Raw genomic sequence first — 57,121 nt, 5'->3', positions numbered from 1 at the left:
GTTTTGGCGGGCAAGGTCGAAGTCGGCGGCATCGCGAAAGGCGCCAACCACCCGAACGGCAAACCCTTTGTTTACGGCCCCCAGATGGTCGAGATCAGCCGTGACGGGAAACGGGTGTATTGGACCAACTCGCTCTATTCGTCATGGGATGACCAGTTCTATCCGAATGACGAAGGTGGCCAAATGGTGATGGCGAATGTGACGGAAGACGGGTTTGCCTTGGATCCTGATTTCTACATTGATTTCCCAAAGGGCTATCGTGCGCACCAGATCCGGCTTGAGGGCGGAGACTGTTCAACAGACAGCTTCTGCTATCCGTCTGCCTAAATGATCGTAGACGATCTTTCAGTGACGGCCCTTTGGTGGGCCGTCATTTTTTCTGGGTTCTATCACGGTATAAACCCCGGAATGGGTTGGCCTTTGGCCGTGTCTGCCGCCCTGATGGAGCGAAAACACAGTGCATTGCCGCATGCGCTGGCGTTGTTGGCGCTCGGGCATTTCCTGTCGATGCTGGCGATCCTGCTGCCATTTTCGATGATGGTCTTTTTGGTCGACTGGGAATTGCAGATACGGTTGGTGGCGGGCTTGATCGTTGTCGGAATGGGGGTTTATCTGCTCATCAACCGGCGGCATCCGCGGTTTCTTGCGCGCGTGCATCCGGCGCGCCTTGCGCTTTGGTCATTTCTGGCCGCACTGGCGCATGGTGCGGGACTGATGCTGGTGCCGATCTTTCTGGGCCTTTGCGGCTATGCGCAAGACGATGTTGGTCACGAAGCGGCGCAGGCTTTGATGACAAGCAACATCCGTTTGGCGTTTCTTGTGGCGGCGGTCCATACCTTTGCCATGACAGCCGCCGGCGCGGTGATTGCGGTCTTTATCTACATCTGGCTGGGGCTGAAATTTCTGTCCAAGGCGTGGTTCAACCTTGATATTCTTTGGGCCATCAGCCTTGTCTGTGTCGGGTGCTTTGGCATTTATTCGGCGTTTGCGGGCCACTGATCCTGTCTGTCGGTTGGCCATTGTCAGACACCAAAAGCTCCGCAACCGGGCCTGTTTCTGTCGTTCATGGCGTGTCGGTGCAGCCAATCAGGGCTTAGGGTAACCGTGGATTCGGATTGCAAGCAGCGCGCGTGTGGCGCATGTCTGTGCGCAATAGTGACGACCTCTGGCAGGAAGGGCCTTTCATGGAAAACGCGCGCAACTTTTATATCAACGGGGCATGGGTTGCTCCGCAGGCGGGACAGGATTTTGGTGTGGTCGATCCGTCGACCGAAGAGGTGACCGAGACGATTTCTCTTGGCGGGCAGGCCGATACGGATGCGGCTGTTGCAGCGGCCAAGGCGGCGTTTCCGAAATGGCGTTTGTCGACCAAGGCCGAGCGGCTGGACCTGCTTCAGTCCATCCTCGACATCTATATGCGCCGATCTGATGACATGGCCGAATTGATCAGCCGCGAAATGGGCGCGCCGATCGACATGTCGAAATCCCAGCAATCGGGCACCGGATCGTACCACCTTCAGGCGTTTATCGATGCGCTGAAGGATTTTGATTTCGAAGGTCCGCTGCGGGCTGGTGAAGAAGACACGCACATCATCCGTGAACCGATTGGCGTCTGTGCGCTGATCACACCCTGGAACTGGCCGATGAACCAGATCACGCTGAAGGTCGTGCCGGCCCTGGCAACAGGCTGTACCATGGTGCTGAAACCGTCCGAGCAATCGCCGCTGTCCGGCCTGCTGTTTTCGGAAATCATGCACGAAGCGGGTGTGCCTGCGGGTGTGTACAACATGGTGAACGGCGATGGTCCGGGTGTGGGCAGCCAGCTGTCATCCCACAAGGATGTGGATATGGTCAGCTTCACCGGCTCCACGCGGGCGGGCAAGGCGATCACCATTGCTGCTGCTGAAACCATCAAGCGCGTGAGCCTTGAGCTGGGTGGCAAAGGGGCCAACATCGTGTTTGCGGATGCCGATCCGAAAGCGGTAAAGCACGGGATCATCCGGTGCTTCAACAACACCGGTCAGTCCTGCAACGCACCGACGCGGATGTTGGTCGAGCGGTCGCGCTATGAACAGGCCGTTGAAGACGCTAAGGCGGCGGCAGAGGCCACAACCGTGAACGCGGCAGCGCAGGAAGGCCGCCACATTGGGCCGCTTGTGTCCGAGATGCAGTTCAACAAGGTGCAGGACCTGATCCAGAAGGGGATCGACGAAGGTGCGCGTTTGGTGGCCGGGGGCGTTGGACGTCCCGAAGGCTTGAACCGTGGGTTCTTTGTCCGGCCGACTGTCTTTGCGGACTGCAACAACGACATGAACATCATGCGCGAAGAAATCTTTGGGCCGGTTCTGTCAATGATGCCGTTCGACAGCGAAGAAGAGGCAATCGAGATCGCAAATGACACCGATTACGGTCTGACCAACTATGTTCAGACCAGCGATCCCGAAAAGGCCCGCCGCGTGGCACGCGCTGTGCGGTCCGGCATGGTTGATATCAACGGCAAGGGCCGTGGCGCCGGATCGCCGTTTGGTGGCATGAAGCAGTCCGGCAACGGTCGTGAAGGCGGTGTCTGGGGGCTGGAAGAGTTCCTTGAGGTGAAAGCCATCGGTGGCTGGCCGACAGAGTAAACGGCGCAAAAGCGTATTTCGGAAACCCGGCCGTCGCGCCGGGTTTTCTGTTTTTTGCCAGCCGCGAAGCGTTGCGTCTCTGGACGGGTGCCCTGTTCGCGGTATGTTTGCGGGTCACAACCCAGGGAGAGATCGGCCATGAACCTTGCAAAACTGGCGGCAGAGGCCGGCGCACGTGGAACACCCGTTCGGGCTGGATTGATCGGGGCCGGGAAATTCGGATCGATGTTCCTGAGCCAGGTGCCGACGATTGCAGGGCTTGAGGTGACTGCGATTGCCGATCTTGATCCCGACCGGGCGCGGGCCGCCTGTCAGGCTGTGGGGTGGGACAGCGCGCGGCTTGAGGCGACAGCCTTTCTTGAGGACGGGTCGGCCCTTGCTGCGCGGGACGATGTGGATGTGGTCATCGAAGCCACCGGACACCCCCGCGCCGGGATTACACATGCACGGGCGGCGTTTGCGGCGGGCAAGCATGTTGTCATGGTCAATGTCGAAGCCGATGCGCTGGTGGGCCCCGCCCTTGCCACCGAGGCGCGTTCGGCTGGTGTTGTGTATTCGATGGCCTATGGGGATCAGCCTGCGCTGGTGGCCGAGATGGTGGATTGGGCGCGGGCGACCGGGTTTACGGTTGCGGCTGCGGGCAAGGGGACCAAGTACCTGCCTGCCTACCATCAGGTCACACCCGATGATGTCTGGACGCATTACGGCCTGACGCCAGAGGAGGCCAAGGCGGCGGGGATGAACCCGCAGATGTTCAACTCTTTCCTCGATGGCACCAAAAGCGCGATCGAGATGGTGGCGATTGCCAATGCCTGTGGGTTGAATGTTCCTGATGCGGGGCTTGGATTTCCGCCCTGTGGCGTGGATGACCTTGCGCATGTGTTGCGTCCGAAAGCGGTTGGCGGTCAGCTTGATGGCGATGGGATGGTCGAGACGATTTCGTCATTGGAACGGGACGGGCGGCCTGTGTTCCGGGATCTGCGCTGGGGCGTTTACGTGGTTCTGAAAGCGCCAAACGATTATGCGGCGGCGTGTTTCAGGCAGTACGGTCTGCCGACCGACGACACCGGGCGCTATGCGTCGATGTACAAACCCTTCCATCTGATCGGGTTGGAATTGTCCGTGTCGGTGCTGAGCGCGGCATTGCGCAAGGAAGCGACGGGCCAGTCGCAGGACATGCGCGGCACCGTGGCGTCGGTCGCCAAGCGTGGCCTCGCGGCGGGTGAAATGCTGGACGGCGAAGGCGGATACACCGTCTACGGTAAAGCGCTGCCTGTTGCGCGCGCCGGGGATGCCTTGCCGATTGGTCTGGCACATCACGTGACGCTGGTTCGGGACGTGCCTGCAGGCGCGGTTGTGACCTTTGAAGACGTGGACCTGTCCGGTGATCCGGTCGCGGAGCTTTACCGTCAGCTGTGCGCGGGGTCATAGGTTGATCAAGGCCACCTGACCTGTGGATCAGGACGTAAGCGTGAGGAGCACGGCGATGACCACAGGGCTAGCGGCGGCAAGCCCGGGGAGCAGAACATTCGCGCTGTAGCGGATCCAAGCCCCAGCCAGCAGGCCGAGCCCCATCATCAGGGCCGGTAACCCCACCGTGCCGGCCAACGCAATTGACAGCCAGGGTTCCACAAACCCGGCCACGGTGATCAGCCACAGCGTCAGCGCCGCAACACAGGCAGACACAGTGGTTGCGATCCCACTGACCAGCGCCTGCCGGGGCAAAGTCAACCAGCGCGCGATAAGCAGGCCTGACAGGTAAAACCCACAGTAAAGAATGAGGATCGGCATGACGGTGGTCTTGCCGGTCCCGAGGCAAAAGTAAACGATTTCTTTGTCTTGCCCCAGTGATGCCGCGTTGGGACCGGATTTTGCTGGCACGGCTTTCGCGTGATGTGATGATTGAGGGATGTTTTCTCTGATGGCGGTTGCGCCTAATGTGCCAGCGATGGCTGGCAGTAAATCCAAATCAAACGCGCAGCAGGGGCCGAAGCTGGACAAGCCCAGGCAACCCCGCAAGCGCAAGACCAAGGCGCCGACCTTGGTGGATCGCATTCTTGCGCCCTATCGGTGGCTGGTGAAATGGTCCGTCCGCACGGTTCTGGTGCTTGGCCTGCTGGCGGTTCTGCTGGTGGGCCTGTTTGGATTTGTGAACCCGCCTACGACCCATACGATGTGGTCCGAAGGACGGCGGCTTGACGCGCCGGTGGATCAGGTCTGGGTGCCGGTCGAAGGAATCGCGCCGGTGATGATGCGGTCGGCGGTTGCCGCCGAGGATGCCAATTTCTGCCTGCATTGGGGTTTTGACGTAGAAGCAATTCAGGCCGCGATTGAGGCCGGAGGCGCACGCGGCGCATCGACGATTTCGCAACAAGTGGCCAAGAATGTCTTTCTTTGGCAGGGCCGGTCGTGGGTGCGCAAGGCGATGGAGGCGGGGTTGACGCCGATCATGGAAGGGCTGTGGACAAAACAGCGGATTCTGGAGGTCTATCTGAACATCGCGGAATTCGATGAGGGCGTGTTTGGCGTTCAGGCGGCGGCCCGGCATTATTTTGGCGTTGATGCACGCGATCTGAGCGCCACGCAGGCCGCACGCCTCGCGGCTGTGCTGCCATCCCCCAAGACGCGATCAGCGTCGCGTCCGAGCAATTTTGTCCAACGGCGCGCGGCGTCGATCCGGGCAGGTGCAGAGACGATCAATGCAGATGGCCGGGCGGATTGCTTTCAGGGCTGACGCAATCAGGTGAGACGAAAACCGCGCGCTTTGCCACAATCGCCCAAGCGACCATTGAAACGGCCCGCGCTTCGCGGCAAGTAGGGTGCGCTTGACGTATCATCAGGGCGCATCTCGAATGGCAAAATTGTACCATGTTCCTCTGTCTCCGTTTTGCCGAAAGGTCCGGCTTAGCCTTGCGGAGAAAAAGATCGAATGTGAGCTGGTCGAAGAGAAATACTGGGAGAAAGACCCGGATTTCCTGCGCCGCAATCCGGCCGCCAAGGTTCCCGTGCTCAAGATTGACGGGCGGACCATGTCGGAAAGCGCCGCGATCTGCGAGTATCTGGAAGAGAAGTACCCTGAACCGCCATTGATGCCACGCTCTTCTGAGGCGCGTTACGAAGTGCGCCGTCTGGTCGGGTGGTTCGATGACAAGTTTCATAACGAAGTGACGTCAAAGCTGCTTTACGAGCGGGTCAACAAGAAGGTCACGAAAGAGGGTTTCCCGGATTCGAAGAATGTCAAAGCGGGGGCCAAGGCGATCAAGTATCACCTGGACTACATGGCATGGTTGCTGGACCATCGTCGCTGGTTGGCGGGTGATACGATGACGCTCGCTGATTTCGCGGCGGCGGCCCATTTTTCATCGCTCGATTACATTCGGGATGTGGACTGGAACCGCAGCGCCGTGGTCAAGGACTGGTATGCCAAGATCAAGTCGCGCCCGGCGTTCCGCTCTATTCTTGCAGATCAGGTTTCGGGCTTCCCGCAACCGCCACATTATGCCGATCTGGACTTTTGATCCCGAAGACGGCGTGAGGGGCCAACCCCTCGCACGGTTCGGGATGTTTTTCACTCAAAGATGGCGGGGGTCAGGGTGGACCTGACTGCGCAGGTGAAGGCTCAGGCTTTGGCCGAGGGCTTTTCTGCCTGCCGTGTGTGTCGTCCGTGGGACGTGCCGGATGTGCCATCGCGCCTGCGCGCGTTTCTGGATGCGGGATATCATGGGCAAATGGGCTGGCTGGCAGAGCGCACACATTGGCGCGCGGCACCGCAGGTTCTGTGGCCCGATGCGCGGTCGGTGATCGTGCTGGCCGAGAATTATGGTCCGGAGCATGATCCCTTGGGCATTCTGGAGCAGTCAGAGAAAGCTGCGATTTCGGTCTATGCGCAGAACCGCGATTACCATGATGTGGTCAAGAAACGGCTGAAGCGGCTGGCGCGCTGGTTGATCGAGCAGGCGGGTGGCGAGGTGAAGGTGTTTGTCGACACTGCCCCCGTTCCGGAGAAACCATTGGGTCAGGCGGCGGGGCTTGGTTGGCAGGGCAAACACACCAATCTGGTGTCACGCGAGCTTGGGTCTTGGTTCTTTATCGGGTCGGTGTTTACCACGCTGGATCTGGAGCCGGATGCGGCGGAAGTCGACCATTGCGGGTCGTGCCGCGCGTGTTTGGATGTGTGCCCGACAGATGCGTTTCCGGCCCCGTACAAACTGGATGTGCGGCGGTGCATATCGTATCTGACCATCGAACATCACGGCCCGGTGGACGAGGCCTTGCGCCCGCTGATGGGCAACCGGATTTACGGCTGTGATGATTGTCTGGCGGTTTGCCCATGGAACAAGTTTGCGGAACGGGCAGCAGAGGTGAAGTACCACGCGCGGGCGGATCTGCTTGCGCCGGATCTGGCCGACCTCGCGGCACTGGATGACGCCGCATTTCGCGCGCTTTTTTCCGGTTCACCGGTCAAACGGATCGGACGAAACCGGTTTGTGCGCAACGTGCTGTACGCGATTGGCAATTCCGGGTCGGACCGGTTGCGCGATGTGGCGCAGGGGCTGACCGGTGATCCGGACGAAACTGTCGCCGACGCGGCGCGCTGGGCGGTGATGCGACAGTCGGATGTCGCAAACACGCAGGCGCGGTCTGACGACTGAGATAGGTCGGATCGGGGAGGTACAGCTATGGCAATCGTGTTGGGCGTGGATACAGGCGGGACCTATACGGACGCCGTTCTTTTGCAAGACGAAGAGACGGTTATCGCCAAGGCAAAGGCGCTGACCACGCGGCATGATCTGGCTGAAGGTGTGGCTGCGGCGGTGCAGGGTGTCTTGGGGGAATCCGGCGTTAACGCGAAAGACATTGCCTTGGCGTCCCTGTCCACCACGCTGGCCACAAATGCCTTGGTCGAAGGCCAAGGCGCGCGGGTGGCCTTGATCTATATCGGCTTTGCCGAACGCGATCTGGCCGCGCAAGGGTTGCAGGAGGCGCTGGGCGACGATCCGGTGTTTCTGACTGCGGGCGGTCATTCTCATGGTGGGGGCGAGGCCGCACCTTTGGATGTGGCGGCCGTGGCAGTCTGGGCGGCCGCGCAGGATGTGTCGGCCTTTGCGATTGCGGCGCAGTTCGGAACCCGGAACCCGGCGCACGAGGTGGCGGCGCGTGATGCGGTGCGGGCTGTGACGGGCAAGCCCGTGACCTGTTCGCATGAATTGTCGGCCAAGCTGGGAGGCCCGAAACGCGCGCTGACGGCGGTGCTGAACGCGCGGTTGATCGGGTTGACCCATCGGTTGATTGGGCGGGCGGAAGGTGCGTTGCGGGACCTTGGAATTGACGCGCCGCTGATGGTGGTGCGGGGGGACGGGGCGCTGATGTCCTCCGGGCAAGCGCAGGAGCGCCCCATCGAAACCATCCTGAGCGGACCAGCGGCGTCCATTGTCGGGGCACGCTGGCTGACCGGCGCGGATCATGCGCTGGTGTCAGACATTGGCGGGACAACAACCGACATCGCGGTGCTGGAGGGCGGACGACCAGTGATCGACCCGGACGGCGCGCGCGTCGGCCCACATCGCACGATGGTCGAGGCGGTGGCGATGCGCACCCACGGGCTGGGTGGGGACAGCGAGGTGCATGTTGCCGCCGAGGGCTTGGAGGCGGGGATCACGCTTGGTCCCAAGCGCGTGCTGCCGATTGCCCTGATTGCGAAAGACGCGCCGGAGATCGTACACGCGGCATTGGATGCGCAGTTGAGCAAACCGGTGCCGGGAGAGTTTGATGCACGGTTTGTGCGACGCGTTGCGGGGCAGGATGAGGCGGGCCTGCCGGACAGGGCGCGTGCGGTTTTGTCCCGGATCGGGGAGGCACCCCTGCCCTTGGCCGAGGCGATCACAGCGCGGGTGGAGGGGCAGGCGCTGCGTCTGTTGGTGACACGCGGGCTGGTGCAGATCGCTGGTCCAACCCCCACGGATGCGCTGCATGTACTTGGCCGGTTTGTGCATTGGGACAGAACCGCATCAGAGAAGGCGTTGCGATTGTTGGCGCGCAAACGGGGCGGGTCGGGCGACCGCTTTGCAGAGAGCGCCGACGTTCTTGCAGAGCGCATTGTCGATGCCCTGACACACGCGACCGGGACAGCGCTGTTGGAGGCGGCGTTTGCTGCGGATGGGTTGGAGGAACCGGCCGGCCTTGCGCGGCATGGGTTGCTGCATCGCGGGTTGCGACGCGCGCCGGGATGGGTGCGCATGACCGCCGGTTTGAGCGTGCCTGTTGTGGGGCTTGGGGCCTCTGCCGGTGTGACCTACCCGGCGGTTGGGGCGTGGTTGAACACCGAGGTGTTGCTGCATGACCATGGTGATGTGGCCAACGCCATTGGGGCCGTGACCGGACGGATCAGGGTGGTGCGCGATGGGGTTGTGACTTCGCCAGGGGAAGGCCGGTATCGTGCGCATCTGGAGACCGGACCGCAGGATTATCCAGACCCGGACGCGGCGCTTGCAGCAGTGGAAACGGCGCTCCGCCAACAGGCACAGCAGGCCGCCGAGGCTGCCGGGGCCGCATCGGTTCATCTGAATGCCACGCGCGAGATTCGCCGGGCCGAGATCGAGGCGCGCGAGATGTTTGTCGAGGCGCGTATCAGCGTTGAAGCGACGGGCCGTCCGCGTATTGCGGCTCACGAGGACGAGACGGCGCTGTAACAGCCCTTGGAGTCGCGCCGCGGCGTGCCATCTATAGGATCAAGACATCGAACGGAGGTGCCCTTTATGGCCAAGTATGAAAAGAACCCGGACGTCATCGCGACCCTGTCGCCGGAACAGTTCTACGTCACGCAGGAAAGCGGGACAGAACGGCCGGGTACGGGGGAATACCTGGAGAACAAGGAACCGGGGATCTATGTCGATATCGTAAGCGGAGAGCCGCTTTTCGCGTCGTCGGACAAGTACGAATCCGGCTGTGGCTGGCCCAGCTTTACCAAGCCGATCGAACCGGCGCATGTCAACGAATTGCGCGACCTGTCACACGGCATGATCCGCACCGAGGTACGGTCGACCCATGGTGACAGCCATCTGGGACATGTGTTCCCGGATGGCCCGCAGGACCGGGGTGGATTGCGTTATTGCATCAATTCCGCCAGCCTGCGGTTCATCCATCGCGATGATATGGAGGCCGAGGGCTATGGTGACTATCTGGACCAAGTGGAGGACGTGGCATGACTGAACGCGCTGTTCTGGCGGGGGGATGTTTCTGGGGGATGCAGGATCTGATCCGCAAGCTGCCTGGCGTGCAGTCCACCCGTGTTGGCTACACGGGCGGCGATGTGCCGAACGCGACCTATCGCAACCACGGCACCCATGCGGAAGGGATCGAAATCACTTTCGATCCCGACGTGATCTCCTATCGCACGCTTCTGGAGTTTTTCTTCCAGATCCACGACCCCACCACGCTGAACCGGCAGGGCAATGACCGGGGCATGAGTTACCGGTCAGCGATTTACTATGTCGATGACGCGCAGAAGGCGGTGGCCGAGGACACGATTGCCGATGTGAATGCGTCAGGCATCTGGCCGGGCAAGGTGGTGACCGAAGTGGAACCGGTGGGTGATTTCTGGGAAGCGGAGCCGGAGCATCAGGATTATCTTGAGCGGTTCCCGAACGGCTACACCTGCCATTTCCCGCGACCCGATTGGGTGCTGCCAAAGCGCGACGCAGCGGAATAACGGGTTCGGACCGGCTGCGCCGGTCCGACCGTGCGAGGGGCGCTGCCCCTCGCGCTCCCCGAGGTATTTTCGGCAAGAGGAACGAGGGAAGGCTGCGCTTTCAGAGGTCTTTCATGAAGCGCAGCGCATCGTAGATGGCGGCGTGGGTGTTACGCGACGATACGGCGTCCCCGATGCGGAAAAGCTGGAAGCCGTCTGATGGTCTTGGTTGGGGCTTTCCCGCGATGAGCGCGTCGTAATCAACCGCCCCCTTGTTGCCGCTGAGCGGTTTCAGCGCGAAGTAGAGATCGTCCATCGGCATGATGCCGTAATTCACCACGATCTGGTCGTACTCTTTGTCGAAGCTGTAATCGCTGTAATCCGTTCCGATGGTGGCGGTCAGCGTGTTGCCCGAACGGGTGACGCCCTTGAGTCGACGCGTCACCGTGAAGGTGGCGTTCTTGTCCTGCAGGCTGCGCATATAAGGCGTCAGGTTCATGCCCATCACATCCGGCGCAAAGGTGCGGTCCGGTGTCATGATCTCGACCTCGGATCCCGCGTGGGCGGCCACTTCAGCGGCCTGCATGGCGGCGTGATCCCCCGTTTCGTCATAGATCAGCACGCGTTCGGCGGGTTTGACATCGCCGGAAATGAGATCCCATGTCGAGATGACGTTCTGCGCCTCTTCACCGCTTTCGAAGAGTTCGAGATTGGGCAATCCACCCGTGGCTATGATGACCACATCCGGGTTGAGGGCGGTGACATCCTCGGCCTCGGCCCAGGTGTTGAAGTGAAACGTCACGTCGCGGGCGGCGCATTGCGCCATGCGCCAGTCGATGATGCCGATCATCTCGCGCCGTCTTTGGTTCTGCGCGGTCAGACGAACCTGACCGCCGGGGTCGGGTTGGGTTTCGAAGACTGTCACATCATGTCCGCGCTCGGCGGCCACGCGCGCGGCTTCCAGCCCGCCAGGGCCGGCCCCGACAATGACAACCTTGCGCCGTTCCGAGGCGGGTGTGATGACATGCGGAATCTCCAGTTCCCGACCTGTGGCGGCATTGTGGATGCAAAGCGCGCCACCCGCGCCGTAGATGCGATCCAGACAGTACGTCGCGCCGACACAGGGGCGGATGTCGTGTTCGCGCCCGTCCCGGATTTTCTGGATGATATGCGGATCGGCCATATGGGCGCGGGTCATGCCGACCATGTCGAGCAGACCCGCCTCGATGGCGTGGCGCGCGGTGGCCACATCGGGGATGCGGGCGGCGTGGAAGGTGGGCATGCCGGTGGCCTGACGTACCGACCCTGCGAAATCCAGGTGCGGCGCGCTTTTCATGCCTTGCAGCGGGATGACATCAGTCAGGGACGGATCGGTGTGAACGCGCCCCCGGATGACATTGAGGAAATCGCACTGGCCGGTATCGGCCACGATCTGCGCCATTTGCAGGCCAAGATCGGGGGTGATGCCCCCGGCCTCGGTTTCGTCGGCGGTGAAGCGGATGCCGACGATGAAATCGTCGCCGACGCGTTCGCGCACCGTTGCCAACACCTCCAGCGGCAGTTTCATGCGTGTCTCAAGGCTTGCGTTGCCATAGGGGCCGTCGAGGTCATTTGTAAGCGGCGACCAGAACTGGTCGAGCAGGTGGCCGTAGACCTCAAGTTCGATCCCGTCCATGCCGCCTTCCTTCATGCGTTCGGCGGCATCGGCGAAATCAGTGATCACGCGGGCGATGTCCCAGTCTTCGGCCAGTTTGGGAAACGCCTTATGTGCCGGTTCGCGGTGTTTCGAAGAGGAGATCGAGGGCAACCAGTCGCCGGTGTTCCAGGTGGTGCGACGGCCCAGATGCGTAAGCTGGATCATCGCCGCGCAATCATGTTCGTGTAGTGCGTCGGTCAGGCGTTTGATCCATGGCACCACGTTATCGTCATAGGCCAGGACGTTGTTGAAAGCGGGTGGGCTGTCCCTGGAGACCGAGGCCGACCCGGCGGTCATGGCCATCGCGATCCCCCCCTTCGCGCGTTCGGCATGATAGGCGATATAGCGGTCCTTGGGCATCCCGTCTTCGGGGTAGGCTGGCTCATGTGCGGTTGTCATGATCCGGTTCTTCAGTGTCAGGTGCTTGAGCTGGTAGGGCTGAAGGAGTGGATCGTTTGACATCGTGGGTCCCCTAGCTGGTTTGGGCCAGTATTTGGGGAAACGGTTTGGGGTGTCACGCCAAAAGCGACGGCAGAGGTCGGCTTTGATACGTTGTTTCTGGACGGCCTTACGCCTTGGACCCACCGATGCGGGGTTCGGTCCCGGCCTTCAGACGCCGAATGTTGTCCTTGTGCCGCCAGATGATCAGCACAACCAGAAGAACGGTCAGCACAAAGATCTGCCCCTGACCCAGCACGATACACCACAAAAGCGCCCACGCGGCAGCGACAAGCGCTGACAGGCTTGAGATGCGGCTGATCGCGGCGGCAGCAAGCCAGGTGGCGCAGGACAGCAGGCCCACGGGCCAGGCCAGCGCCAGCATCAGGCCAAGGAAGGTGGCAACGCCTTTGCCGCCCTTGAAACCAATCCAGATCGGGAAGCAATGGCCGAGAAACGCCATCAGCGCGGCAAGCTGTGCGGCGTCCTCTCCGGCAAGGGCGCGGGCCGCGAGCACCGCAACCGCGCCTTTTGCGCCGTCAAGGATCAGGGTCGCAGCGGCGGTGGATTTGCTACCCGTGCGCAGGACATTTGTCGCCCCGATATTGCCCGATCCAATTTCCCGCAAGTTGCCAAGCCCCAGCGCCTTTGTCAGCACAAGGCCAAAGGGGATCGACCCGAGTAGGTAGCCGATCACGGCCCAGAGGGCGAGGACGGCGAGGCTCGATTCGAAAAAGGGCATCAGGCGCTCCGGTAGACCGAGGTTCCGCTCACAAAGGTTTCAAGAACCTTACCTTGCAGGCGAGCGCCGTCAAAGGGTGTGTTTTTGGACTTTGATCTGAGTTTGAAACGGTCAAGGATGATGGGTTTGTCCGGATCAAAGAGAACCAGATCGGCAGGGGCACCCTTGGTCAGGCGTCCGCACTTCAGCCCAAGCCGCTTGGCGGGGTTGAGCGACAGCGCGCGAAAGAGCGTAGGCAGGTCAAGATCGCCGGAATGATACAGGCGCATGAGCACCGGCAGCATGGTTTCCAGACCCACCGCGCCGCTGGCGGCTTCTTCAAACGGCAGGCGTTTGCTTTCCTCGTCCTGCGGAGTGTGGAACGATCCGATCACGTCAATCAGGCCCGTCTTGACGGCGTCGACAACGGCGTGCCGGTCGTCTTCGGCGCGCAGCGGGGGTTTGACCTTGAAGAACGTGCGGTAGTCGGCCACGTCGAATTCGTTCAGTGTCAGGTGGTGCATCGACACTCCGGCGGTCACATCAAACCCGTTGTGTTTGGCGCGTTCCAGTGGCGGCAGGGCCCGGCTTGTTGTGATCTGGTCGGCGTGATAGCGCGCGCCGGTCATCTCGATCAGGGCAATGTCGCGGTCCAGCCCCATGCGTTCGGCCATTGGCGACACCGAAGGCAGGCCGCGCAAGGATGCGAATTTGCCGGATGTCGTCGCCGCGCCCTGAGATAGGGTTGGTTCCTGTGGATGGCCGACAATCAGTGCACCCAACGCGCGGGCATAGGTCATGGCGCGGCTCAGGACCTTGGTGTCCCGGACGACGCTGTCGCAATCGGTGAAGGCCACCGCACCGGCGTCCATCAGAAAGCCGATTTCCGTCATTTCGCGCCCGGCACGCCCCTTGGTCAGGGCAGCCATGGGCAGAACATGAACCGGGGCCGCTTCGTTGGCGCGGCGGCGCACAAATTCAAGCGTTTCCGGCGTGTCGATGGCGGGGCTGGTGTCGGGGCGCGTGACGATGGTGGTGACGCCACCGGCAGCTGCGGCCTGACCGGCCGAGCCATAGCTTTCCTTGTGCCGTTCCCCCGGTTCACAGATTTTCACACCGATATCAACGATGCCCGGCGCAATGCACTTGCGGTTCGCATCAAGGCGCGCGTCCTTGGGGATGCTGTCAGTGCTGATTTGTGGGTCTGGCGTGTCAAACACATCGGCAATCACACCGTTGCGCATCAAAAGCGCGCCATGCCTGACCGTGCCCGCCTCGGGATCGACCAGCCGGGCATTGGTGATAAGCGTGGTCATGTCGACGGCTCCGTTGCCTTGATGGCGTCTTCGATCTGCGCGATCACGGCCTGTGGATCTGCCTGATATTTGATCAGGTGTTTGTCGCCGGATTTGGTGATGATCTGAACCGACCCGGCAATCGTGCGGATTTTCTCGATGGCGGACAGGTCGACATGGCGTTCACCGGGACCGTCCAAACCCGTGGTGGTCAGGGTCCATCCCTCATCCATGGCTTCATCTGCAACGTACCAGCCGCGCAGCAGAACTGCGGCAATCCCGCCGACCGCACCGGTCCAGACATGTGGATTGCCCACCAGCCACAGGATGAGCATCCCTCCGGCCATGGCAATTGCCATCATCACGGCGTGAGATCGGATGTAGGCGGATTTATCGGGGCGAAACTCCGTCACGGTCAGTTGACCAACAGTTTGGCAAGAATGATCCCCGAAACGATCACACCCAGGATGCCCACGATCAACCATAGACCAGAGTTCGACTTTTGCGCAGGCGGCGCTTTTGCCCCCGAGCCGGTGCCAATGGCGGAGGTGCTTCGAACCGGGGCACCGCGCGGTGCGGACTTGGGTTCGTTGAACGTGCCGACCCAGCGGACAGGGGTCGCAATCGTCAATTCCTGTTCGGTCTGGTTGAACGCTTGCGAGGGCAGGATCAGCGCGTGGCCTTTCAGGGCGTCCAGTTGAGCGCGCATGGCGTCGAAATCGTCACCGGTCACATCATGCGCTTCGGACAGATATTGCGACAGCGACATCGTTCCCAGTTCGCGGATGTCCACCACCTCGACAAAGGCGTTGCGCAAGGATTTGGCCCCCAAGGCGTATTGCAGTGGCCATTCGCCTGTTCCGGCTTGTGTCGTGAAGCGTTCAATCGCCTCGCGGGGCAGGTCGATGTGAAACACACGGATCACGCCGCGTTCGCTGCTTTTGATGTGCATCTTGGTGCTCATACCATCACGCTTTCGGGCTGTGCCGCGCGGTGCGCGCGGAGATTTCGGGCCAGCAGATCCATCGCAGCCATTCGGACCGCGACGCCCATCTCGACCTGTTCCTGAATGACCGACCGGTTGATGTCGTCGGCCAGCGTGCCGTCGATTTCAACGCCGCGGTTCATCGGACCGGGGTGCATGACGATGGCGTCCTCCTTGGCATGGCTGAGCTTTTCCGCGTCGAGCCCGTAGCGGTGGTAATATTCGCGTTCCGACGGGATGAACCCGCCATCCATGCGTTCCTTCTGAAGCCGCAGCATCATCACCACATCAACGTCCTTGAGACCTTCGCGCATGTCTTCGAACACCTCGACGCCAAATTCGCCAATACCTGATGGCATCAGGGTGGGCGGCCCCACGAGGCGCACGCGGTTTTCCATCTTGCCCAGCAGCAGGATGTTCGACCGCGCCACGCGGCTGTGGGCGATATCGCCACAGATGGCGATGGACAGGCGATGCAGGCGTTTCTTTTCGCGTCGGATCGTCAGGGCATCCAGCAGCGCCTGCGTCGGGTGTTCGTGCTTGCCGTCCCCGGCATTGAGCACCGCGCAGTTCACTTTTTGCGACAACAGGTCCACTGCCCCGGCATGGGGATGACGTACAACCAGCAGATCGGGGTGCATCGCATTAAGCGTCAGCGCTGTATCAACAAGCGTTTCGCCCTTTTTGATCGAACTGGCCTGCATGGCCATGTTCATCACATCCGCACCAAGCCGCTTGCCCGCCAGTTCGAAACTGGCCTGCGTCCGGGTGGAGTTTTCGAAGAACATGTTAATCTGTGTCATGTCCGCAAGCACATCCGTGCTGCGCGTCCGCGTGCGATTGCGGTCGGCATATTGGTCCGACACGTCCAGCAGCGTTGTGATTTCGTCCGGGCGGAGGGGTTCGATCCCAAGAAGGTGTCGTTGAGTGAAGATCATGCGTGAACCCTAAAACCCGAACAGCCCGCTTATAGGTGTCCTCCGGTAGCGCTTCAAGCCAACTCCCGCGGTCAAAAATTCTGTGGATAATTGTCTATATATTGCGATCTTCGAAAAATTTTACTCTCCATATGGTTGACTACCCAAGTTGTTCCTTCGATGATGGCGTCGAAGACTAACTGCTGCTGCTTCGGGGAAAATAATGACTATTAATAATACCTTAACTGGCCTCCTGCTTGGGGCCGGCCTCTTTCTTTCTGCGTGTGCTGAACAGGCTCAGCGTGTGCCGGCCACATATATCCCAAGCATCGTTTATCGCGGCGCGAGCTGTCAGGAACTCTACAACGAGCGCGTGACGCTTGCCGGATATGTGCGGCATGTCACAGCAGAGCAGCGCAAAGCGGCGCAGTCCGACACAGTATTCATCACAACGAGTGCCTTGATCTTCTGGCCCGCGATTTTCGCATTGCCGATCAGCGTCGACCAATCCGCGCAGCTGGCAAGTGCGCGCGGTCACTATGACGCGATTTCCAAAGCAATGATTGAGCAGGGGTGTGTGATTGGTGCGGGACCGGCGCGTCATGCTCCGGCGGCAACTGCCAAGATGGCCCCATCGCATGTTCAGCATTATCCATCGGCGCAGCCGATTTTGCCAAACTGGAAGCGCTATCCAGGGCAATTCCCACCGATGTGACTTGATCTGCAAACGCGGTGACTGATCGCCGCTTTTGCAGCCTTCCATGCCGCGTTAGTCTACCACATGGATTCGCAGATGGATTGGCACGCGGCGCGGGCCGCGCTTGAATGGCAGGTTGAAATGGGTGTGACCGAGGCGATCTCGGACGCGCCCATCAATCGTTTTGAACAGGTGGCGACACCTGCCAAAGTGCCTGTTGCAGCAGCGCGGCCTGTTTCGGATGCGCTGGTTGCCCAGCAAGACGCGATTGATCCGGTGGCGGTTGCCGAGGCGGCGGCGCGCGGGGCGGGTGATCTTGCCGCGTTGCAGGATGCGATGGCGGCGTACCCGCATTGCGAATTGCAGAAAGGCGCGCGCAATCTTGTATTTTGCGATGGTATTGCGGGCGCGCGGGTCATGATCATCGGGGAAGCGCCGGGGCGGGAGGAAGACCGCGTCGGAAAACCGTTTGTCGGGCGTGCCGGGAAGTTGCTGGACAGAATGCTGGCGGCGATTGATCTGGGGCGTGACCGTGACGCCGATGCGGCTGTTTATATCACAAATGTCCTGCCCTGGCGCCCGCCGCAGAACCGCGATCCGAAACCGGATGAGATGGCGATGACGTTGCCCTTCCTGAAACGGCATATCGCGCTGGCGCAGCCCGACCTGCTGGTTGTGATGGGCAATATCTCGTGCCAGGCGCTTCTGGGCAAACGCGGCATCACGCGGTTGCGGGGGCAGTGGACCGAAGCGGTTGGCCGTCCGGTGTTGCCGATGTTCCATCCGGCCTATCTTTTGCGTAACCCTGCAGCCAAGCGCGAGGCTTGGGCCGACCTGTTGGACTTGCAGGCGCGACTGCACAAAAAGAAAGCCTGAGCATGAGCCGAATCGACGACAGCAAAGACTTCCTGCCCATCCGCATTGCGGTTCTCACGGTTAGTGACACCCGAACACTGGAGGAAGACCGGTCTGGCGACACACTGGTCGGACGGATCGAAGGGGCCGGGCACATCGTTGCAGATCGCAAGATCGTGCAGGATGAACGGGCCGAGATTGCCGATCTGCTGCGCGCTTGGTGCGACCAACCAGAGATTGACGTCGTGATTTCGACGGGTGGCACCGGTTTGACGGGCCGCGACGTGACCGTCGAGGCGCACCGGGATGTCTACGAAAAAGAGATCGACGCGTTCGGGACCGTGTTCACGATGGTGTCGTTCAACAAGATCGGCACCAGCGCCATTCAAAGCCGGGCAACCGGTGGGGTGCGCAATGGGACATACCTGTTTGCTCTTCCGGGAAGTCCGGGCGCGTGCAAGGACGCTTGGGACGAAATTCTGAGTCTGCAACTCGATTACCGGCACCGGCCCTGTAACTTTGTCGAGATTCTTCCGCGTTTGGATGAACACTTGCGACGGAAATGACCTACGTCGTCGTGTAACAAATAGACGTGTTATTGGAAAACATGCGGTTCTGACTACGTTGAGTGACAGAATTGCGATGAAGGATTGTCGCCATGCGCTTTTTGCGCCGTAGCCTGACTGGCCTTTTTCTTTTGTCCCTGACGTTGGGTCTTCTGGCCTATGCCGGGGTGCAGGTGCGCGATGCCGTGCAGGATCGGATGGCGCAGGAACCCCGGTCGTTCCAGCCGCGCGAACGGATTTTTGCCGTCAACGTGGTGCCGGTTCAGTTTGAAACCATCACTCCGGAATTGACGGCTTTTGGCCAGATTGAAAGCCGTCGCACGCTTGAGATTCGCGCGGCAGTTGGCGGACGCGTGGTCGAAATCGCGCCCGAGTTTGTCGAAGGTGGCTCTGTCACTGAGGGTGAGGTTTTGTTGCGCATTGATCCGACCGATGCGCAATCCGTTCTGGAGCGGGTCCAAAGCGATATTCTGGACGCCGAAGCGGAACAGCGCGAAGCGGACCGTGCGCTCGTGCTGGCGCAGGATGAATTGGCTGCGGCAGAGGAACAGGCGGCATTGCGGGAACGCGCTTTCCAGAGGCAGCGCGATTTGCGCGACCGGGGTGTCGGGACGGCAGCGGCTGTTGAAGTGGCAGAATTGGCGGCTGCGCAGGCGCGTCAGTCGGTTTTGTCGCGGCGTCAGGCGGTGGCGCAGGCCGAAGCGCGGATTGATCAGTCCACAACCCGATTGTCGCGCGCCATTCTGGCCGAGGCCGAAGCACAGCGGCGGCTTGATGACACGGTGATCACGGCTGGATTCACCGGAACGCTCTCGGACGTGTCGGTTGTCGAAGGTCGTCTGGTATCCTCCAACGAACAGCTTGCGCGATTGATTGATGCCGACGCGCTTGAAGTGGCGTTCCGGGTTTCGACGCAGCAATTCGCACGCTTGCTCGATGACGCGGGCAAGCTGCAGAACGCGGATGTGACCGTCGTGCTGGACGTGTTCGGAACCAACCTGACCGCAAAAGGCACGCTGAGCCGGTCCGGTGCTGCCGTGGGATCCGGCCAAACCGGGCGCTTGCTGTTTGCGACATTGGACACCGCGCCGGGGTTTCGGCCGGGCGATTTTGTAACGGTCAAGATCCAGGAACCGCCCATCGAACGTGTGGCGCGGGTTCCGGCCTCTGCCCTGAACGCGGCGAACGAGGTTTTGGTTCTGGCCGAGGATGATCGGCTTGAGATTGTTCAGGTGACCCTTGTGCGCCGTCAGGGCGACGACGTGCTGATCCGGGCACGTGGCCTGAACGGGCGCGATGTGGTTGCAGAACGGACACCATTGCTTGGTGGCGGCATCAAGGTGCGCCCGCTGCGCGAAACCGGAGGTCAGACTGTGGTCGAGCAGCCCGAGATGGTTGAACTGACCGACGAGCGCCGCGCGCGACTGACCGCCTTTGTCGAAGGCAACACACGGATGCCCGCCGAAGCCAAGCAACGCATTCTGGATCAGTTGGCGCAGGGCAAAGTGCCTGCGCGGGTTGTTGAACGGATCGAATCCCGGATGGGAGGCTAGGCCATGGCGCGCACGCTTTCGGGCCGGGCAGGCGGCGTTCTGGGGTATTTCGTGCGCCACAAGACGGTGGCGAACCTGTTGCTGGTGCTGCTGATCGCGGCCGGGGCGATGGCGATCCCGAACATGCGGGCGCAGTTCTTTCCCGATGTCGTGGTTGATAATGTCAGCGTGTCGGTGCGCTGGGATGGGGCCGGGGCCGAAGACGTGGACCGCGGTGTGGTTCAGGTGCTGGAACCGGCGCTGTTGTCGGTGGAAGGCGTCGAAAGCTCCGAGGCAAGTTCGCGCGAAGGCAGTGCAAGCGTGCAACTGGAGTTTGAACCCGGCTGGGACATGTCCCGTGCGGCGGACGATGTGCAGACCGCCGTGGATGCCGTCACTACGTTGCCCGCCGATGCCGAAGATCCCGTCGTCCGCCGTGGTCAGTGGCGCGACCGCGTCACCGACCTGATTATCACCGGACCGGTCAGCGTTGATCAGCTGGGACGCTTCGCGGATGAACTGACCGCGCGCCTGTTTGCGGAAGGCGTGACGCGGACCACCATTCGCGGGCTGGCGGCACCCCGAACGATTGTCGAAGTGCCCTCGGCCAATCTGATCGCGTTTGATATCTCGATGCAGGAGGTGGCGGACGCCATCGCACAGGAGGTTGATGCAAATCCCGCAGGAGATGTCGGCAATGCCAACACGCGGGTGCGCACCGGTGTCGAAAAGCGCAGCGCGGACCAGATTTCGGACATTGTGCTGCGGTCCAATGATGACGGGTCAAAACTGACGGTCGGCGACGTTGGCGTTGTCATCGTTGAAGGCATCGACCGCGAACGCAGTTATTTCGTGGGTGACAACGCGGCCATTTCGATCCGCGTTGACCGCAGCGATCAGGGAGACGCGATTGCGATCCAGCGCAAGGTTGAAGAGGTTGCATCCGAGTTTGAGGCATCGCTGCCTGACGGTGTCTCGGTTGACCTGATCCGCACGCGGGCCGAGGCGATCTCGGGGCGTTTGGATATCCTGTTGGACAACGGCCTGACCGGGCTTGGGTTGGTGCTTGCGCTGTTGTTCCTTTTCCTCAACGTGCGCACCGCCTTTTGGGTGGCTGCCGGGATCCCGGCAGCGATGATGGCGGCGATTGCGTTGATGTATGCGGCGGGGATCACCATCAACATGATCTCGTTGTTCGCGTTGATCATCACGCTGGGCATCGTCGTGGATGATGCAATCGTTGTCGGTGAACATGCCGATCATCTGGCGCGCAACGGAATGGCTCCGGTGGATGCGGCGGAACGGGCGGCGCAACGCATGGCCTTGCCGGTGTTTTCGGCGACATTGACCACGATTATCGCGTTTTTTGGTCTGGTGGCGATTGGCGGGCGGTTTGGCGATCTGATCGCGGACATTCCGTTTACGGTGATCGCGGTTCTGACCGCGTCCCTGATCGAATGCTTCCTGATCCTGCCGAACCATATGGCGCACGCCCTGACGCATAGCGCAAAGGAACACTGGTACGATGTGCCGTCCCGGGTTGTGAACCGGGGGTTCCGCTGGGTGCGGGAGCGGCTGTTCCGACCATTGATGGCGGTGGTGATTCAAGCCCGGTACGCGGTTCTGGCGGGGGCGGTTGTTCTGCTGGCCGCGCAGGCCGCGATGTTCATTCGCGGCGACGTGCAGTGGCGGTTCTTTAACGCGCCCGAGCGCAATTCGATCACCGGGAACTTTGCCATGGCCCCGGGGGCCACGCGGGAAGACACGCTTGAGATGATGCGGATCTTTCAGAAATCGGTCGAAGACATCGGCAAAGCGTTCGAAGACCGTGAAGGTGTGAACCCAATAGACTATGTCATCGCCGAGATTGGCGGCAACGCCGGGCGCGGGATTGCGGGGACCGATACCAAGGATACGGATCTTCTGGGCGGCGTATCGATAGAACTGATCGACGCAGATTCGCGCCCGTTTTCCAGCCGCGCCTTCGTGAGCGAACTTCAGGACGCCGTGCCGCGCCATCCCTTGGTTGAAACCATCAGCTTCAGAAGCTGGGGGTCCGGACCGGGAGGCGATTCACTGGATGTGCAGTTCTATGGTGCCAGCGCCGAGACGCTCAAAGGCGCGTCCGAAGACCTCAAGACCGCGTTGGCGCGGTATCCCGAAGTGTCTGCGGTTGAAGACAATCTGGCCTATGACAAAGAGGAACTGATCCTTGAGTTGACGCCACAAGGACAGGCGCTGGGCTTTACCATCGACGGGCTTGGCCGTGTCCTACGCGCGCGGCTTGGCGGGATCGAGGCGGCAACCTATCCCGATGGTCCACGCAGTGCTGAGATCCGGGTGGAACTGCCGACCGGCGAATTGACGGCGGATTTCCTTGAACGCACCCAGATGCGCACGCCTGCCGGGGCCTATGTGCAGTTGGCCGATATCGTCAGTGTCGAGCGGCGGACAGGGTTTTCGACCGTGCGGCGCGAAAACGGCATTCGGTTGATTTCGGTTACCGGTGATTTGTCAGAGGACGACCCGGCGCGGGCGAACGAGATCATGCAGGCGCTTGAGGCAGAGATCCTGCCCAACATCGCCAGCGAGCGGCAGGTGGAATACACCTTGTCCGGGCTAAGCGAACAGGAGGGCGCGTTCCTCAATGATGCGCGCACCGGGCTGATCCTTGCCTTGCTGGCGATCTACATCGTGTTGTCGTGGGTCTTTGCAAGCTGGACGCGGCCCCTGGTAGTGATGTCGGTTATCCCCTTTGGTCTTGTCGGGACGATCTACGGGCATGCGCGATGGGATGTTCCGCTCAGTATGTTTACGGTTGTGGGGCTGTTGGGGATGACGGGGATCATCATCAACGATTCGATTGTTCTGGTGACCACGATTGACGAGAAAGCGCAGGATCGCGGGCTGATTCCGTCGATCATAGACGGGGCTGCGGACAGGTTACGGCCCGTGTTCCTGACCACGGCGACCACGGTGCTGGGGCTTGTACCTCTGCTCTATGAGCAATCCAATCAGGCGCAGTTCCTGAAACCGACGGTGATCACTCTGGTCTACGGTCTGGGATTTGGGATGTTTCTTGTTCTTCTGATCGTGCCGTCGCTCATGGCGATCCAGAATGATTTTGGCCGTCTGACTCAGACCGCCCGTCGTGCCTTGCGGTTCCGGAAAACCGGCGTGCGTGTGGCGATGGGGGCGGCCTCTGCCGTCATCTTGGCATGGCTGAGTGTAACCATGGGGGCCTTCGCGGCGACCGGTGATCTGCCGGTCGCGGTCAAGACAGCGCTGTCCTTTGCGCCGCTCGGGGCAGAGGTCAGCCTGTCGACAGTGCTGGGACTTTTTGTCGTGGGGGCCGCAGCGATCTGTCTGGCGATGTATATTCTGGCCGCGTTGGCGGTGGGTGTCATGCGGGTGCGCAAACCGGCGTGACACCGGATCAGGGTGTGCAGCCCCGGATATCGACCGCATGCGACCTGCCGATCACGGTAAAGCGCAGATCGGCGCGGTTCAGCGCAAAGCTGCGTCCTTCGACATGGATCAGACGCGTGGTGGCATAAAGCGATCCACCGTCACGGCGACTGTCAGGTTCTGCCACCCAGACATGGGGGTTTCCGGCCTCGACCACAACGTATTCGGTTCCGCCTGCGCTGGGCAGGTCGATCTTGGTATGCAGCAGCAACCCGCCATCGGTGTTGGGCTCCAGATGGCAGGTGACCGATGTGACACCGGCCTCTTTGGCAGTGAACGGCATGTCGGTGAGCGCGGCGGCGATCATCGGGTCCGGCCTGGTTGATGCCGGCGGCAGGGTGGCTTCAAAGCTCAGATGTGCGGGGATGCAAATGTCCTTGCAGATGCCGATCTGCATTTCACCGGACAGCGACATGTCCTCGCCAGACCGGAGCGCGGTCATGTGTAACGGGATCACCACCTCGCGCTTGTACCCGACCGAGCGCATGCCCTGTTCAAAGAAGACCTCGGGCGTGGGCCAGCTAGTCGAGACGCTGCGGATGTTGCGCGACCCGGACCAATCGAATTGCGGCGGAATGCCAACATCCCCCGGCGCACGCCAGTATGTCTTCCAGCCCGGTTCCAGAACAAGGTGCAGCGCGGCCATGTGACTGCCATCCTGCAAGCGCCACCCGGGGCGCAGTTCGACCTTGGACAGACCTTTGGTGTCTCCGGCAGAGGACACCGTTGGGCTGGTCAGGGCCAGTGCGGCAATCAAGGCGGTACACAGGGTGCGAAAAAGCTTCATACCCAGCAGATGGCGGCTTTCCGCCGCGATGAAAAGTCACAAACCAGCGATATCGCGCGAGGATGTCGGGATTGTGGTCTTGCAACGCCACGCCCGCGCGGCCATCTTTGAACTGTGCAAGAGACCCAGACCATGACTGACCTGACCGGGCAATTGCTGATTGCGATGCCTGGAATGCCCGACCCCCGGTTCGAGCACAGCTTGATTTACCTATGTGCGCATTCTGACGAAGGCGCGATGGGGCTGATCGTCAACAAACCGTCGGCGGATGTGACCTTTGACAACCTGATCGAGCAATTGTCGATCGACAATCCCGAAGAGGTGTCGGATCTGCGGGTGCATTTCGGTGGTCCGGTGGAGTTGGGACGTGGCTTTGTACTGCATTCCCCGGATTTCCGTTCGGACATGACCACGCTGAATGTCGATGACAGTTTCGCGATGACCGGCACGCTGGACGTTCTGGAAAACATTGCCAAGGGCACAGGACCGGTCAAACGGTTGGTTGTGCTGGGCTATGCCGGGTGGGGGCCGGGGCAATTGGAAGACGAAATAGCCTCGAACGGGTGGTTGACCTGTGATGCGTCGTCCGAGCTGGTATTTGACACCGACGATGCCCAGAAATGGGAAGCCGCGCTTGGCAGTCTTGGAATCACGCCACTGGCCTTGTCCGCCTCGGGTGGGCGCGCCTGATCTCCGGCCTCAGCGCTTGGTCTGAAATTCCCATGCTCCGCCAGCGTTCAGGGTGCGTGTCGCGCGGCCTTCGTGCCAAAGATGCAGGCAATGCGCCATCGCTTCGACCAGTGCGAGCCCGTATTCCCCATCGCCGATCTGCCGCTTGAAGAGCGGTGCAAAGCAGTCGCCTGCCGATTTTGGCTCTGCGATATGTGCTTCAAGCCGACGCAACGCGCCGTGATGGTTTTCGATCAGCTGATGCAGGCGCAGCGGCAACCCGGTAAAGGGCATTTTGTGCCCCCCCAGAACCAGGTGATCCTCGCGCGCCATCGTGGCAAACCGTTCACAGGCTTCCAGCCAATCCGCAACCGGGTCGGCTTCGGGCTCTGTGGCATAGACACCGATATTGGAACTGATCGACGGCAGGATCTGATCGCCCGCCAACACCAGGTTGTCATCCCGGGACCACAGCGTCGCATGTTCCGGGGCGTGGCCATTGCCGATATGCACGTCCCATGTGCGCCCCGCCGATTGGAACGTGTCACCCTGCCTGACGCGTTGATAGCCCAGCGGCATTGGCGCGACGCAATCGGCAAAGTTGAACGGGCGTTCCGAGGCGCGTTTTTCAAGGATCTCCGGTGTCATGCCGCAGCGTTGCCAGAAGGTCAGCGTTTCGGGATTTGGCGTGGCCTGTTCATCAAGCTGCAACATCCGCCCCATCAACCACGCCGTCCGGGTTGTGGTCAGCGTTGCGCCATGTTCGGACTGGAACCAACCGGCCATGCCGATATGATCTGGATGGTGATGCGTGACAAAGACACGCGCCACCGGCTTGCCCTTGAGCGGACCGTCAAGAAGACGGGTCCACAGCGCGGTGCTGCGTTTGGAGTCAAAGCCCGTATCCACCAGTGTCCAGCTGTCGCCCTCGTCCAGTGCGTAGACATTGACGTGGTCCAGCTTCATCGGCAGCGGCAGGCGAATCCAAAGGATACCGTCGGCGACCTCGATGGCGTCACCTTCCTCGGGTGGTATGTCCCAAGGGTAGCGGATTCCGCCTGAACTTCGGTCTTTCATGCGACAAGATCATCCACTGTGATGGCATACAAATCATCCGCGCCCTGACGCGCATGGGCCAAAAGGCCCACATGTTCGGGCAGCAGTCGGTGAATATAGAAGGCGGCCAGCCGTGCGTGGGCCCCCTCCGGATCGGCAAGCGCAGCCTTCAGATGGAAATGCGCGCCCAGCACGCGGGCAAAGCCACGCAAGTAAGGCACAGACCCGGCAAAGCGGTCCTGCGTCCCGTTTGCGACCATCCATTCGGTGGTTTCGCGCAGCGTTTCGCAGGCTTGCCACACGGGATCCACCAGTTCGGGAAGAATGGCGCGTGCCGCCTCGGCGTCGGCTTCCATTTCGTCCAGCAACCGGTACGCCGCTTCGCCACCATCCATCAGCTTGCGGCCCACAAGATCCATCGCCTGAATCCCGTTTGTGCCTTCGTAGATGGCGGTCACGCGTACATCGCGCGAAAACTGCGCGGCACCGGTTTCTTCAACAAATCCCATACCGCCATGCACTTGCAGGCCTATCCCGGCAACGTCAATACCCGTGTCGGTGCCAAAGGCCTTCGTGATCGGCGTCAGAAGTGCGGCGCGGGCGGCCCAGTCGGGATGGTCGGTGGCGGTTTCCATGTCGATAGCCACGGCACAGGCGAGGGCAATTGCGCGCGCGGCAAAGGTGTCGGCCTTCATCGTGGCCAGCATGCGGCGGACATCGGCGTGGTCGGTGATGGTGTTGTTTTCGGTGCGCCCCTGTTTGCGGCCCTCAGCATAGGCCAGCGCGTGTTGATAGGCGCCTTCGGCCACACCGATGCCCTGCACACCGACGCCAAGACGCGCATTGTTCATCATAGTGAACATTGCGCGCATGCCGTCATGTTCCTTGCCGATCAACCACCCGGTCGCGCCATCATATTGCATGACCGCAGTCGGGCTGCCGTGCAGGCCCATCTTGTGTTCAAGGCTAACCACCTTGAGGCTGTTGGCCACACCCGGCGCGCCGTTTTCATCGGGAATGCGCTTGGGGACAAGAAACAGGCTGATGCCCTTGGTGCCCGGCACGGCACCCGGCAGTCGCGCCAGAACAAGGTGACAGACGTTCTCGGTGAAATCGTTGTCGCCCCACGAAATGTAAATCTTCTGCCCGGTGATCGCATATGTGCCGTCGTCATTCGGCACCGCCTTCGTGCTGAGCGCGCCCACATCGCTGCCCGCCTGCGGTTCGGTCAGGTTCATCGTACCGACCCATTCGCCCGAAATCAGCTTCGGCAGATAGAGCGCCTTGATGTCATCGCTTGCGTGGTGTTCCAGCGCCTCGATCTGTCCTTGGGTCATCAGTGGCGCAAGCTGCAGCGACAGGCAGGTGGAACTCATCATTTCGTTGACAGCCGACGCAACGGTCATGGGCAAGCCCATACCGCCATGGTCCGGGTCGGCCGCGATAGCGATCCAGCCGCCCTCAGCGATGGCCTGAAACCCCGAGGCATAGCCTGGCGACGTGCGCACGATGCCGTTCTCCAGCCGCGCAGGGTGCAGATCGCCCGGGCGCTGAAGTGGGGCCAGGATGTCTTCACAGAGCTTGCCAGCCTCTGTCAGCACGGCGTCCACGGTTTCGGAAGTCGCTTCTGCAAAGCGGTCTGTCTGGGCAACTTGATCAAAGCCAATGACGTGGTCGAATAAAAAACGAAATTCGGAAATAGGTGCGCGATAAGGCATGTGCGGCTCACTCAGGGTACGTGGGTCTGCGTGCGGCGGCTTGGCAATTGGATGCCGGAACGATAAGCAGCCGACGGATTAGGTGTGACCCTGACGAAAGGCGTCGACGCCATCAACAGAAACGCGGCGTCACGACGAATGAACTCGTCCTCTTTGCAAATCCTGCCCGACACTGACGCGGGATACACCCGTGCCGCAGACCTGTGGCGCGCCGGCGGGCTTGTCGCGTTTCCAACCGAAACCGTCTACGGGCTGGGCGCAGATGCCTGTAATGACCATGCCGTCGCGCGGATCTACGAGGCGAAAGGTCGCCCCAGTTTCAACCCGTTGATCGTTCATTTCGCCGATCTGAATGCAGTCAAGCAGCACGTCACCTGGACCGCCGAGGCGGACGGTCTGGCGCAGGCGTTCTGGCCGGGTCCGCTGACGCTTGTGTTGCCGAAAAAACCTGACAGCCCGATTTCAAAGCTTGTGACAGCGGGCCTGGAGACGCTGGCCGTGCGCCTGCCTGCGCATGGCCCCGCGCGGGCGTTACTCAAAACGTTCGGAGGACCGGTCGCCGCGCCATCAGCCAACCGGTCGGGCCAGATCAGCCCGACGCAACCGTCGCATGTGGTTGACGGGCTGACCGGCCGCATCGACGCGGTCCTCGATGGCGGGCGCTGTGACGTGGGTGTAGAATCGACCATCGTTGGGCTTGCGGACAGGCCGGTCTTGCTGCGCCCCGGTGGTGTGACCGAGGAACAGTTGACCGCGTGCCTTGGTCATCCGATCGCAGTGCGCAAGAACGCGGAGGCCATTTCGGCACCGGGGCAATTGATGTCGCACTACGCGCCAAACGCGGCGGTCCGCCTGAACGCGACCGACTGGCAGGACGGCGAATTGTGCCTTGGGTTCGGCGCGGTTGAGTGCGATCTAAACCTGTCTGCGGACGGTGATCTGGTCGAAGCTGCATCCCATCTGTTCGAGTACCTTCATCAGCTTGATGCCAAAGGCGGTGCGGTCATCGCGGTATCGCCAATTCCACACCATGGGCTAGGTGTTGCGATTAATGATCGCCTCAGCCGGGCGGCCGCCCCTCGCGAAGGATAACCCATGACAGATAAACCCGATCAAGCGGCACCGGTCGGCTTGATCGCGTTGCTGTCCGCCTGCAATTTTGTCATCGGAATGGGCGCCTTTGTCGTCATTGGCATGGTTCCTTTGCTGGCCTCCGGGCTTGAGACCACGACCGCAGCGGCAGGCGGTGCGATGACCGCCTACGCGCTGTCCTATGCCGTGTTGTCGCCCTTGCTGGTATCCCTCACCGGTCAGGTCGGGCGGCGGCGGGTGCTGGCGGCGGGGATGGCGATCTTTGCACTGTCTGCGCTCATGTCGGCGATGGCGACAAACCTGACGACACTTTACGTGGCACGCGCGATGGCCGCAGCGGGTGCGGGTATCGTGACGCCAGTGGGTGCGGCGGTTGTGGCCGCACTGGCACCGCCGACAGCCCAAGGGAAATCCATTGCGGCGTTTTATTTTGGGCTGACCTTGTCACAGGTGATCGGCGTGCCGGCAGGCGGCTGGATCGCGTTCACCTTTGGCTGGCGGGCCGCGTTCTGGATCGTGATGGCTCTGGCGGTCATGGCGACATGTCTGATCTGGGTCCGGGTCCCGGCGGGATTGCGGTTCAAGCCCGTATCGCTCTCTGATCTGGCGCAGACGCTGACCGATGGGTTCATCATGGGCGCCGTCCTGTTCACGGCGAGCTTTCTGGCCGCGATTTATGTTCTGTTCACCTATCTTGCGCCATTGCTGGAACACACGATGGGGTACGGGCGTAACGGCATCACCTTGGTGCTTTTTGTCTATGGCGCGGGGGCGGTTGCCGGAAATCTGCTGGGCGGCGTCTTGACGGATCGACTGGGCTCCGTGCGATCCCTTGTGCTGCTGTGCCTGGCAAATATCTGTCTCATGCCGGTCTTTTCGGGATTGCCGCTGGCCCCTTGGGTGCTGCTGCTTTTGGTGTTTTGCTGGTCGGCGATGGGCTGGTCGTTTGTGGCCCCGCAACAGGTGCGGCTCATGGGCCTTGCGCCCACGGTCACCGGTGTTGTGTTCGCGCTGAACGCGGCGGCGATTTACATCGGCACTGCCGCCGGATCAGCGCTTGGGGGTTTTGTGCAGACAGTCTCGGACATCACGTGGCTGGGCGCGGTGGCCGGGGCGTGTTCGCTTGGCGCGTTGCTCCATATCCTCGCGTCGCACCGCGCCGCCAACCTGCGTGATGGGCGCGCCTAGCCGAATTGCCAAAGCGCGGGCACAAAGCTGTGCCCGTCACCGTCTCGCATGACATGCCCAACGCCGGGGAAGGGGAAGTGGTAGCCCAACACGGCCATCCGGTCTGCCGCCGCCATGTCGAGCAAGCGCTTGCGCGTGGCCACGGTTTGATCGCCGTCCATATCCGTGCCGTTGAACCAGTCGGGATGGGCGAAGTTCAGATACGCGTGGGTCATTGAATCGCCAAGCGCGATCAGCTGCTGACCGTTGCTTTCGACCACAACAGACAAATGACCGGGCGTGTGCCCCGGAGTTCCGATTACCCGCACCCCGGGCACAATTTCGGCCCCGTCTGACACCAGATCCCAGTCGGCCCCGTCAACATTGATCGAGTTCTGCGCACCAACCACAAATTGCTGCATGTCTTCGGAAACCTGCGAGGCCAAGCCGTCTTGCATCCAATACGCGTGCTCGGCTTCGCCGAGGAAATAGGCCGCGTCGGGAATGATCGCTTCGTCGAAATCATCGCGAATGCCCCAGATGTGATCCGGATGCGCGTGGGTGATGACTACATGGGTGATCTCCATCGGGTCAATTCCCGCGGCTTCAAGGTTGCTCCACTGACGCCCGGCGGTGTCCATGAAGCGGTTGCCCGAGCCGACATCGACCAGCAGCTTGGCGTCTCCGATTTCGATATAAAGGTGGTTCGTGTGGGAATAGCTGAACTCGGGGTTCAGGAAATGCGCGGCCAGAAAGGCCTGAACCTCGGCCACGTCTGCATTGATGCCTAGCCCCCCCGTGGGAAGCGACAGATGACCGTCGGACACAACCGTTACCTTGGCGTCGCCCAGTGTAAAGTGGAAATACCCCGGATTGCCGCCCTCTGGCGCGCCGAGATCAGCAAGCGCCGATGTCGCGGGCAGGGCTAAGGTGGGCATCGCGGCAGCCGTCTTGAGAAACGAGCGGCGGGTCGGGCGCAGCAGCATGGGGTCTCCTCCCAAAGATAAATTCATATTTGTGAATACCATATGCAGGGCCCGCATCGCAATTGCGATTTCCCAGGGGAAAGCCACGCTTTGATTCCCCGTCATCCGGGATGTCTGTGTGCTCTCAACAGAATAGAGCGGAATGGTATCCTGCGCCTCTTGCGAGTCGTTTGCAACAAGGGTCCGGACCTCCTACATAGAGCCTGTGCTGCACTGCAGCAGCGCGTTGACACAGTCAGATAGGAGGCGCGGGGATATGACGTTTCTCAAGACCGCCGCTGTAACCGCCATGCTTGGCCTCACCGCAACCACCGGGATCGCACAGGACGTGACCTTGCGATTCCAACATTTCGTGTCGCCGAATTCCGCGAACCCGAAATACTTCCTCGATCCATGGGTCGAGAAGGTAGTGGCGGAGTCCAACGGCCGCATCAAGATCGAGATCTATCCCTTCATGCAACTGGGTGGCAAAGCCACGGCGCAATACGATCTGATCAAGGATGGTGTCATTGATGGGGGATGGGTGATCCCGGGCTATACGCCGGGTCGTTTCCCCGAAGCCGAGGCGCTGGAATTGCCCTTCATGGTCACCAAAAGCGCGGAAGAGGCGTCGCGGGCGGCGTGGGTGTATACGCAACACCACCTGATGGACGATTTCGCCGATGTTCACCTGATCGCGGCGCACATGCACGGGCCCGGGATCATTCACAAGACAGGCGATGCCATCGAGGATCTGAGCGCGTTTGCCGGTCTGAAACTGCGCGGCCCGTCGCGCGCTGCGACGCTTTTGCTCGACAAGCTTGGGGCCGAACCCATTGGTTTGCCGGTTCCCCAGTTTCCCGAAGCGCTGAGCAAAGGCGTGGTCGACGGGGGTGTGATCACTTGGGAAATGGCCCCATCGCTGAAGCTGGATGAGCTGACCGACAGCCATACCGACGTGGCGGGGGATATGTCGCTCTATAACCTTTATTTCATCTGGGCGATGAACAAGGACAGCTACAATGCGCTGCCGGACGATCTCAAAGCGGTCATTGATGCGAACTCCGGTCTTGAAACATCCGCCATGGCCGGACGTGCCCATGATACCGGGGATGTCGTAGGTCGCGCGCTGATGGAAGAGGCCGGAAACGAGATTGCAACTCTCAGCGATGCCGAAACAGCCCGGATTGTGGCGCTGGGCGAAGAGGTCACCCGGGACTGGATTCAAGAGATGACGGCCCGGGGGCTGAACGCGGCGCAGCTTGTCGAGGATGCGAAGACCGCCGTTGCGGGAACGCGTTCTGAAACGGTGCCCGCAGACGGTTGATCACCGCAGACCGTGACGGTCTGAGGGCGAGGCAGCGATGCCTCGCCTTTTTTGCGTCGATGTAAATATCCCGGCGCAGTGTCAGGACTGCGCATCCCAACGTTTCCAGAACAGGGACAGCAGTGTTTCCCCCGACACGGGCGTCACGCAATCCGCGATCAGAACTGGCCCGCCCTTGGCTGGCGGTCTTGTGGTGTCTTTTGCACGATCTTCGCAGGCGCGCAGATCGTCGGCTGTGGCGGCGAGGGTACCCATGTTATTCGTTTATCACGGTGCGTCCGTTTCACCAAAACGCAACAGCGTCACGTGGGTGTCGCCGTACCGCCGTGTGTCAAGTTTCGCAAACCCGACCGGTGCCAGTTGCGGCGTGCTTTCTTCCCACACGATCAACGCGCCTGTCGCAATCCATCCGCCTGCCACGGCAGAGGCAAGCGCGGCCTGGCCAAGTTCCTTGCCATAGGGCGGATCAAGAAACACCAATGTGGCAGCTGGTCCATCACAGACGGGCAGACGTGTGGCGGAGCGGCTGATCACGCGGGCGTTCTCGGCGTCCAGCGTCTTCAGATTGGCCTTGATCAGCGACAGCGCTTTGCGACCGTCATCGACAAACACAGCCGATTGCGCCCCGCGCGACAGCGCTTCAAGTCCCAAAGCGCCCGTGCCTGCAAAAAGGTCAAGCACATGGGCCTCCGTGAACGGATCGCCAAACCGGCCGCCGCCCAGCATGTTGAACAGGCTTTCGCGCACCCGGTCCGTTGTTGGCCGTAGATGCGCCCCCGGATCGCCCTTGCCGACGCTGGCCAGCGTACGGCCGCGCCACGTCCCGGCGATGATCCTCACGCTTTCAACAACGCCTTGAGATCGGTTTCCGGATCACCCACCACGGCCGGGTCGGGTGACTTGCCCGCTTCGATCAACCGTTTGCCAACCATATACGCGCGGGGATCATTCATCGCGTCAATCGCCAGAAGCGTGTCCCCTGAATAATACCAATGCGACACCGCGCTATCGCTCGCGCGAACGATCACCGTGTCGTAGCCGGTGTTCAGCCCCGCGATCTGCAGCTTGACGTCGTATTGATCCGACCAGAACCAGGGTTTGGGAACATAGGGCGTTTCGGTGCCAAGGATGTTGTCGGCCACGCACTCGGCCTGATCAATCGCGTTTCCCACACATTCAAGACGCATCTGCTGACCATTCAACGGAAAGGACGCACAATCACCGGCCGCCCAGATCTTGGGGTCCGAGGTTTGTCCGAACGCATTGGTCGCGATGCCATTGTCAAGCGTAAGCCCGGCCGCTTCGGCAAGATCCGTGTCTGGCGCGATGCCCACACCGACAAGGACAAAATCGACATCGATCTTGCTGCCATCTGACAACACAGCCCCCGAGACCGCACCCGCCTCTCCGGTCAGGTGATCCAAGCCGACCCCTTCCCGCAGATCGACACCGTGATCCTTGTGCAAGGTGCGGAAAAACGCAGACGTTTCCGGTGACGCGACACGCTGCAGAATGCGGTCGGCCATCTCCACCAACGTGACCTGCAACCCGCGCTTTGCGGCAACAGCGGCAGCCTCAAGACCGATATACCCACCCCCAACGATGAGCACGCGCGCGCCGTCTACGAACCGGGGGGCCATCTGATCCACATCTGCCAAGCCACGCACAAGCAGCACGCCGGTCAGGTTACCGCCGATGGCGTCGGGCAGGCGACGGGGGCGTGACCCGGTGGTCAGAACCAGGTGGTCGTAGTGCAGCTGCTGATCCCCGACGGACACGGTTTGCCCGGACGTGTCGATATCCGTGACCGGTGCGCCAAGGGCCAGGGTGACGTTCTGTTCGTCGTAGAAACTCTCAGGTCTCAGGTAGAGACGGTCGCGTTCCATTTCCCCCAGGAGATAGGCTTTCGACAGCGGTGGGCGCTGGTAAGGGGGCACAGGCTCTTCGCCGATCAGGGTGATGTCGCCGTCAAATCCCTTGCTGCGCAACCGGGCAACAACCGATGCTCCGGCCTGACCGGCCCCGATAACAATTACGTGGCTCATCCGCGCTCCTTTTCCCCAACTTCCATTGGTCTCGTCCGGCGCGACCCTATATGACAGGGTATCTGAATTGCAATTCTTGAGCGAGGACACACCATGACGATTGCACCGGGCGATACTCTTCCAGCCGCTGAACTGGTCAAGATGGGCGGCGACGGCCCCGAAGCGGTTTCGCTTGTCGATCACATCCAGGGCAAGAAAGTTGTCGTTTTCGCGGTTCCGGGCGCCTTCACGCCGACCTGCCATTCCGCACATGTGCCAAGCTTTATCAGGACGAAGGATCAGTTCGATGCGAAAGGCGTCGACGAAATTATCTGCGTGTCCGTGAATGATCCTTTTGTGATGCAGGCCTGGGGCGAAGCGACAGGGGCGACCGCAGCCGGCATCACGATGCTGGGGGACGCGGAAAGCGCATTTACCAAGGCCATCGGGATGGATTTTGACGCCCCGCCAGCCGGGTTGATTGCGCGGTCCAAGCGCTATGCGATGCTGGTGGAAGACGGCAAGGTGACCAAGCTGCATGTCGAGGACAGCCCGGGCGTGTGTGAAGTTTCTGGCGGTGAAGCACTGCTTGCCGAACTTTAGGACAAGTGCCGCCAATTCAGGCGTAGCAAGAAAATATTAGGGAAGGTCAAAGAAACTTCGTACGAAGTTTCTTTGACTCGCCCAGTAAATTTTGATGAGCATATGAGTTAGGAGCAATCGCCTCCCCTTGAACATACGTTTCGGTTCACCCGTGCTCACATCCGGTTGTAACGCGCCCAATCCTCGATTTCGGGATAATGCTTTTGCCGCCACGCGTGCACCCGCGGGTTCATCATGGCGCGCCACTTTCTGGGGAACAACGCAAAGAAGGTCATCACAGGATACCCATAGGGCAATTGGGGGGCTTCCTCCTCGTCATAGGCTTGCAACAAGGGGAACCGACGGTCGGGTTTGAAGTGATGGTCGGAGTGGCGCTGTAGATTGATCAGGAACCAGTTTGACGCTTTGTGCGAGGCGTTCCAGCTGTGCCTGGGTTTGACATGTTCATATTTGCCATCGCCAAGGAACTTCCGGGTCAAACCGTAATGCTCCACGTAATTCACGACCTCCAGTTGGAAAATCGCGGTCGCGGCCTGAACCACAAAAATGACGATCCCGAGCCAACCGCCAAGCACAAAAGCGAGCGCGACAAACAAAACTTGCAACGTCGCGTATCGCCAGAACGGATTGCTGTAATGCCACCAAGGCAGGCCTTTGCGGGCAAGCATCTCGGCTTCGGCTTTGAACGAAGACCGCAGGCACCCCTTGAGCACGCGCGGATAAAAGCGCCAGAAACTCTCGTTGTACCGCGCCGTGACCGGATCGCGCGGCGTCCCGACGTGGCGGTGGTGCACCAACAGGTGCTCTGACCGGAAATGCCCGTAAAGCGCCATCGTCATCAGCAGATCGCCCAACCACCGTTCCAGCTTGTTTTTCTGATGCATCAGTTCGTGCGCGTACACGATCCCGACACTGCCCGACAGAACACCAATGCCCACGGCCACCATGTAAACTTCAAGCGGGCCCAGATGGTCGGTTCTGGGAATGTACCACACAAGGCCAAACACCATCAGGAACTGAAGCGGTGGCCAGATGAGCGTGATCAGCCGGTGCCAGAACAACGCGCTGTCCTGCGTCTGCGGGTCCAGCCCGTCCGTGTTCAATCCAAGGGCCGCATCCAGAGTGGCGAAAACACCCCAAGCAGCGAGGATCGGAAGAATAACAAACACCCCGCCGACCATCGCACTCAGCAGCACAAGTGGAATCAGGGTCAGGGACAGCCAGAACGGCAGGGCCGCGCGCAGCGGAAGGCGCGCAGGGACCGGAGGCAGAGTGCTATCCGTCATTGATGGCTGTTCCCTTTCAAATGCGAACTCAGTCTACCAAACCAAAGCCGGGTTCACCAAGATTGACGTTGCGATCCTGGCAAGATGTCACTGCGTCCGGGTCAAAGCGTAGGCTTTGCGCATCACGGTCGGCAGGTCGTTGGGATCAAACACATCGGCGTCGACAAAATGCCCCCGCAGCGGCGTGCGATCCATCGGAACCAGGGCCGTTTTGACTGTCAGCTTCAAATGGAAATGAGTGAATGTGTGGCGCGCCTCGGCGGGCAGGGTCTGCCATTCGGCCTTGATTGGCGGGGCATCCTCTGGTGCGTCGGTCCAGTCGCTTCCGGGCCAGCCCAGCATCCCGCCCAATAAACCGGTTTCGGGCCGTTGCTCCAACAATACCGCACCGTCGATCCGCCGCGCGATATACGCAATGCCCAGCCGCGTTGGTTTGCGCTTCTTGGGTGACTTCTTGGGCAGGTCTTTCGCCGTGCCCGCCGCCCAGGCGGCACAGGATGTGCGCCACGGGCACAACCCGCAAGCGGGATTGCGCGGGGTGCAGATCGTCGCCCCCAAATCCATCACCGCCTGCGCGTAACATCCCGGGCGCGTGTCCGGCGTCAGGGCCGAGGCATAGCGCATCAGGATCGGCTTTGCGGCAGGCAGGGGGGTATGTTCATCATACACCCGCGCCATCACGCGTTCGACATTGCCGTCCAGAACCGTTTCCGGAAGATCAAAGGCAATCGAGGAAATGGCCGCAGCGGTGTAAGGGCCAATCCCGGGTAGAGCAATCAGGCCATCATATGTGTCGGGAAACACACCGTCATAGTCCTGATGCACCACACGGGCGCATTTCAACAGGTTCCGGGCCCGCGCGTAATAGCCCAGACCAGCCCAGGCGGCCATCACATCGGCATCATCGGCCTGGGCAAGATCGCTGACCGTGGGCCACCGGGAAGTGAAGGCGTCGAAATAGCTTTTGACCGCCGCAACCGTGGTTTGCTGAAGCATGATTTCCGACATCCACACCCGATAGGGATCCGGTCGCACACCCTGTTGCTTTTGCACGGGACCCACCCGCCACGGCATGTCGCGGGCGTGTCGATCATACCACTCAAGAAGGGCACGGGGATCGGGCTGCTCACGCAGGTCTGACATTCCTTTGATCTCGGGTCTCATTTGTGGGCTGGTTGCTGGACGGTCTGACCAGTAGAATAGCTTTTGGAAAAGGGATTCAAGCCATGCCGCCGCGCACCGGTCAGACAAAAGGCTTCAAACGCACATCGAGCCTCTTGCAGACGCAGATCCGCAAGACGTCCGAAAGCCGTGGGTTTGCCCAGTCCCGCCTGTTGACCCATTGGGCCGAAATTGCGGGGTCTGACATTGCCGGTGTCAGCCGCCCGGTCGAGGTCCGCTACGGGCGGGGTGGATTGGGCGCAACGCTGACGCTTCTGACCACCGGCGCACAGGCCCCGATGCTTGAGATGCAAAAAGAAAAACTGCGCGAAAAGGTGAACGCGGTCTACGGCTACAACGCGATTTCGAAGATCCGGATCACCCAGACCGCCAGCACCGGGTTTTCCGAAGGGCAAGCGCATTTCGACCACCGCGCGCCCGCCGCAGCAACGGACACGCCGCCCCCGATCCTGCCAGAGGCAAAGACCGCCGCGCGCGACGTAAAGGACGGAGACTTGCGATCGGCCCTCGAACGTTTGGCCAGCAACGTCTATTCCAAAACACAACACAGGACGTAGGTCCGATAGCAACCTAGACAGAGGGTTTCTCGATGAAGCAACGTTTGATGACCATTTTTCTTGCCCTGGCGTTGGCCAGCGGTGCCGGATGGTGGTTCACACAGCCCACCAGCACAACCACGGTTGCGGGTCAGGACATCTTGCTTCCTGGGGCCGCGAATGCGCAGGAAAGCACGGGCGAAAAGGTCGAGATTCAGGAAATGGTACTTGGGTCCGCCGATGCGCCGGTCGAGGTGATCGAATACGCCTCTTTTACCTGCCCGCATTGTGCAACTTTTCACAGCGGTGTGTTCAAGGATCTGAAGGCGGATTACATCGACACCGGCAAGGTCAAGTTCATCTACCGCGAAGTCTATTTTGACCGGTACGGCCTTTGGGGATCGATGATCGCACGTTGCGGCGGGGAAGAGCGGTTCTTTGGCGTGACAGACATGATCTATGACCAGCAAAGCAGCTGGACACGGGCGGGATCAGAGGCCGCCATCGCCGATGAGCTTCGCAAGATCGGCCGGATTGCGGGGCTGGAAAACGAACAGTTGGAAGCCTGCCTGAGCGACGGCGACAAGGCGCGGTCCCTGATCGAATGGTATCAGGCAAATGCCGAAGAACACGGGATCAGTTCGACTCCGTCCTTCGTGATTGACGGCACCACGCATTCCAACATGAGCTACAACGATTTCCGCGAAATCCTGGACGACAAGCTGGGCAGCTAAGTCTTCCCGTCAGTGTCGAACAAACGTGCGGCCGGTCCCTGTATGGGGGCCGGCCGTTTCTGTTTCCGCCCGGTGTTCAGGGTGGTGTTAACCATTTGTTAAGGATTATCAAAAATCCGCATGACGTATTTTTTGTCTTGGTGAAGAACGGGTTATGGATTTAGTCTCTTGATATTTACCGTTTGTTTTACCCAGCGTTGAGGGCTCATGTCTTACAGTCTTTCCATTCTTCAAAACGGTCGCGCGGCGTCCGTTATCGTGTCTTTAACCGAAAACGTTTCGCAGAATTTTACCTTTGCCTTCGATATTGCGATGACCGTGCAGGATGTGCGTTCAAATGGCATCGACCTTCTGACAAATGCAGAGGTGTCAAACACGTCTGATCTCTCGAATTTCAGCTATACCGCCGCGTCTTCAGGGACGTTCATCGGGCCACTGACAGCCGGAACACGGCTGTTGTCTTTCGAATTCGAAGTGCTCGAAGCCGGGATCATCGACGTCACCTCGTTTGAGGGCAGTTTTGATGGCGTTGTGCAACCCACCCCTGCCTTGCCAGAGATTGATCTGGAGGCGCCGCCGCCCCTTGAGGCGGATATGATCCTTGGGGACTTTGCCGTCGGTGAGACGCTTTCTGTTGACACCTCACAGCTGCCAAATTTTGGTCTCTTGTCGGAACAGTCTCTGGAATACACGTGGTTTCGCGACGGAACAATTACGCAGATCGGGGAAGCAGAGGCCGCGACCTATGTGCTGACCGACGCGGATGACGGCGCGGTGATCAGTTTGCGCGTGGCGTATATCGACGGCGACTTTATCGAACGTATCGTGTTCAGCAGCGATGAAGAACGTGTTGGTGATGGGCCCGATGAAAACCGGGCCACGTCTGGCGATGACAGCCTGTCCGGGGTCACTGATGAGCAAGAGGTGATCGAAGGCGGAAACGGCAACGATTCGATCTTCGGTGGACCGGGGGTGGATTTCATTAATGGCGATGACGGGATCGACACGGCTGTGTTTTCCGGGCCGCAGAACGGCTACACGTTGCAACTGTCCCCAACATCGGCGCGGGTCGATGACAGAACGGCAGGGCGGGATGATTACGATCTGCTGACCGGGATCGAGTTTCTCAAGTTCGAAGGCGAAACTGCCATTCCGGCGTTTTTTCTGGACCGGTTCGATTCAGGCGCGCAATTGACCGAGGCGCAGTTCAACGAGGTGATCGAACTATACATCGCCTATTACAACCGCGCGCCGGATTCGCTGGGGCTGGCCTTCTGGACCAATGCCTATGCCGAAGGTGGGGTCACCTTGGGTGACATGGCCAACGATTTCGCAACGCAGCCGGAAACGCAGGGGTTGTACCCCGAGGGCACGACCGACACCGTTTTTATCGAAGCTGTCTATAACAACGTTCTGGGGCGCGACCCGGACGCGCCAGGGCTTGCGTTCTGGCTGGGCCAGTTGGGCGCTGGCGGATCAACACGGGCCGAGTTCATCCTTGATATCCTCCAAGGCACACGCGCACCGCTTCCTGATGGCACGCCGCAAGAGACAATCGACCAGCAGGCGCTGGACCGGGTGTATCTGGAGACCAAGACAGATGTCGGCGCGTATTTCGCCGTGCATCTTGGGATGACCGATGCAGAGAACGCGCAGGATGTGATGGATGCGTTCGGCGATGCCACTCAAGCTGATGAGGCGGGTGCGCGCACCGTGGCGGATGGGTTTGTCAGCGCTGCAAATGATCCGCTGACCGGTGAGTTCCTGATCCAGATCACCGGTGTCCTGACCGACGATTTCAGCGGAGGAATTGTCTAGTCAAAAACAGGTCACCAAGTGGACCGATTGTTTCGCGCGCGAAACATTTGGTCCGGATCGGTCCTATTAACGGTTCGTTAACCCTGATTTCTTCCGAGCCGATCCTTACTTCTCAAACATTTTGAACCGGAGTGAATTATGCCTCTCAGACTGGAATACGGCCAATTTCAAGATACGTTTTTTATCAATATCGTTGCCGATCAGGCCCTGCCTGACGGCACCACGTTCGAGACCTTTATCCGAGGCCTCGTGAATTCGACCAACGTGCCGGGCGTCGCCCCCGCCGACTTTGTTGGCGTTGTCGAGAATGACGCAACCCTCACCAGCACCATGGTGTTCGAAACCGGCGACACGATCATCGACAGGGCCGTTGGCGTGGTGGATGGCGGCGCGGCACCCGGGGACGTGCTGTTTGCCTACGAGTTCTCGGTGAACCGATCCGGGTTCTGGGACATCGACACGTTTGAAGTGGTTCTGAACAATTCGGGCGTCGTGACTGAAATCGTCACACTGTCGCAAGTGTTGCCGTTCGGGTCGCCGACCTCGAACATGATGCCGACCGATGGTCCGGACAGTTTGACCGGGACGGATGGCCCGGATTCGCTTGTTGGGGAGCAGGGCAATGACACCCTGGAAGGCGGTGCGGGAAACGATGTGATCGACGGTGGTGCCGGGCAGGATACGGCGATCTATGCTGGCCCGCAAAGCAGTCATACGGTGACGATCTCTCCTTCCGGGACAACCGTGGAAGATAGGCGCGCCGAGGGGGCCGGGACCGACACGCTCACCGGGATCGAGTTCATTGATTTTGAAGACACGACCTTCGACGCAACGGCGTTTGGCGGGGCGGCGTTGATCACGGTGGAAGAGCTTGAGGATATCATCGAGCTCTATATCGCCTATTTCAATCGCGCGCCCGATGCCTTGGGTCTTAACTTCTGGGCGACGAACTATGCCAATGGGGTTGTGTCGACGCTGGACGACATGGCCCGGCTGTTTGCCCCGCAACCAGAGACTCAAGCCACCTATCCGGCAGGCACCACCAACGGCGGATTTGTCACGGCCGTCTATAACAACGTCTTGGGGCGCGATCCCGATGACGTGGGCTTTGCGTTCTGGGTGAATGTTCTCGACAGCGGCGCGCGCCAGCGGGATGAGTTCATCCTTGAATTGCTGCGCGGTGTCGATGCACCGAACCAGCCAACCGACTCGCCCGAAACCATTGCGCAACGCGGGATTGATCGGGACTATCTTGATACGAAAACCGATATCGGTACCTATTTCGCCGTGCATCTGGGAATGTCAGACGTAGACAACGCCCGTACGGTGATGGATCTGTTTGACGGGTTTGCCGTGACCGAGATTGATGCACGGAATCAGGCAGACAATTTCTATGCAGACGCGCTGGACCCGCAAAACGGGGAATTCCTGTTGCCCCTGGTGGGTGTTCTGACCGACGATTTCGACGCGTCGAGCCTGATTTAGGTCGGCGTGTCGCGCCGCCCTTCGCGTAACCACGCGCCAAGGATCAGGCCCGAGGCCAGAAGCAGGACCAGCCATCCCGGCAGGATCGGTGTTTGGGTCACGTCCAGTGTCTCGAACGCCTCGCGCGGGGTGATGCCAAGCCAGCCGCGGCCAGCGGCTGGACGGCCTTCGCCGACGGCGCGGATCGTTGGCAATCCCTCTTCCAGCCGCCGCACCCCGCCGCGCGTTGCCGCGACGGTTTCCTCAAGCACCTCTCCGCTTGCGATGGTTTCTTCGAATTCGCGCGGCGCGGCGGGGCCAAGGCCAACCACGGCCTCTTCATCGCCTTCGGTTAGTCGATAGAGCCCAATCGTCGGCCCGGTATAGAGCGCCTCGAACCGGCCCGGTGTCACCTCTTCGAGCGTCACCTCTTCTTCTGTTCCATCCGGTCGGGTCACCGTGACCGTTCCGATTGTTTCATCCAGCGTGCGCCGGATAATGCGCATGGTCTGGCCGGTGGGTTCGGCCCAGAGCGCTTCTTCCTCAAGCTCTGGTTCCTTCATCATCCAGTGCGCAAGACGGCGCAGCAGATCAAGCTGCGGACCGCCGCCTTCGAACCCGCGCGACCAGAGCCACGCATGGTCAGACGCGATCAGGGCAACACGGCCTTCGCCGATGCGGTCAAGCACCAGAAGCGGTTTGTCGTCGATCCCGCTCAGGACAACGTCACCGCCAATGGGGTCAACTTCGATCTGGCGCATCCAGCGCCCCCATGTGTCCTGCCCAGCAAGACCGGAGGTCACGGGATGACGCTGGCCCAGATCGGTGATCTCTGGCCGGTAGCCGCGTTCGATCACGCGGGCGGTGGGTTCGGCGGGAAGGATATCCGCCAAAGGGGACCGGTAGATGCTGTCGGCGCTGGCAAAGTCAGGCCCAGCCGCAACGAGAACCGCACCGCCCTCTTCGACGTAGTTGCGCACGTTGTCCAGATAGATTGCGGGCAGAATGCCGCGACGCTTGTAGCGGTCAAAGATGATGAGGTCGAAATCCTCGATCTTCTCAAGAAACAGTTCCCGCGTCGGGAAGGCGATCAGCGACAGTTCGGTCACCGGGACGCCGTCTTGCTTTTCCGGCGGGCGTAAAATGGTGAAATGGACCAGATCAACAGAGCTGTCGGATTTCAGCAGGTTGCGCCATGTACGGCCACCGGCATGGGGTTCGCCACTCACAAGCAGAACGCGCAGACGGTCGCGCACACCGTTGATCTGGACAAGCGCGGTATTGTTGCGGTCGGTCAGTTCTCCGTCTGCTTCGGGTACGGTGAACTGGATCACGTTCAAGCCGCCATGCGGCAGGGTGATGGGCAGTTCGATGTCCTGTCCGATCGGCATTTCGAAACGCTGCGGGTCTTCGCCATCGACCGAGATATCGATCACGGTGGCGCTGTCGTCCGGGGCTGCGCCATCGTCTTCGACACGCAGGGTCAGGGTGACCGGTTCCCCGAGGATTGCGAAGGCAGGGGCGTTTTTGACAATCAGGCGGCGGTCCCAGTCCGTGTCCTTGCCCGTCAGCAACAGGTGCAGCGGCGCAGGCAGGTCTGGTGTGCGTTCCAGATCATGCAACCGCCCGTCACTCAGCAGGAAAATCCCGGCAATGCGCCCGCGCGGTTCTTCGGCCAACGCATCGGACACGGCGGACATCAATAGCGTGCCAGTGTCGCCTTCGCCATCGGCCACGTCAATGCGACGGATCTCGGTATTGGGGCGCGCGTTAAGCTGCGCCGCAAGCGCGACCGACGCATTGGTCGACGTATTCAGGCGATCACCAAGCGACTGGCTCGCGCTTTTGTCTTCGACGATCAACACGATGTTCGACAGCGGTGCGCGGTCTTCGATCTGGTAAGACGGTTGCGCCACGGCCGCCAGCACGACCACAGCGGCCAGAGCGCGCAAGGCCCATCCCTGCAAACCACGCCACAGCGCCAGCGCGACACCAAGAAACGTAAGTGCCGCCAGTGCAGCAATCAGCCCCCAGGGCAGAAGCGGGTCAAAAACAATGCTGCCGGTCATTATTGGCCCAACCTGTCAAGAAGCGCAGGTACATGGACCTGGTCGGATTTGTAGTTGCCGGTCAGGACATGCATCACGAGGTTGACGCCAAAGCGATACGCAATCTCGCGCTGACGTTCACCTGAATATCCCCGACCAATCGGGTACATGGCGTTGCCCCGCCGGTCCATTGCCCAGGCCGATGCCCAGTCATTGCCGCCGATGATCACCGGCGTCACGTTGTCGTTGAGGTTCCTGAACGGCATGCCTTCAACAAGTTCCGCATCCGGCGGCGCGGCTTCGACCCAGACGTCACGGCTGTTGTGGCGGCCCGGGAAGTCCTGCAGCAAGTAGAATGTGCGGGTCAGAACGTGGTCTTCGGGGATCGGCTCAAGCGGAGGAATGTCCAGCGGCGCGGCCAGTTGCTGAAGTTTGCGGCCATTGGGGCTGCCGGTGCCAAATCGCGCGATATCGGCGTCGCGGGTGTCGAACATGATCATCCCGCCCGAGCGCAGGTAGGTGTTGAGTTTGGTGTAAGCCTCGGCAGAGGGTGTTGGCTGATCGGGCGTGATGGGCCAGTAGAGAAACGGGAAGAACGCCAGTTCATCGGTTTCAAGGTTAACCGCAACCGGGTCCGCCGGTTCGACCGAAGTGCGGAAAAACAGCGTTTCGGACAGCCCGCGCAACCCGGCCTGCGCCACTTGGTCCAGCGCGTCATCGCCCGTCACCACATGGGCAAAGGTCACCTCGGCTGTGGTTTTGAGCGCAAAGCTGTCTTCCTGCGCCGTGACCGGTGATGCGGGCATCAGCAACGCGGCGGCGATCAAAGCGGCGGCAGTTGTGGCTTTCGGGCCGGACAGACGCCCAGAGAGGAACAAAGAGGCAACGATATCGGCCAGCAACAAGAGGGTCGCAAGCGCCAGCAACCACCCGGCCAGCGGCGTTTCCTCGGATGGGGTCAGGCCTTCGACGGTGATATCTGCGGGCCAGGTTGCCGGGACCAAAGCGTCCTCAGCCGACAGCACATTCCGCGCCAGCGCGCGGTCCTGGCTTTGATACAGACCGGGGCGCAGGTCCGGCCCCAGCGATGTCGATACAAGCGCTTCGCCTGTGACGCCCGGATATGTGCTGCCATCGGCCAACGTGCCATAGGCGTCCAGAACCAAAGTTGGCTGCCAGATCGTGCCTGCAAGATCCTCCGCGCTGGGTTGCGCCGATGCTCCGGCGGCGATGGCAAGCCGTTCCAGCATTTGCACAAACAAGCCCGACAGCGGCAGGCTTGACCATTCGGCATTGGCGGTGACGTGGAACAGGATGATCTGGCCCTGACCCACCTGTTTGCGGGTCACCAGCGGGGTCCCATCGCTGAGCTGTGCAATCACCCGGTCGGCAAGTGCCGGATCGGGCTGGGCCATCACCTGCGCAGATACGGTGACGTCAGCGGGAATGGGCAGGCCGAAAAACGGGCTGTCTTCGGTAAAGGCGGCCAGGGATTTTGGTTCTCCCCAACTCATCGCACCGCCGACACTGCGCCCGCCGGCACGCAGACGGACGGGCATCAAAGGGTCTTCCTCTTCGCGGCTGATATCGCTGGCGGCAAGGCGGGGGCCTGCAAAGCGCAAGAGAATGCCGCCGTCTTCCAGCCACGCCAACAGCGCGTCCTGTTCAGCCAGCCCAAGGGTGGCCACGTCGGCAAGCCCGATCACATCCGGGTTGGCGGGAATGATATCCATCAGTGCGCCGCTGAGCAGATCCGCACTGGGTTCCAGCGCTTTCTCAAGATAATGCAGCGGTGACAGCAGTTGCAGCCCCTCGCGGTCCTCGCGCCCTGCGATCAGCGCAACTTCGCGGCGGCGCAGGCTGTCATCCGGCAGGGTTGTCGCGCCAGCGCTGCGGTTGCCCTCAATCTCAAACCGGGTGATCCGCGCGCGCAGCTCGGATGGCAGGGACAAGGCGGTTTCCGCTGTTGCGGCATCGGCGTCGAACACGGCTGTCGCGCGCGCCAGAACCGCCGGGTTGCCCGCCGGGTCGCGGCCTTGGGCCAGAATCGTCACCTCGCGCGGGCTGCCCGTTTGGGCGCGCAGCGCGGTCAGGATGATATTGCCATCCTCGAACCGCGCGGGCGCAAGGCCCAGGATGGTCTGACCCGCCTGAAACACGGAGATCACGCCGCGCTCTTCCAGCGCTTCCAGAAGCGTCGCGCGGCTGTCACGGTCAAGCCCGTCGGACATCCAGTAGGTGTCAAACCCACCATCCGGCAGCACCTGCACCGCGCGGCTGATCTGATCTTCCGAGGGTTCCCACGGCTCTGGTGTCAGCCCTACCAACCGGGCGCGCAGATCATCCGCCGCCTGAAAGCTGGTGGGTTCCGGCGATGTCAATTTGATCAACGCAACACGACGGTCATCGCGCGCAGCCTGCGCCAGCAGCCCGTCCAGCGCTTGCGTCCGGGCGCGCCAGCTTGCGGCGCTGACCCATGATCCGTCCATCACAACCAACAAGGGCGCATTGCCTTGCGCGGTATCGTCCGTCTCGGGGTTCAGGATCGGTCCGGCCAGTCCGATGATGATTGCAGCGACCGCCAGCATACGCAGCAAAAGCAGCCACCACGGGGTTCGGTCACTGACCTGATCATCGTCCTTGAGGCCAAGCAACAGCACGACACCGGGGAACAGCCGTCGGATCGGTGCGGGCGGCACCGCGCGCAGGATCAGCCAGAGGATCGGCAACGTCAGAAGCGCCAGCAACAGCCACGGGGTCACAAAACCGATACCGAAAATCGTCATCCGTGAGCCCCATCCATCGCGCGGTAAATCCAAAGCAACGCCGATTGCGCGCTGTCATTCGTATGATGGCACAAATACTGCCATCCGGTCAGTCGGCTGAGATGCTCCAGCCGATCCTTACGCGCGGCCAGACGGTCAAGGTAACGGGAACGCAGGTCACCGGCCTTCAGCGTTTCGTGCACCAACCCGCCGCCAATGCTCTGGAAAATTGTCCGCCCGTCGAAGGGAAAATACTCCTCGGTCGGGTCAAGGATTTGCACCAGCGCACCGCGCACGCCCCGGTCAGCCGCTTTGGTCAGGGCCGCCTCAACCGGGGCCGGATCTCCCAGAAAGTCGGAAAAGAACAGCGCGCGGGATTGCGGGATCATGCCGCGTGCCTCGGGTTCGGAGTAATCGTCGGATTGGTCGACTGACAGCATCTCGGCCAGTCGCGTGATCTGTGCCTGTCCGCGCCGGGGTGGCAAATCGAACCCGGTCAGGCCAACCCGTTCGCCCCCCCGGATCAAAAGGATTGATGTCGCCAAGGCCAATGTGCGGGCGCGATCCGCCTTGGTGCTGAGGTTGTCGTCCGAGGCAAACCGCATCGATGCCGCCTGATCGACCCAGAGAATGACGCTTTGCGCAATCTGCCATTCGCGTTCGCGCACATATTGCTGATCGCTGCGCGCGGACCGCCGCCAGTCGATGTCGCGCAGGGCGTCGCCCTGTTGCATCGGGCGATACTGCCAGAAATCGTCGCCCAACCCCGATCTGCGGCGACCGTGGTCCCCCAAGAGCACCGTCCCGGCAAGATGTTCCGCCCGCGCAAGGAGCGCGGGAAGCCGTGCGGCTTCTTCCTCGGAACGTTGGCGCAGGGCGGTGACCGTGGTCACGCAGCCGCCTCGGTCGCAACCAGACCGCTTGCAACTTCGTCAATCAGATCTCCCAGATCCTCGCCCCGGGCGCGGGCCGAGAAGGTCAGCGCCATCCGATGGGTCAGCACGGGGCGGGCCATGTTGATGACATCCTCGGGGGCCGGGGCCAGCCGACCTTCCAGCAATGCCCGTGCGCGCACGGTCAACATCAACGCTTGCGCCGCACGCGGGCCGGGTCCCCAAGAGACGGTGTCCTTGACCCGCTCGCCCGCCAGGGCGTCATGCGGACGGAAGGCGCGCACCAGATCGAGGATCATCTCGACCACCGCATCCCCCACCGGCATCCGGCGCAGCAGGTTCTGGGCGGCAAGCAGCTCTGCCGCGGTGAACACGCCGTAAGCCTCTGCCTCCTCTGCGCCGGTCGTGGCCAGAAGGATTTCCTTTTCGGTTCCGCGATCCGGATACTGCACATCAATCTGTACCAGAAAACGGTCAAGCTGGGCTTCGGGCAGGGGGTACGTGCCTTCCTGTTCAATCGGGTTCTGCGTTGCAAGCACGTGGAACGGGGCGTCCAGTTCCCGCGTTTCGCCAGCGACGGTGACGACCTTTTCCTGCATCGCCTGCAACAGGGCCGATTGTGTGCGCGGCGACGCGCGGTTGATTTCGTCGGCCATCAGAAGCTGGCAAAAAATCGGACCCTGAATGAATTTGAAGGCCCGGCTGCCATCCGCCCCGGTTTCCAGAACCTCGGACCCAAGAATATCCGCGGGCATCAGGTCAGGTGTGAATTGCACCCGATTGCCATTCAGACCCATCACCGTCGACACCGTTTCGACCAGACGCGTTTTCCCAAGGCCCGGCAAGCCGATCAACAGCCCGTGCCCGCCGCACAACAGCGCCGCCAGCGTCAGTTCGACAACCCGTTCCTGTCCGATAAACCGCCGCGTGATGGCTGTCCTGGCCTGCGCCAGCTTATCTTCCAGCGCTTCGATCTCTGCCACCAAATCTTCGGCTGGGGCCATGACGTGTCTCCCTTGCGGATTATCTCGTTTCAGGAAAGTGTAACGCGCAGGGTCAAAATGGCAAAAGCAATGAGCGCACAAGATCGTGTTAATCCATCCGCAGACGGCATCGCCGCCTCTGCGCGCGCCGCGACAGGCAAGGGACTGCCGCCGGTTCATCTGTGGAATCCGCCGTTTTGCGGCGATCTCGACATGCGCATCGCGCGGGACGGGACGTGGTTTTACCTGGGCACGCCGATTGGCCGATTCGAGCTGGTAAAGCTGTTTTCGTCAATCCTGCGCAAGGATGGCGACGAATACTTCCTCGTGACGCCGGTTGAAAAGGTGGGAATCACCGTCGATGACGCGCCTTTTGTGGCCACGGATTTCGATGTTGAGGGCGAAGGTGCCGCGCAGGTTCTGACGTTCAAAACCCATGTTGGAGACTCTGCCGTTGCGTCAGCCGACAATCCCATCCGGGTCACGCGGGATCCCGAAACCGGAGAGCCGTCGCCATATATCCTGATCCGCGCCAATCTTGAGGCGTTGATCGACCGCAAGAGTTTCTACCGTCTGGTTGAGTGCGGTGCGCATCACGAGGATTGGTTCGGGGTCTGGTCCAAGGGGACGTTTTTCAAGATCATACCGTCGGCGGAATTGCCGGACTAAGCGGGTTCAAAACCGCTTGAAGTCGGTTCGAACCGACTTCGCACGCGCGTCGTAGTGCGGTCCGCGTCAGTCGCCAAGCTTGGCATGCACCTCGTCGAGGTCGATCTCGCCAATCGGCATCTTGTTGCCCGGATTTTCAAAGTCGTATTTGAACAACTCGAAATCCCGTTTGTAGATCTCGTAGACGAGATGCATCGACAGGTCATCGAAATAATCTTCGACCGGATGCGCGCGTTTTGGTCCGTGCCCTTCGCTTTCGTTGAAGCGCGGGATCTTCGCAAGATCAATGCTTTGCTTCGTGTCGACCTGGCTCAGGACGCTGGCCATGCCGTCGTTAAAGCTCTCGGTCCAGAAAATGTTGTCATACCGGCCACCATTCACGATGAACGTGCTGATATGGCCTGACATCGCGGACCAGTGAATGTCCGGATCCATCGGGCGGCGCCAGCGGATGGTGTCGCGCGCAAACAGCAGGAACCGGCGGAAGCTCTTGATCTGGTCGAATTCCTGCTTGCCGTCCTCACCGCCGACCTCGATCCCGTATTTCTGGATCAGAAGCGGAACGAGGTTGCCGCGATACCGTTTGCCGTTGCGCTGGATGCCGCAGATCTTGTCAAAAAAAGAGCTCAGGATCCGGGTGTACGGGTTCCGCACGCAGGTAAAGGAATAGGTATCATGCGCCTGGATGCGCTTCGTGATGGGATCCCGGCTATGGTCCAGCGCCCATTTATGCAGCCCGTTTTGCGCATCATGGATGTCGCCATCGAAAAATTCGCCGTGGTCCGAAAAAAACATGATCTGCCCGATGGTCGAACACGCGCATTTCGGCACAACGCGATAGACCATGCTTTCGCTCTCGGTCATCCAAGTGCCGGGAAATCCCATAACTCTACCGCCTCCAGCCTCATCTCGGGCTCTTCTCGTCCCGTAACGTAAACAAAAAATCAAAGAAAGGCAGTTTATTCAATGACTGAACGCGCGTATCACTTTGGTAACGAGGTGAAGTAAGAGCAGATGCCCGGTTGAATGGCAAATATCGCCTTCATATTACTGTGTCACAAGGACCCTGACGCAATTATTCGTCAGGCCCTGAGCCTGACGGCCGTGGGCGATTACATCGCAATCCACTTCGATGCGCGCGCGGATGCAAAAGCTTTCAAAACCATCCACACCGCGCTTAGCGACAATCCCAACGTGGCATTTGCCAAGAAGCGGATCAAATGCGGCTGGGGCGAGTGGTCGCTTGTTCAGGCGACGCTCTATGCTGTCGAAGCGGCGGTCGATGCATTCCCTCGCGCCACGCATTTCTACATGCTGTCCGGGGATTGCCAGGCGATCAAGACGGCCGAATACGCGCATGAATATCTTGATCGGCGGGATGTCGACTTTATCGAAAGCTTCGATTTCTTCGCCTCGGATTGGATCAAGACCGGGATGAAGGAAGAACGGCTGATCTACCGTCACTTCCTGAACGAACGAAATTCCAAATGGCTGTTCTACAAAAGCCTTGAATTTCAGAGGCGCTTCAAGCTGACGCGCAGTATTCCGGAAGACCTTGAGATCCAGATTGGCAGCCAATGGTGGTGCCTGCGACGCCGGACCGTTGAAGCCATTCTTGACTTTGTAAAGCAACGCCCGGACGTGAAGCGGTTCTTCAGCACCACATGGATCCCGGACGAGACCTTCTTTCAGACGCTGGTGCGCCATCTGGTGCCGGAAAACGAGATCGACTGTCGGACGCTGACCTTCCTGATGTTCTCGGACTACGGGATGCCGGTGACCTTCTACAATGATCACTTCGATCTACTGCTCAGTCAGGATTTCCTGTTCGCCCGGAAGATCAGCCCCGAAGCCTTTGACCTCAAGGAAAGGTTGGGCAGCCTTTATGCGGCACGGGGTGTGGACTTTGAAATCTCCAATGAAGGCCGGTCCCTGTTCAAATTCCTGACCGGCAAGGGGCGGGTGGGGCGCCGGTTTGCGACCCGCTTTTGGGAAAAGGAAAGCACACTGGGGCGCGAACGCGAGTTGCTGATCGTGGTGTGCAAGAAATGGCACGTGGCCAAGCGCCTTGTCGCGCGCATCCGGCAGCTGACCAACATCCCGTGTATCGAATATCTGTTTAACGAAGAGGACACGGATCTGCCGGATATGGGGGGCATTCAGGCAACGCTGAGCAAGCGCCACCGCCACCGCCGGTCATTGATGCGGATGCTGTTCGATTACTACGATTCCGACAGGATGGTTGTCTGCATGGATCCCGGAAACCTCGATCTTCTCGAAGATTTCTGCCGGGATCGAGCCACGACCCGGTTGCTCGAAATCGAATGTCATTTCAGCGATGAGTACTTGATCGGCCATGCGATGCGCGTTGGGCTGGCCGGGGAAAGCACGCCGCAGGCGACGCTGGAGCGGCTCTTGCCGACGATCCGCAACGATATCGTGCATGAAAGCGACCGGATCCGGGATGCCGAATTCGAGAACTACTTGCGGATCCGTCAGGAGAACAGCCCGGACGAAAACGCCGTGGCGTTGACACAGTTTCTGGCTGTGCCGCCCGATCAAGCGCTGGACATCGCGCGCGCGGACCATCTTTTTTCCGATTAAGGAGTCGTGTCATGGCCTATCACTATGATGATCAGAATATCTTTGCGAAAATCCTCAGGGGCGAAATCCCGAATGACACGGTGCTGGAGACCGAACACAGTCTCGCCTTCCGCGATATTCAGCCTCAGGCGCCGGTGCATGTGCTGGTGATCCCGAAAGGACCCTATGTCTGCTATGATCATTTCGCTCAGGCCGCGAGTGATGCGGAAATTGCCGATTTCACCCGCACCATCGGCGCGGTGTGCGAAAGCGAAGGCCTGCAGGAGAATGGATACCGGATCATCTCGAACGCCGGGGAGGCAGGCGTGCAGGAAGTCCCGCACCTGCATATCCATGTCTTGGGTGGCCGGGGCTTGGGCCGCATGCTGGAACCAGCGCGGTAAAGCCGTTTCGAAACGGCTTTACCGCGTTATCCAACGCGGCTACCCGGCGCGTGTGAGCGACAGGAACACGTCTTCGAGGTCGGCCTGTTCGGTGCGCACGTCCCGGATGCGGATGCCGTTTTCGCGCAGGAATTCCAAAACGTCCTCTGCCGAGGTCTGACGCGCCCGGTAGGACACCAGAAGCGTGCCATCATCGCGCCGCGACACGCTGATCCCGGATCTGTCCCGCAAGTTGCCGACCGGGGTTTCGGGCTGGATCACCATTGTTTTGGCATCCAGCTGGCCCAACAGGTTTTGTGTGCTGTCGCGCGCAACCACCTCGCCGTGGTTGATGATGGCGATCTCGTCGCACATTTCCTCGGCCTCTTCGAGGTAATGCGTCGTCAGGATGATCGTCATCCCGGTGTCGCGGTTCAGCTTGCGCACGTTGGTCCACAACATCTGGCGCAGTTCGATGTCGACGCCGGCCGTCGGTTCATCCAGCACCAGAACATGTGGCGTGTGCACCAGCGCTTTGCCAAGCAACAACCGACGACGCATGCCCCCCGACAGCGTGCGGGCATAGGCCTCTGCCTTGTCGGTCAGCCCCACAAGCTCAAGGATCTCGTCGGAACGGCGCTCTGACTTTGGCACGCCATAAAGCCCGGCCTGCACTTCCAAAGCGCCGCGCGGGGTAAAGAAGGGATCAAGGTTCAATTCCTGCGGCATCACCCCGATGGACGCGCGCGACTGGCGTGGGTTCACATCCTGATCCCACCCCCAGATCGACACATGCCCGGCGGTTTTGGTGACCAGCCCCGCAAGAATGTTGATCAATGTCGATTTGCCGGCACCGTTCGGCCCAAGCAAGCCGAACACCGACCCTTGCGGAACGGTCAGGTCGACCCCCTTGAGGGCCTCCTTGCCGCCCTTGTAAGTCTTCTTCAGCCCCTCGATGCGAATGGCGTCCTGTGTCATTGCTATCTCTTGCTCCACCGTCGATGTCCGCTTACACCGCACATAACGGAAATGCCAACGAAGGAAATGCACCCGATGACGACGCAAGCGCCCGAAACCAGGATCGTGGACAGCTATCGCATCTCATGTGATGGCGGCGAGGGCGCTTTGGGCCACCCGCGCGTCTGGTTGCAAATTCCGCATGACACTGGCTGGGTCGAATGCCCGTATTGCGATGCCAGATATGTCCACGCCGACCAAAAGGACTCGTCTGACGCGTGACGTTTGACCGGCTGTTCGCCGGCCTGATTGCGCTGGCCGTGTTCGCGGCCATCGCCATCCGCATCTGGTTGCGGATGTCCGAACATGGCGAGACGGTGATCGACGCCGTCTGGTCGATTTACCGGTTCTTCACCATCTGGACCAACACGCTGATCGGGTTTGCCTGCGCGCGGATCGCGTCGGGGGCGCGGGTTTCACCGAAGGGCCTGAGCGGGCTGTTGTTGTCGATCCTGATCGTTGCCTCGGTGTACCACGCGCTCTTGGCGTCGTTGAATGACTATACCGGGATAGACGCGGTCGTGGATTCGCTGCTGCACACGATTGTCCCGATGGCCTTTGCGCTCTTCTGGCTGACCTGCGTTGCGAAACACGCATTGCGATACAGGGATATCCTGCCGTGGCTGATCCTGCCCTTGGTGTATTGCATCTATGCAATGATCAGGGCTCAGGCTGATGGCGTGTACCCGTATTTTTTCCTGAATCTTGCGAACCTGGGCCTGGCGCGCACTGCATTGAATGTCCTTGGTTTACTGTTGGTGTTTGCGGGTGTTGGCGCGCTGATCGTGCTGGTTGCCAAAGCTCTGACGCGGCTTTCCTCAAACAAGGGCGGCGCGTCAGCGTAAGGCAGATTGCATCTGCTTAGTGGCTGGAACCTGCGGTCGGTCCGTGGCACACCTTCGGCATTGCAACAGGGGGCACGCGACATGGCATTCGGCAAAGGACATCACCTTCACCTGATCGACGGCTCGGCCTTCATCTTTCGCGCCTACCACGCGCTGCCACCGCTGACGCGGAAATCCGACGGGTTGCCTATCGGCGCGGTCAGCGGGTTCTGCAACATGTTGCAACGCTATGTTGAAGGAAACCACGGCCCCGATGCGCCAACGCACGTCGCGGTGATCTTTGACAAGGGCAGCCACACGTTCCGCAACGACATGTACGATCAGTACAAGGCCAACCGCGAAGCGATGCCCGAGGACCTGCGCCCGCAAATCCCCCTGACCCGACGCGCGACTGAAGCTTTCAACATTGCCTGCGAAGAGCTTGAGGGATACGAGGCGGATGACATCATTGCGACTTTGTCGGTGCAGGCCCGCGACGCTGGTGGCCGTGTCACGATCATTTCGTCCGACAAGGACCTGATGCAGCTTGTCGGTGACGGCGTGGTGATGATGGACGCGATGAAGGGCAACCGCGTGATCGACCGCGACGGTGTGTTCGAGAAATTTGGCGTCTATCCCGAACGGGTTGTGGATGTGCAGGCGCTGGCAGGCGACAGCGTGGACAACGTGCCGGGTGCGCCGGGGATCGGGATCAAGACAGCAGCGCTGTTGATCAACGAATACGGGTCCCTCGAAGACCTGCTCGACCGCGCGGAAGAGATCAAGCAACCCAAGCGCCGCGAAACCCTGATCGAAAAGCGCGACCAGATCGAGCTTTCGAAGAAGCTCGTCATGCTGGATTGCGAAACGCCACTGGGCTTCACCCTCGACGATCTTGAGGTGCGCGACCCGGACCCCGAGAAACTCATGCCGTTCCTGGCGGAAATGGAGTTCCGCACCCTCACCAAGCGCATCGCCGAAGCGCTGGAGGTGGAACCACCCGTCATTCAGGACACCACACCCGAAGGCGCCAACCCACCTGACGGCGATGCGCCCGAGCTGCCGCCGATGGACCCGGCAACCTATGACTGCGTCCGCGACCTGACCGCGTTGCAGGCCTATATCGACGCCGCCCATGAAAAAGGCTGGGTGGCGTTCGACACCGAAACCACCGGCCTCAATGACATGACCGCCGATCTGGTCGGCATCTCGCTTTGCGTGGAACCGGGCAAGGCCTGCTACGTGCCCCTGACCCACAAGGCCGAGGGCGGCGAGGGCCTCTTTGGCTCTGACGATCTGGCCGAGGGGCAAATCCCGCTCGACGATGCGCTTGAGGCGCTTAAACCGCTGCTCGAAGACCCGGCTGTGATCAAGATCGGGCAGAACATGAAATACGACACCAAGATCATGTCGCGCTACGGGGTGGATGTGCAGCCCATCGACGACACGATGCTGATGTCCTACGCCATGAACGCGGGCCTGCACAGCCACGGCATGGACACGCTCAGCGAACGTTACCTCGGCCACACCCCGATCCCGATCAAAGAACTGCTGGGCACCGGCAAGAGCCAGATCACCTTTGACCGCGTGCCGATCGACAAGGCGGTGCCTTACGCGGCCGAGGATGCCGAGATCACGCTGCGTCTCTGGCTCATGTTCAAGCCACAGCTGCATCAGGTCAAAGTCACCCGCGTCTATGAAACAATGGAACGTCCGCTTGTGCCCGTGCTGGCGCAGATGGAACGCAACGGGATCAAGGTCGACCGCGACACGCTAAGCCGCATGTCCAACGCGTTCAGCCAAAAAATGGCGGGGCTGGAAGACGAGATTTATGAATTGGCCGGTCGCAAGTTTAACGTGGGCTCCCCCAAGCAATTGGGAGAGATCCTGTTCGATGAAATGGGGTTAGAAGGCGGCAAGCGCGGCAAGACGGGGGCCTATGCAACGGGGGCGGACGTCCTTGAAGACCTTGCCATGGAACACGACCTGCCGCGCCGCGTGCTGGATTGGCGGCAACTCAGCAAGCTGAAGTCCACCTATACCGACGCGCTGCAAGACCACATCAACCCCGACACCGGCCGCGTGCACACGTCTTACTCGATTGCAGGCGCGAATACAGGTCGTCTCGCCTCCACCGACCCAAACCTGCAAAATATCCCGATCCGCACCGAAGAAGGCCGCCGCATCCGCGAGGCGTTTGTGGCCGAGCCGGGCAAGACGCTGGTCGCTTTGGATTACAGCCAGATCGAGCTGCGCATCCTTGCCCATATCGCCGACATTCAGGCGCTCAAGGACGCGTTCAAAGAGGGCCAGGACATCCACGCCGCCACGGCGTCCGAGATGTTCAATGTGCCTTTGGACGAGATGACTCCCGATGTGCGCCGTCAGGCCAAGGCGATCAATTTCGGCGTGATCTATGGCATCTCCGGCTTCGGCCTTGCCCGCAATTTGCGGATCCCCAGAGCCGAGGCGCAGGGTTTCATCGACCGCTATTTCGAACGCTTCCCGGGCATCAAGGCCTACATGGACGACACCACGAAATTCGCCAAGGAACACAACCGGGTTGAGACCTTGTTTGGCCGTGTGATCCACACACCCGAGATCAACGCAAAAGGCCCCCGCGCAGGCTTTGCCAAACGCGCGGCGATCAACGCGCCGATCCAGGGCACCGCCGCCGACATCATCCGCCGCGCCATGATCCGCATGCCGGATGCGATTGCTGATCTGCCTGCGAAGATGCTGTTGCAGGTGCATGACGAATTGCTGTTCGAGGTGGAAGCCGGGGCCGAAGACGCGGTGATCGAAGCCGTACGCATCGTCATGGAGGGCGCGGCTGATCCGGTGGTGCACCTCACGGTTCCGCTTGTCGCCGATGCAGGGCAGGGGGCCAACTGGGCTGAAGCGCACTGACGGGGGGCGAGATTTCGAAATCTCGCCAAGGCTCTTTGAAAGGGATCGTTGCGTAGATCGCTCAAGGACGGACTGAGGCCCGGAATTGCCCTAATTCAGGCGGCCCGATCGAACAGCTCGGTCAGAAGGCGGACTTT

At 60.7% G+C, this 57,121-nt stretch carries 52 protein-coding genes (1 of these 52 cut by a window edge); 30 read left to right on the top strand and 22 right to left on the bottom strand.

Annotation, left to right across the window (positions count from 1 at the left end):
• The 4 genes from MWU54_RS15610 to MWU54_RS15595 all read left to right on the top strand — a co-directional run.
• A protein-coding gene (locus tag MWU54_RS15610; protein ID WP_247085554.1) for a selenium-binding family protein crosses the window boundary here: on the top strand, positions 1-327 show its 3' end. The gene continues 1,071 nt to the left of window position 1, outside the view; the window shows 327 of its 1,398 coding nt (coding positions 1,072-1,398); the start codon falls outside the window, past its left edge; its stop codon occupies positions 325-327.
• Complete coding sequence (locus MWU54_RS15605; protein ID WP_247085552.1) at positions 328-999, top strand: hypothetical protein; 672 nt, start codon at positions 328-330, stop codon at positions 997-999.
• 185 nt (positions 1,000-1,184) lie between these two features.
• A complete protein-coding gene (locus tag MWU54_RS15600; protein WP_247085801.1) occupies positions 1,185-2,624 on the top strand; it encodes an aldehyde dehydrogenase family protein in 1,440 nt (479 codons plus the stop codon).
• Between the two features lie 138 nt (positions 2,625-2,762).
• Positions 2,763-4,055, top strand: coding sequence for a Gfo/Idh/MocA family oxidoreductase (locus MWU54_RS15595; RefSeq protein WP_247085550.1), 1,293 nt, complete (start codon positions 2,763-2,765; stop codon positions 4,053-4,055).
• Between the two features lie 27 nt (positions 4,056-4,082).
• Here the strand turns inward: MWU54_RS15595 and MWU54_RS15590 are convergent, their stop codons facing one another.
• Positions 4,083-4,415 carry a hypothetical protein gene (locus tag MWU54_RS15590; RefSeq protein ID WP_247085548.1) on the bottom strand — a complete coding sequence of 111 codons (333 nt, stop codon included), beginning with the start codon at positions 4,413-4,415 and terminating at the stop codon, positions 4,083-4,085.
• A gap of 157 nt (positions 4,416-4,572) precedes the next feature.
• Here MWU54_RS15590 and mtgA point away from each other — a divergent pair, with 157 nt between their 5' ends.
• The 6 genes from mtgA (at position 4,573) to msrA (ending at position 10,332) form a co-directional block, all read left to right on the top strand.
• Positions 4,573-5,358, top strand: coding sequence for a monofunctional biosynthetic peptidoglycan transglycosylase (mtgA, locus tag MWU54_RS15585; protein WP_247085546.1), 786 nt, complete (start codon positions 4,573-4,575; stop codon positions 5,356-5,358).
• 118 nt (positions 5,359-5,476) lie between these two features.
• Complete coding sequence (locus tag MWU54_RS15580; RefSeq protein ID WP_247085544.1) at positions 5,477-6,142, top strand: glutathione S-transferase family protein; 666 nt, start codon at positions 5,477-5,479, stop codon at positions 6,140-6,142.
• Positions 6,143-6,202: 60 nt separating this feature from the next.
• Positions 6,203-7,276, top strand: coding sequence for a tRNA epoxyqueuosine(34) reductase QueG (queG, locus tag MWU54_RS15575; RefSeq protein WP_247085542.1), 1,074 nt, complete (start codon positions 6,203-6,205; stop codon positions 7,274-7,276).
• A gap of 27 nt (positions 7,277-7,303) precedes the next feature.
• Entirely contained in the window at positions 7,304-9,313 is a 2,010-nt protein-coding gene (locus MWU54_RS15570) for a hydantoinase/oxoprolinase family protein (protein WP_247085540.1), read from the top strand.
• 66 nt (positions 9,314-9,379) lie between these two features.
• The gene (gene msrB, locus MWU54_RS15565) at positions 9,380-9,829 is read left to right on the top strand and encodes a peptide-methionine (R)-S-oxide reductase MsrB (protein ID WP_247085538.1); all 450 of its coding nucleotides are present in this window, start codon (positions 9,380-9,382) and stop codon (positions 9,827-9,829) included.
• Positions 9,826-10,332, top strand: coding sequence for a peptide-methionine (S)-S-oxide reductase MsrA (gene msrA / locus MWU54_RS15560; protein WP_247085536.1), 507 nt, complete (start codon positions 9,826-9,828; stop codon positions 10,330-10,332). The genes msrB and msrA overlap by 4 nt, the downstream gene beginning before the upstream one ends.
• 100 nt (positions 10,333-10,432) lie before the next feature.
• Here msrA and MWU54_RS15555 read toward each other — a convergent pair whose 3' ends face one another.
• The 6 genes from MWU54_RS15555 to MWU54_RS15530 form a co-directional block, all read right to left on the bottom strand.
• Positions 10,433-12,469, bottom strand: coding sequence for an NADH:flavin oxidoreductase (locus tag MWU54_RS15555; protein ID WP_247085534.1), 2,037 nt, complete (start codon positions 12,467-12,469; stop codon positions 10,433-10,435).
• Positions 12,470-12,575: 106 nt separating this feature from the next.
• A complete protein-coding gene (gene plsY, locus MWU54_RS15550; protein WP_247085532.1) occupies positions 12,576-13,187 on the bottom strand; it encodes a glycerol-3-phosphate 1-O-acyltransferase PlsY in 612 nt (203 codons plus the stop codon).
• Positions 13,187-14,482: a dihydroorotase gene (gene pyrC / locus MWU54_RS15545; protein WP_247085530.1), complete on the bottom strand. Its 1,296-nt coding sequence runs from the start codon at positions 14,480-14,482 to the stop codon at positions 13,187-13,189. Before pyrC ends, plsY begins: the two co-directional genes overlap by 1 nt.
• Positions 14,479-14,874: a hypothetical protein gene (locus MWU54_RS15540; RefSeq protein WP_348647661.1), complete on the bottom strand. Its 396-nt coding sequence runs from the start codon at positions 14,872-14,874 to the stop codon at positions 14,479-14,481. Before MWU54_RS15540 ends, pyrC begins: the two co-directional genes overlap by 4 nt.
• Positions 14,875-14,876: 2 nt before the next feature.
• Positions 14,877-15,425, bottom strand: a complete 549-nt coding sequence (locus tag MWU54_RS15535) for an aspartate carbamoyltransferase catalytic subunit (RefSeq protein WP_247085528.1) — start codon at positions 15,423-15,425, stop codon at positions 14,877-14,879.
• The gene (locus MWU54_RS15530; RefSeq protein WP_247085526.1) at positions 15,422-16,384 is read right to left on the bottom strand and encodes an aspartate carbamoyltransferase catalytic subunit; all 963 of its coding nucleotides are present in this window, start codon (positions 16,382-16,384) and stop codon (positions 15,422-15,424) included. The genes MWU54_RS15535 and MWU54_RS15530 overlap by 4 nt, the downstream gene beginning before the upstream one ends.
• A 283-nt stretch (positions 16,385-16,667) precedes the next feature.
• Here MWU54_RS15530 and MWU54_RS15525 point away from each other — a divergent pair, with 283 nt between their 5' ends.
• The 5 genes from MWU54_RS15525 to MWU54_RS15505 all read left to right on the top strand — a co-directional run bounded on the left by MWU54_RS15525 (position 16,668) and on the right by MWU54_RS15505 (position 23,442).
• Complete coding sequence (locus tag MWU54_RS15525) at positions 16,668-17,078, top strand: hypothetical protein (RefSeq protein ID WP_247085524.1); 411 nt, start codon at positions 16,668-16,670, stop codon at positions 17,076-17,078.
• Between the two features lie 66 nt (positions 17,079-17,144).
• On the top strand, positions 17,145-17,936 hold the full coding sequence (locus MWU54_RS15520; protein WP_247085522.1) for a uracil-DNA glycosylase: 792 nt from the start codon (positions 17,145-17,147) through the stop codon (positions 17,934-17,936).
• Between the two features lie 2 nt (positions 17,937-17,938).
• Positions 17,939-18,481: a molybdenum cofactor biosynthesis protein B gene (moaB, locus tag MWU54_RS15515; protein WP_247085521.1), complete on the top strand. Its 543-nt coding sequence runs from the start codon at positions 17,939-17,941 to the stop codon at positions 18,479-18,481.
• Between the two features lie 92 nt (positions 18,482-18,573).
• On the top strand, positions 18,574-20,034 hold the full coding sequence (locus tag MWU54_RS15510) for an HlyD family efflux transporter periplasmic adaptor subunit (RefSeq protein ID WP_247085519.1): 1,461 nt from the start codon (positions 18,574-18,576) through the stop codon (positions 20,032-20,034).
• A gap of 3 nt (positions 20,035-20,037) precedes the next feature.
• Complete coding sequence (locus tag MWU54_RS15505; protein ID WP_247085517.1) at positions 20,038-23,442, top strand: efflux RND transporter permease subunit; 3,405 nt, start codon at positions 20,038-20,040, stop codon at positions 23,440-23,442.
• A gap of 7 nt (positions 23,443-23,449) precedes the next feature.
• On the opposite strand, the gene MWU54_RS15500 is transcribed toward MWU54_RS15505, so the two are convergent.
• On the bottom strand, positions 23,450-24,268 hold the full coding sequence (locus MWU54_RS15500; protein WP_247085515.1) for a protein-disulfide reductase DsbD domain-containing protein: 819 nt from the start codon (positions 24,266-24,268) through the stop codon (positions 23,450-23,452).
• Between the two features lie 132 nt (positions 24,269-24,400).
• On the opposite strand from MWU54_RS15500, the gene MWU54_RS15495 reads away from it, so the two are divergent.
• Positions 24,401-24,958, top strand: coding sequence for a YqgE/AlgH family protein (locus tag MWU54_RS15495; protein WP_247085513.1), 558 nt, complete (start codon positions 24,401-24,403; stop codon positions 24,956-24,958).
• A 9-nt stretch (positions 24,959-24,967) separates the two neighbouring features.
• On the opposite strand, the gene MWU54_RS15490 is transcribed toward MWU54_RS15495, so the two are convergent.
• Together MWU54_RS15490 and MWU54_RS15485 are read right to left on the bottom strand one after the other, a co-directional pair.
• A complete protein-coding gene (locus MWU54_RS15490; RefSeq protein WP_247085511.1) occupies positions 24,968-26,014 on the bottom strand; it encodes an MBL fold metallo-hydrolase in 1,047 nt (348 codons plus the stop codon).
• Positions 26,011-27,711, bottom strand: coding sequence for an acyl-CoA dehydrogenase (locus tag MWU54_RS15485; protein WP_247085509.1), 1,701 nt, complete (start codon positions 27,709-27,711; stop codon positions 26,011-26,013). Before MWU54_RS15485 ends, MWU54_RS15490 begins: the two co-directional genes overlap by 4 nt.
• Before the next feature lie 138 nt (positions 27,712-27,849).
• Between MWU54_RS15485 and MWU54_RS15480 the strand changes: the two genes are divergently transcribed.
• Positions 27,850-28,803, top strand: coding sequence for an L-threonylcarbamoyladenylate synthase (locus tag MWU54_RS15480; RefSeq protein ID WP_247085795.1), 954 nt, complete (start codon positions 27,850-27,852; stop codon positions 28,801-28,803).
• A 3-nt stretch (positions 28,804-28,806) separates the two neighbouring features.
• Positions 28,807-29,991 carry an MFS transporter gene (locus tag MWU54_RS15475; protein WP_247085507.1) on the top strand — a complete coding sequence of 395 codons (1,185 nt, stop codon included), beginning with the start codon at positions 28,807-28,809 and terminating at the stop codon, positions 29,989-29,991.
• Here MWU54_RS15475 and MWU54_RS15470 read toward each other — a convergent pair.
• Positions 29,988-30,956 carry an MBL fold metallo-hydrolase gene (locus MWU54_RS15470; RefSeq protein WP_247085505.1) on the bottom strand — a complete coding sequence of 323 codons (969 nt, stop codon included), beginning with the start codon at positions 30,954-30,956 and terminating at the stop codon, positions 29,988-29,990. The genes MWU54_RS15475 and MWU54_RS15470 overlap by 4 nt on opposite strands.
• Before the next feature lie 256 nt (positions 30,957-31,212).
• Here MWU54_RS15470 and MWU54_RS15465 point away from each other — a divergent pair, with 256 nt between their 5' ends.
• A complete protein-coding gene (locus tag MWU54_RS15465; RefSeq protein WP_247085504.1) occupies positions 31,213-32,262 on the top strand; it encodes a TRAP transporter substrate-binding protein in 1,050 nt (349 codons plus the stop codon).
• 81 nt (positions 32,263-32,343) lie between these two features.
• Here MWU54_RS15465 and MWU54_RS15460 read toward each other — a convergent pair whose 3' ends face one another.
• From MWU54_RS15460 to MWU54_RS15450, 3 genes are read right to left on the bottom strand one after another with little or no spacing between them, the layout of a single operon-like run.
• Entirely contained in the window at positions 32,344-32,517 is a 174-nt protein-coding gene (locus MWU54_RS15460; protein ID WP_247085502.1) for a hypothetical protein, read from the bottom strand.
• Between the two features lie 12 nt (positions 32,518-32,529).
• Positions 32,530-33,102: a 16S rRNA (guanine(966)-N(2))-methyltransferase RsmD gene (gene rsmD / locus MWU54_RS15455; RefSeq protein ID WP_247085500.1), complete on the bottom strand. Its 573-nt coding sequence runs from the start codon at positions 33,100-33,102 to the stop codon at positions 32,530-32,532.
• A complete protein-coding gene (locus tag MWU54_RS15450) occupies positions 33,099-34,307 on the bottom strand; it encodes an FAD-dependent oxidoreductase (RefSeq protein WP_247085498.1) in 1,209 nt (402 codons plus the stop codon). The genes rsmD and MWU54_RS15450 overlap by 4 nt, the downstream gene beginning before the upstream one ends.
• A gap of 93 nt (positions 34,308-34,400) precedes the next feature.
• Here MWU54_RS15450 and MWU54_RS15445 point away from each other — a divergent pair, with 93 nt between their 5' ends.
• Entirely contained in the window at positions 34,401-34,889 is a 489-nt protein-coding gene (locus tag MWU54_RS15445; protein WP_247085495.1) for a peroxiredoxin, read from the top strand.
• A 155-nt stretch (positions 34,890-35,044) separates the two neighbouring features.
• On the opposite strand, the gene MWU54_RS15440 is transcribed toward MWU54_RS15445, so the two are convergent.
• Complete coding sequence (locus tag MWU54_RS15440) at positions 35,045-36,175, bottom strand: alkane 1-monooxygenase (RefSeq protein WP_247085493.1); 1,131 nt, start codon at positions 36,173-36,175, stop codon at positions 35,045-35,047.
• An 87-nt stretch (positions 36,176-36,262) separates the two neighbouring features.
• Positions 36,263-37,318, bottom strand: coding sequence for an A/G-specific adenine glycosylase (mutY, locus tag MWU54_RS15435; protein WP_247085491.1), 1,056 nt, complete (start codon positions 37,316-37,318; stop codon positions 36,263-36,265).
• An 83-nt stretch (positions 37,319-37,401) separates the two neighbouring features.
• On the opposite strand from mutY, the gene MWU54_RS15430 reads away from it, so the two are divergent.
• The 4 genes from MWU54_RS15430 to MWU54_RS15415 all read left to right on the top strand — a co-directional run bounded on the left by MWU54_RS15430 (position 37,402) and on the right by MWU54_RS15415 (position 41,930).
• Positions 37,402-37,914: a DUF721 domain-containing protein gene (locus tag MWU54_RS15430; protein WP_247085489.1), complete on the top strand. Its 513-nt coding sequence runs from the start codon at positions 37,402-37,404 to the stop codon at positions 37,912-37,914.
• A 32-nt stretch (positions 37,915-37,946) separates the two neighbouring features.
• Entirely contained in the window at positions 37,947-38,627 is a 681-nt protein-coding gene (locus MWU54_RS15425) for a DsbA family protein (protein ID WP_247085487.1), read from the top strand.
• Between the two features lie 207 nt (positions 38,628-38,834).
• Entirely contained in the window at positions 38,835-40,445 is a 1,611-nt protein-coding gene (locus tag MWU54_RS15420; RefSeq protein ID WP_247085485.1) for a DUF4214 domain-containing protein, read from the top strand.
• Between the two features lie 138 nt (positions 40,446-40,583).
• Positions 40,584-41,930: a DUF4214 domain-containing protein gene (locus MWU54_RS15415; RefSeq protein ID WP_247085482.1), complete on the top strand. Its 1,347-nt coding sequence runs from the start codon at positions 40,584-40,586 to the stop codon at positions 41,928-41,930.
• On the opposite strand, the gene MWU54_RS15410 is transcribed toward MWU54_RS15415, so the two are convergent.
• From MWU54_RS15410 to MWU54_RS15395, 4 genes are read right to left on the bottom strand one after another with little or no spacing between them, the layout of a single operon-like run.
• Positions 41,927-43,978 carry a glutamine amidotransferase gene (locus MWU54_RS15410; protein WP_247085480.1) on the bottom strand — a complete coding sequence of 684 codons (2,052 nt, stop codon included), beginning with the start codon at positions 43,976-43,978 and terminating at the stop codon, positions 41,927-41,929. The genes MWU54_RS15415 and MWU54_RS15410 overlap by 4 nt on opposite strands.
• Positions 43,978-46,743 carry a DUF4159 domain-containing protein gene (locus MWU54_RS15405; RefSeq protein WP_247085478.1) on the bottom strand — a complete coding sequence of 922 codons (2,766 nt, stop codon included), beginning with the start codon at positions 46,741-46,743 and terminating at the stop codon, positions 43,978-43,980. The genes MWU54_RS15410 and MWU54_RS15405 overlap by 1 nt, the downstream gene beginning before the upstream one ends.
• Positions 46,740-47,615, bottom strand: coding sequence for a DUF58 domain-containing protein (locus MWU54_RS15400; protein ID WP_247085476.1), 876 nt, complete (start codon positions 47,613-47,615; stop codon positions 46,740-46,742). The genes MWU54_RS15405 and MWU54_RS15400 overlap by 4 nt, the downstream gene beginning before the upstream one ends.
• Positions 47,612-48,619 (bottom strand): MoxR family ATPase, encoded by a 1,008-nt coding sequence (locus MWU54_RS15395; RefSeq protein WP_247085474.1) that lies wholly within the window; start codon positions 48,617-48,619, stop codon positions 47,612-47,614. The genes MWU54_RS15400 and MWU54_RS15395 overlap by 4 nt, the downstream gene beginning before the upstream one ends.
• A gap of 69 nt (positions 48,620-48,688) precedes the next feature.
• Here MWU54_RS15395 and MWU54_RS15390 point away from each other — a divergent pair, with 69 nt between their 5' ends.
• Positions 48,689-49,267, top strand: coding sequence for a DUF1285 domain-containing protein (locus MWU54_RS15390; RefSeq protein WP_247085472.1), 579 nt, complete (start codon positions 48,689-48,691; stop codon positions 49,265-49,267).
• Positions 49,268-49,333: 66 nt separating this feature from the next.
• On the opposite strand, the gene MWU54_RS15385 is transcribed toward MWU54_RS15390, so the two are convergent.
• Complete coding sequence (locus tag MWU54_RS15385) at positions 49,334-50,152, bottom strand: sulfotransferase family protein (protein WP_247085470.1); 819 nt, start codon at positions 50,150-50,152, stop codon at positions 49,334-49,336.
• Between the two features lie 141 nt (positions 50,153-50,293).
• Here MWU54_RS15385 and MWU54_RS15380 point away from each other — a divergent pair, with 141 nt between their 5' ends.
• Positions 50,294-51,871, top strand: a complete 1,578-nt coding sequence (locus MWU54_RS15380; protein WP_247085468.1) for a DUF5928 domain-containing protein — start codon at positions 50,294-50,296, stop codon at positions 51,869-51,871.
• A gap of 11 nt (positions 51,872-51,882) precedes the next feature.
• Positions 51,883-52,254: a histidine triad nucleotide-binding protein gene (locus tag MWU54_RS15375; protein ID WP_247085465.1), complete on the top strand. Its 372-nt coding sequence runs from the start codon at positions 51,883-51,885 to the stop codon at positions 52,252-52,254.
• A 39-nt stretch (positions 52,255-52,293) separates the two neighbouring features.
• Here the strand turns inward: MWU54_RS15375 and MWU54_RS15370 are convergent, their stop codons facing one another.
• A complete protein-coding gene (locus MWU54_RS15370) occupies positions 52,294-53,211 on the bottom strand; it encodes an ABC transporter ATP-binding protein (protein WP_247085463.1) in 918 nt (305 codons plus the stop codon).
• A 75-nt stretch (positions 53,212-53,286) separates the two neighbouring features.
• Here MWU54_RS15370 and MWU54_RS15365 point away from each other — a divergent pair, with 75 nt between their 5' ends.
• From MWU54_RS15365 to polA, 3 genes are all read left to right on the top strand, one after another.
• A complete protein-coding gene (locus tag MWU54_RS15365; protein WP_247085461.1) occupies positions 53,287-53,472 on the top strand; it encodes a zinc-finger domain-containing protein in 186 nt (61 codons plus the stop codon).
• Complete coding sequence (locus MWU54_RS15360) at positions 53,469-54,095, top strand: Pr6Pr family membrane protein (RefSeq protein WP_247085459.1); 627 nt, start codon at positions 53,469-53,471, stop codon at positions 54,093-54,095. The genes MWU54_RS15365 and MWU54_RS15360 overlap by 4 nt, the downstream gene beginning before the upstream one ends.
• A gap of 81 nt (positions 54,096-54,176) precedes the next feature.
• Entirely contained in the window at positions 54,177-56,984 is a 2,808-nt protein-coding gene (polA, locus tag MWU54_RS15355; protein WP_247085457.1) for a DNA polymerase I, read from the top strand.
• Positions 56,985-57,121: the final 137 nt, after the last annotated feature.

It is taken from the genome of Marivita sp. S6314, assembly GCF_023015985.1.
Lineage (GTDB): Bacteria > Pseudomonadota > Alphaproteobacteria > Rhodobacterales > Rhodobacteraceae > Marivita.
The sequence above is the reverse complement of the archived record's forward strand: the minus strand, read 5'-3'. Positions and strand labels throughout refer to the sequence as shown.

What these genes read in the sequence shown, in the direction of transcription:
- MWU54_RS15495 (WP_247085513.1), top strand. Translation starts at nt 24,401, where the DNA reads ATGACTGACCTGACCGGGCAATTGCTGATTGCGATGCCTGGAATGCCC.
- MWU54_RS15395 (WP_247085474.1), bottom strand. Translation starts at nt 48,619, where the DNA reads ATGGCCCCAGCCGAAGATTTGGTGGCAGAGATCGAAGCGCTGGAAGAT.
- msrB (WP_247085538.1), top strand. Translation starts at nt 9,380, where the DNA reads ATGGCCAAGTATGAAAAGAACCCGGACGTCATCGCGACCCTGTCGCCG.
- msrA (WP_247085536.1), top strand. Translation starts at nt 9,826, where the DNA reads ATGACTGAACGCGCTGTTCTGGCGGGGGGATGTTTCTGGGGGATGCAG.
- MWU54_RS15555 (WP_247085534.1), bottom strand. Translation starts at nt 12,469, where the DNA reads ATGTCAAACGATCCACTCCTTCAGCCCTACCAGCTCAAGCACCTGACA.
- MWU54_RS15470 (WP_247085505.1), bottom strand. Translation starts at nt 30,956, where the DNA reads ATGCTGCTGCGCCCGACCCGCCGCTCGTTTCTCAAGACGGCTGCCGCG.
- MWU54_RS15380 (WP_247085468.1), top strand. Translation starts at nt 50,294, where the DNA reads ATGGCAAATATCGCCTTCATATTACTGTGTCACAAGGACCCTGACGCA.
- MWU54_RS15420 (WP_247085485.1), top strand. Translation starts at nt 38,835, where the DNA reads ATGTCTTACAGTCTTTCCATTCTTCAAAACGGTCGCGCGGCGTCCGTT.
- MWU54_RS15490 (WP_247085511.1), bottom strand. Translation starts at nt 26,014, where the DNA reads ATGAAAGACCGAAGTTCAGGCGGAATCCGCTACCCTTGGGACATACCA.
- MWU54_RS15580 (WP_247085544.1), top strand. Translation starts at nt 5,477, where the DNA reads ATGGCAAAATTGTACCATGTTCCTCTGTCTCCGTTTTGCCGAAAGGTC.
- MWU54_RS15520 (WP_247085522.1), top strand. Translation starts at nt 17,145, where the DNA reads ATGGATTCGCAGATGGATTGGCACGCGGCGCGGGCCGCGCTTGAATGG.
- MWU54_RS15375 (WP_247085465.1), top strand. Translation starts at nt 51,883, where the DNA reads ATGGCCTATCACTATGATGATCAGAATATCTTTGCGAAAATCCTCAGG.
- pyrC (WP_247085530.1), bottom strand. Translation starts at nt 14,482, where the DNA reads ATGACCACGCTTATCACCAATGCCCGGCTGGTCGATCCCGAGGCGGGC.
- polA (WP_247085457.1), top strand. Translation starts at nt 54,177, where the DNA reads ATGGCATTCGGCAAAGGACATCACCTTCACCTGATCGACGGCTCGGCC.
- MWU54_RS15445 (WP_247085495.1), top strand. Translation starts at nt 34,401, where the DNA reads ATGACGATTGCACCGGGCGATACTCTTCCAGCCGCTGAACTGGTCAAG.
- MWU54_RS15390 (WP_247085472.1), top strand. Translation starts at nt 48,689, where the DNA reads ATGAGCGCACAAGATCGTGTTAATCCATCCGCAGACGGCATCGCCGCC.
- mtgA (WP_247085546.1), top strand. Translation starts at nt 4,573, where the DNA reads ATGGCTGGCAGTAAATCCAAATCAAACGCGCAGCAGGGGCCGAAGCTG.
- MWU54_RS15535 (WP_247085528.1), bottom strand. Translation starts at nt 15,425, where the DNA reads ATGAGCACCAAGATGCACATCAAAAGCAGCGAACGCGGCGTGATCCGT.
- MWU54_RS15480 (WP_247085795.1), top strand. Translation starts at nt 27,850, where the DNA reads ATGAACTCGTCCTCTTTGCAAATCCTGCCCGACACTGACGCGGGATAC.
- MWU54_RS15505 (WP_247085517.1), top strand. Translation starts at nt 20,038, where the DNA reads ATGGCGCGCACGCTTTCGGGCCGGGCAGGCGGCGTTCTGGGGTATTTC.
- MWU54_RS15475 (WP_247085507.1), top strand. Translation starts at nt 28,807, where the DNA reads ATGACAGATAAACCCGATCAAGCGGCACCGGTCGGCTTGATCGCGTTG.
- MWU54_RS15590 (WP_247085548.1), bottom strand. Translation starts at nt 4,415, where the DNA reads ATGCCGATCCTCATTCTTTACTGTGGGTTTTACCTGTCAGGCCTGCTT.
- MWU54_RS15510 (WP_247085519.1), top strand. Translation starts at nt 18,574, where the DNA reads ATGCGCTTTTTGCGCCGTAGCCTGACTGGCCTTTTTCTTTTGTCCCTG.
- MWU54_RS15600 (WP_247085801.1), top strand. Translation starts at nt 1,185, where the DNA reads ATGGAAAACGCGCGCAACTTTTATATCAACGGGGCATGGGTTGCTCCG.
- MWU54_RS15440 (WP_247085493.1), bottom strand. Translation starts at nt 36,175, where the DNA reads ATGACGGATAGCACTCTGCCTCCGGTCCCTGCGCGCCTTCCGCTGCGC.
- MWU54_RS15485 (WP_247085509.1), bottom strand. Translation starts at nt 27,711, where the DNA reads ATGCCTTATCGCGCACCTATTTCCGAATTTCGTTTTTTATTCGACCAC.
- MWU54_RS15605 (WP_247085552.1), top strand. Translation starts at nt 328, where the DNA reads ATGATCGTAGACGATCTTTCAGTGACGGCCCTTTGGTGGGCCGTCATT.
- MWU54_RS15460 (WP_247085502.1), bottom strand. Translation starts at nt 32,517, where the DNA reads ATGGGTACCCTCGCCGCCACAGCCGACGATCTGCGCGCCTGCGAAGAT.
- MWU54_RS15370 (WP_247085463.1), bottom strand. Translation starts at nt 53,211, where the DNA reads ATGACACAGGACGCCATTCGCATCGAGGGGCTGAAGAAGACTTACAAG.
- MWU54_RS15595 (WP_247085550.1), top strand. Translation starts at nt 2,763, where the DNA reads ATGAACCTTGCAAAACTGGCGGCAGAGGCCGGCGCACGTGGAACACCC.
- MWU54_RS15415 (WP_247085482.1), top strand. Translation starts at nt 40,584, where the DNA reads ATGCCTCTCAGACTGGAATACGGCCAATTTCAAGATACGTTTTTTATC.
- queG (WP_247085542.1), top strand. Translation starts at nt 6,203, where the DNA reads ATGGCGGGGGTCAGGGTGGACCTGACTGCGCAGGTGAAGGCTCAGGCT.
- MWU54_RS15450 (WP_247085498.1), bottom strand. Translation starts at nt 34,307, where the DNA reads ATGAGCCACGTAATTGTTATCGGGGCCGGTCAGGCCGGAGCATCGGTT.
- moaB (WP_247085521.1), top strand. Translation starts at nt 17,939, where the DNA reads ATGAGCCGAATCGACGACAGCAAAGACTTCCTGCCCATCCGCATTGCG.
- MWU54_RS15500 (WP_247085515.1), bottom strand. Translation starts at nt 24,268, where the DNA reads ATGAAGCTTTTTCGCACCCTGTGTACCGCCTTGATTGCCGCACTGGCC.
- MWU54_RS15465 (WP_247085504.1), top strand. Translation starts at nt 31,213, where the DNA reads ATGACGTTTCTCAAGACCGCCGCTGTAACCGCCATGCTTGGCCTCACC.
- plsY (WP_247085532.1), bottom strand. Translation starts at nt 13,187, where the DNA reads ATGCCCTTTTTCGAATCGAGCCTCGCCGTCCTCGCCCTCTGGGCCGTG.
- MWU54_RS15385 (WP_247085470.1), bottom strand. Translation starts at nt 50,152, where the DNA reads ATGGGATTTCCCGGCACTTGGATGACCGAGAGCGAAAGCATGGTCTAT.
- MWU54_RS15410 (WP_247085480.1), bottom strand. Translation starts at nt 43,978, where the DNA reads ATGACCGGCAGCATTGTTTTTGACCCGCTTCTGCCCTGGGGGCTGATT.
- MWU54_RS15365 (WP_247085461.1), top strand. Translation starts at nt 53,287, where the DNA reads ATGACGACGCAAGCGCCCGAAACCAGGATCGTGGACAGCTATCGCATC.
- MWU54_RS15430 (WP_247085489.1), top strand. Translation starts at nt 37,402, where the DNA reads ATGCCGCCGCGCACCGGTCAGACAAAAGGCTTCAAACGCACATCGAGC.
- MWU54_RS15405 (WP_247085478.1), bottom strand. Translation starts at nt 46,743, where the DNA reads ATGACGATTTTCGGTATCGGTTTTGTGACCCCGTGGCTGTTGCTGGCG.
- mutY (WP_247085491.1), bottom strand. Translation starts at nt 37,318, where the DNA reads ATGTCAGACCTGCGTGAGCAGCCCGATCCCCGTGCCCTTCTTGAGTGG.
- MWU54_RS15530 (WP_247085526.1), bottom strand. Translation starts at nt 16,384, where the DNA reads ATGATCTTCACTCAACGACACCTTCTTGGGATCGAACCCCTCCGCCCG.
- MWU54_RS15570 (WP_247085540.1), top strand. Translation starts at nt 7,304, where the DNA reads ATGGCAATCGTGTTGGGCGTGGATACAGGCGGGACCTATACGGACGCC.
- MWU54_RS15425 (WP_247085487.1), top strand. Translation starts at nt 37,947, where the DNA reads ATGAAGCAACGTTTGATGACCATTTTTCTTGCCCTGGCGTTGGCCAGC.